The 42,900-nt window shown below is 69.9% G+C and carries 42 protein-coding genes and 3 pseudogenes; 24 read left to right on the top strand and 21 right to left on the bottom strand.

From position 1 onward, the window contains the following. The first annotated feature begins 177 nt into the window (after nt 1–177). Nucleotides 178–837 carry an SMI1/KNR4 family protein gene (locus tag ACZ4XX_RS34655; protein WP_468511823.1) on the top strand — a complete coding sequence of 220 codons (660 nt, stop codon included), beginning with the start codon at nt 178–180 and terminating at the stop codon, nt 835–837. Between the two features lie 103 nt (nt 838–940). Here the strand turns inward: ACZ4XX_RS34655 and ACZ4XX_RS34650 are convergent. Continuing rightward, nucleotides 941–1,036: pseudogene (locus tag ACZ4XX_RS34650) on the bottom strand (ATP-binding protein); the annotation flags it as partial. A 615-nt stretch (nt 1,037–1,651) separates the two neighbouring features. On the opposite strand from ACZ4XX_RS34650, the pseudogene ACZ4XX_RS34645 reads away from it, so the two are divergent. Next, nucleotides 1,652–2,098, top strand: a pseudogene (locus tag ACZ4XX_RS34645) (transposase); the annotation flags it as partial. Nucleotides 2,099–2,137: 39 nt separating this feature from the next. Here the strand turns inward: ACZ4XX_RS34645 and ACZ4XX_RS34640 are convergent. After that, nucleotides 2,138–2,716 (bottom strand): suppressor of fused domain protein, encoded by a 579-nt coding sequence (locus ACZ4XX_RS34640; RefSeq protein ID WP_468511822.1) that lies wholly within the window; start codon nt 2,714–2,716, stop codon nt 2,138–2,140. A gap of 9 nt (nt 2,717–2,725) precedes the next feature. Between ACZ4XX_RS34640 and ACZ4XX_RS34635 the strand changes: the two genes are divergently transcribed. Further along, nucleotides 2,726–2,899, top strand: coding sequence for a hypothetical protein (locus tag ACZ4XX_RS34635; protein ID WP_468511821.1), 174 nt, complete (start codon nt 2,726–2,728; stop codon nt 2,897–2,899). Between the two features lie 41 nt (nt 2,900–2,940). Here the strand turns inward: ACZ4XX_RS34635 and ACZ4XX_RS34630 are convergent, their stop codons facing one another. Next, nucleotides 2,941–3,504, bottom strand: coding sequence for a hypothetical protein (locus ACZ4XX_RS34630; RefSeq protein WP_468511820.1), 564 nt, complete (start codon nt 3,502–3,504; stop codon nt 2,941–2,943). A 409-nt stretch (nt 3,505–3,913) separates the two neighbouring features. On the opposite strand from ACZ4XX_RS34630, the gene ACZ4XX_RS34625 reads away from it, so the two are divergent. The 5 genes and pseudogenes from ACZ4XX_RS34625 to ACZ4XX_RS34605 all read left to right on the top strand — a co-directional run bounded on the left by ACZ4XX_RS34625 (nt 3,914) and on the right by ACZ4XX_RS34605 (nt 7,027). Further along, on the top strand, nt 3,914–4,984 hold the full coding sequence (locus tag ACZ4XX_RS34625; protein WP_468511819.1) for a sugar ABC transporter substrate-binding protein: 1,071 nt from the start codon (nt 3,914–3,916) through the stop codon (nt 4,982–4,984). Between the two features lie 348 nt (nt 4,985–5,332). Next, nucleotides 5,333–5,773 carry a hypothetical protein gene (locus tag ACZ4XX_RS34620; protein ID WP_468511818.1) on the top strand — a complete coding sequence of 147 codons (441 nt, stop codon included), beginning with the start codon at nt 5,333–5,335 and terminating at the stop codon, nt 5,771–5,773. Continuing rightward, entirely contained in the window at nt 5,773–6,102 is a 330-nt protein-coding gene (locus tag ACZ4XX_RS34615; protein ID WP_468511817.1) for a hypothetical protein, read from the top strand. Before ACZ4XX_RS34620 ends, ACZ4XX_RS34615 begins: the two co-directional genes overlap by 1 nt. 240 nt (nt 6,103–6,342) lie before the next feature. Then, a pseudogene (locus ACZ4XX_RS34610) lies at nt 6,343–6,444 on the top strand (hypothetical protein); the annotation flags it as partial. A gap of 262 nt (nt 6,445–6,706) precedes the next feature. Beyond that, complete coding sequence (locus ACZ4XX_RS34605) at nt 6,707–7,027, top strand: hypothetical protein (protein WP_468511825.1); 321 nt, start codon at nt 6,707–6,709, stop codon at nt 7,025–7,027. Between the two features lie 202 nt (nt 7,028–7,229). Here ACZ4XX_RS34605 and ACZ4XX_RS34600 read toward each other — a convergent pair whose 3' ends face one another. The 7 genes from ACZ4XX_RS34600 to ACZ4XX_RS34570 form a co-directional block, all read right to left on the bottom strand. Next, the gene (locus ACZ4XX_RS34600; RefSeq protein ID WP_468511816.1) at nt 7,230–7,826 is read right to left on the bottom strand and encodes a GTP-binding protein; all 597 of its coding nucleotides are present in this window, start codon (nt 7,824–7,826) and stop codon (nt 7,230–7,232) included. After that, nucleotides 7,807–8,178: a DUF742 domain-containing protein gene (locus ACZ4XX_RS34595; protein ID WP_319312842.1), complete on the bottom strand. Its 372-nt coding sequence runs from the start codon at nt 8,176–8,178 to the stop codon at nt 7,807–7,809. Before ACZ4XX_RS34595 ends, ACZ4XX_RS34600 begins: the two co-directional genes overlap by 20 nt. Then, a complete protein-coding gene (locus ACZ4XX_RS34590) occupies nt 8,171–8,602 on the bottom strand; it encodes a roadblock/LC7 domain-containing protein (protein WP_468511815.1) in 432 nt (143 codons plus the stop codon). Before ACZ4XX_RS34590 ends, ACZ4XX_RS34595 begins: the two co-directional genes overlap by 8 nt. Before the next feature lie 32 nt (nt 8,603–8,634). Next, on the bottom strand, nt 8,635–11,445 hold the full coding sequence (locus ACZ4XX_RS34585; RefSeq protein WP_468511814.1) for a sensor histidine kinase: 2,811 nt from the start codon (nt 11,443–11,445) through the stop codon (nt 8,635–8,637). Between the two features lie 222 nt (nt 11,446–11,667). Continuing rightward, on the bottom strand, nt 11,668–12,852 hold the full coding sequence (locus ACZ4XX_RS34580; protein ID WP_468511813.1) for an FAD-dependent oxidoreductase: 1,185 nt from the start codon (nt 12,850–12,852) through the stop codon (nt 11,668–11,670). Between the two features lie 84 nt (nt 12,853–12,936). Beyond that, nucleotides 12,937–14,541: an amino acid adenylation domain-containing protein gene (locus ACZ4XX_RS34575; protein WP_468511812.1), complete on the bottom strand. Its 1,605-nt coding sequence runs from the start codon at nt 14,539–14,541 to the stop codon at nt 12,937–12,939. Continuing rightward, nucleotides 14,538–16,502 carry a beta-ketoacyl synthase N-terminal-like domain-containing protein gene (locus ACZ4XX_RS34570; protein WP_468511811.1) on the bottom strand — a complete coding sequence of 655 codons (1,965 nt, stop codon included), beginning with the start codon at nt 16,500–16,502 and terminating at the stop codon, nt 14,538–14,540. Before ACZ4XX_RS34570 ends, ACZ4XX_RS34575 begins: the two co-directional genes overlap by 4 nt. Before the next feature lie 562 nt (nt 16,503–17,064). On the opposite strand from ACZ4XX_RS34570, the gene ACZ4XX_RS34565 reads away from it, so the two are divergent. Together ACZ4XX_RS34565 and ACZ4XX_RS34560 are read left to right on the top strand one after the other, a co-directional pair. Continuing rightward, nucleotides 17,065–18,069 carry a GAF domain-containing protein gene (locus tag ACZ4XX_RS34565; RefSeq protein WP_468511810.1) on the top strand — a complete coding sequence of 335 codons (1,005 nt, stop codon included), beginning with the start codon at nt 17,065–17,067 and terminating at the stop codon, nt 18,067–18,069. Between the two features lie 198 nt (nt 18,070–18,267). Continuing rightward, entirely contained in the window at nt 18,268–18,771 is a 504-nt protein-coding gene (locus tag ACZ4XX_RS34560) for a hypothetical protein (RefSeq protein WP_468511809.1), read from the top strand. A 16-nt stretch (nt 18,772–18,787) separates the two neighbouring features. Here ACZ4XX_RS34560 and ACZ4XX_RS34555 read toward each other — a convergent pair whose 3' ends face one another. The 5 genes from ACZ4XX_RS34555 to ACZ4XX_RS34535 form a co-directional block, all read right to left on the bottom strand. Further along, nucleotides 18,788–19,816 (bottom strand): endonuclease/exonuclease/phosphatase family protein, encoded by a 1,029-nt coding sequence (locus ACZ4XX_RS34555; protein ID WP_468511808.1) that lies wholly within the window; start codon nt 19,814–19,816, stop codon nt 18,788–18,790. A gap of 215 nt (nt 19,817–20,031) precedes the next feature. Then, nucleotides 20,032–21,177, bottom strand: a complete 1,146-nt coding sequence (locus tag ACZ4XX_RS34550) for an NHL repeat-containing protein (RefSeq protein ID WP_468511807.1) — start codon at nt 21,175–21,177, stop codon at nt 20,032–20,034. Nucleotides 21,178–21,513: 336 nt separating this feature from the next. Then, complete coding sequence (locus tag ACZ4XX_RS34545) at nt 21,514–22,758, bottom strand: extracellular solute-binding protein (protein WP_468511806.1); 1,245 nt, start codon at nt 22,756–22,758, stop codon at nt 21,514–21,516. A gap of 388 nt (nt 22,759–23,146) precedes the next feature. After that, on the bottom strand, nt 23,147–23,323 hold the full coding sequence (locus ACZ4XX_RS34540) for a hypothetical protein (RefSeq protein ID WP_468511805.1): 177 nt from the start codon (nt 23,321–23,323) through the stop codon (nt 23,147–23,149). Beyond that, nucleotides 23,320–23,679 carry an STAS domain-containing protein gene (locus ACZ4XX_RS34535; RefSeq protein ID WP_468511804.1) on the bottom strand — a complete coding sequence of 120 codons (360 nt, stop codon included), beginning with the start codon at nt 23,677–23,679 and terminating at the stop codon, nt 23,320–23,322. The genes ACZ4XX_RS34540 and ACZ4XX_RS34535 overlap by 4 nt, the downstream gene beginning before the upstream one ends. Before the next feature lie 457 nt (nt 23,680–24,136). Here ACZ4XX_RS34535 and ACZ4XX_RS34530 point away from each other — a divergent pair, with 457 nt between their 5' ends. Beyond that, nucleotides 24,137–24,790: a carbonic anhydrase gene (locus ACZ4XX_RS34530; protein ID WP_468511803.1), complete on the top strand. Its 654-nt coding sequence runs from the start codon at nt 24,137–24,139 to the stop codon at nt 24,788–24,790. Beyond that, nucleotides 24,787–25,431, top strand: a complete 645-nt coding sequence (locus ACZ4XX_RS34525; RefSeq protein ID WP_468511802.1) for an L-threonylcarbamoyladenylate synthase — start codon at nt 24,787–24,789, stop codon at nt 25,429–25,431. The genes ACZ4XX_RS34530 and ACZ4XX_RS34525 overlap by 4 nt, the downstream gene beginning before the upstream one ends. A gap of 196 nt (nt 25,432–25,627) precedes the next feature. Here the strand turns inward: ACZ4XX_RS34525 and ACZ4XX_RS34520 are convergent, their stop codons facing one another. Continuing rightward, nucleotides 25,628–26,272 carry a hypothetical protein gene (locus ACZ4XX_RS34520; RefSeq protein WP_468511801.1) on the bottom strand — a complete coding sequence of 215 codons (645 nt, stop codon included), beginning with the start codon at nt 26,270–26,272 and terminating at the stop codon, nt 25,628–25,630. A gap of 151 nt (nt 26,273–26,423) precedes the next feature. Beyond that, the gene (locus ACZ4XX_RS34515; RefSeq protein WP_468511800.1) at nt 26,424–26,807 is read right to left on the bottom strand and encodes a hypothetical protein; all 384 of its coding nucleotides are present in this window, start codon (nt 26,805–26,807) and stop codon (nt 26,424–26,426) included. A 289-nt stretch (nt 26,808–27,096) separates the two neighbouring features. Here ACZ4XX_RS34515 and ACZ4XX_RS34510 point away from each other — a divergent pair, with 289 nt between their 5' ends. From ACZ4XX_RS34510 to ACZ4XX_RS34480, 7 genes are all read left to right on the top strand, one after another. Continuing rightward, complete coding sequence (locus ACZ4XX_RS34510; RefSeq protein WP_468511799.1) at nt 27,097–27,531, top strand: ATP-binding protein; 435 nt, start codon at nt 27,097–27,099, stop codon at nt 27,529–27,531. A gap of 158 nt (nt 27,532–27,689) precedes the next feature. Then, nucleotides 27,690–28,256, top strand: coding sequence for an ECF RNA polymerase sigma factor SigK (gene sigK, locus ACZ4XX_RS34505; RefSeq protein WP_468511798.1), 567 nt, complete (start codon nt 27,690–27,692; stop codon nt 28,254–28,256). Next, a complete protein-coding gene (locus tag ACZ4XX_RS34500; RefSeq protein WP_468511797.1) occupies nt 28,253–29,020 on the top strand; it encodes an anti-sigma factor in 768 nt (255 codons plus the stop codon). The genes sigK and ACZ4XX_RS34500 overlap by 4 nt, the downstream gene beginning before the upstream one ends. Before the next feature lie 201 nt (nt 29,021–29,221). After that, nucleotides 29,222–29,800: a fasciclin domain-containing protein gene (locus ACZ4XX_RS34495; RefSeq protein WP_468511796.1), complete on the top strand. Its 579-nt coding sequence runs from the start codon at nt 29,222–29,224 to the stop codon at nt 29,798–29,800. A 216-nt stretch (nt 29,801–30,016) separates the two neighbouring features. Continuing rightward, nucleotides 30,017–30,160: a hypothetical protein gene (locus ACZ4XX_RS34490; protein ID WP_468511795.1), complete on the top strand. Its 144-nt coding sequence runs from the start codon at nt 30,017–30,019 to the stop codon at nt 30,158–30,160. Between the two features lie 197 nt (nt 30,161–30,357). After that, the gene (locus ACZ4XX_RS34485; protein WP_468511794.1) at nt 30,358–31,614 is read left to right on the top strand and encodes an NAD(P)/FAD-dependent oxidoreductase; all 1,257 of its coding nucleotides are present in this window, start codon (nt 30,358–30,360) and stop codon (nt 31,612–31,614) included. A 228-nt stretch (nt 31,615–31,842) separates the two neighbouring features. Then, on the top strand, nt 31,843–32,274 hold the full coding sequence (locus ACZ4XX_RS34480) for an SRPBCC family protein (protein ID WP_468511793.1): 432 nt from the start codon (nt 31,843–31,845) through the stop codon (nt 32,272–32,274). Nucleotides 32,275–32,424: 150 nt separating this feature from the next. On the opposite strand, the gene ACZ4XX_RS34475 is transcribed toward ACZ4XX_RS34480, so the two are convergent. Together ACZ4XX_RS34475 and ACZ4XX_RS34470 are read right to left on the bottom strand one after the other, a co-directional pair. Beyond that, complete coding sequence (locus tag ACZ4XX_RS34475) at nt 32,425–32,736, bottom strand: UBP-type zinc finger domain-containing protein (RefSeq protein ID WP_468511824.1); 312 nt, start codon at nt 32,734–32,736, stop codon at nt 32,425–32,427. 142 nt (nt 32,737–32,878) lie between these two features. Then, nucleotides 32,879–33,553, bottom strand: a complete 675-nt coding sequence (locus ACZ4XX_RS34470) for an SMI1/KNR4 family protein (RefSeq protein ID WP_468511792.1) — start codon at nt 33,551–33,553, stop codon at nt 32,879–32,881. Nucleotides 33,554–33,706: 153 nt separating this feature from the next. On the opposite strand from ACZ4XX_RS34470, the gene ACZ4XX_RS34465 reads away from it, so the two are divergent. After that, nucleotides 33,707–34,480, top strand: a complete 774-nt coding sequence (locus tag ACZ4XX_RS34465) for a glycosyltransferase family 2 protein (protein ID WP_468511791.1) — start codon at nt 33,707–33,709, stop codon at nt 34,478–34,480. Nucleotides 34,481–34,799: 319 nt separating this feature from the next. Next, complete coding sequence (locus tag ACZ4XX_RS34460) at nt 34,800–36,761, top strand: acyl-CoA dehydrogenase family protein (RefSeq protein ID WP_468511790.1); 1,962 nt, start codon at nt 34,800–34,802, stop codon at nt 36,759–36,761. 79 nt (nt 36,762–36,840) lie between these two features. On the opposite strand, the gene ACZ4XX_RS34455 is transcribed toward ACZ4XX_RS34460, so the two are convergent. Beyond that, the gene (locus ACZ4XX_RS34455) at nt 36,841–37,785 is read right to left on the bottom strand and encodes a nucleoside hydrolase (RefSeq protein WP_468511789.1); all 945 of its coding nucleotides are present in this window, start codon (nt 37,783–37,785) and stop codon (nt 36,841–36,843) included. A gap of 198 nt (nt 37,786–37,983) precedes the next feature. On the opposite strand from ACZ4XX_RS34455, the gene ACZ4XX_RS34450 reads away from it, so the two are divergent. Next, nucleotides 37,984–39,678 (top strand): alkaline phosphatase D family protein, encoded by a 1,695-nt coding sequence (locus ACZ4XX_RS34450; RefSeq protein WP_468511788.1) that lies wholly within the window; start codon nt 37,984–37,986, stop codon nt 39,676–39,678. Between the two features lie 148 nt (nt 39,679–39,826). On the opposite strand, the gene ACZ4XX_RS34445 is transcribed toward ACZ4XX_RS34450, so the two are convergent. Further along, on the bottom strand, nt 39,827–41,278 hold the full coding sequence (locus ACZ4XX_RS34445; protein ID WP_468511787.1) for an RNB domain-containing ribonuclease: 1,452 nt from the start codon (nt 41,276–41,278) through the stop codon (nt 39,827–39,829). Nucleotides 41,279–41,547: 269 nt separating this feature from the next. On the opposite strand from ACZ4XX_RS34445, the gene ACZ4XX_RS34440 reads away from it, so the two are divergent. Further along, entirely contained in the window at nt 41,548–41,946 is a 399-nt protein-coding gene (locus tag ACZ4XX_RS34440; protein ID WP_468511786.1) for a hypothetical protein, read from the top strand. Further along, nucleotides 41,943–42,824 carry a hypothetical protein gene (locus ACZ4XX_RS34435; protein WP_468511785.1) on the top strand — a complete coding sequence of 294 codons (882 nt, stop codon included), beginning with the start codon at nt 41,943–41,945 and terminating at the stop codon, nt 42,822–42,824. The genes ACZ4XX_RS34440 and ACZ4XX_RS34435 overlap by 4 nt, the downstream gene beginning before the upstream one ends. The last annotated feature ends 76 nt before the right edge of the window (nt 42,825–42,900 follow it).

The following is a 42,900-nucleotide window of genomic DNA, read 5'->3' as shown; positions in this document are numbered from 1 at the left end:
GCAGATACCGACGATTTCCACGGCCTCACCCGCACCACCGTCCAACGCCTCAAGAACTGGCTGATAAGCAGGCATTGCGGGTGAAAACGACCTCTAACTGGTCGTTTCTTAACGAGGTTCGGAGTCGTCTCAGCTCGACGTTCAGTAACGCGGGGACCTGGAGGATTTCGGGATGCCATGGAGTGCGACGATCTGATCGTGTCTGAAGAGTTGTCGTGCTGGTATCGAGGCCGTCTGGTCGTGGGGCCGTTCAAGCCGTTCGAGGTTGGCGAAGTTGAGCGCCTCGAACGGGAGATCGGGCTACCACTGCCCCCTTCCTATCGCTCGTTCCTGGAGGCGGCGGGCGGGGAGAACCTCACGTACTCGGTCAGATTGTCGGCGTGCGACCCGGAGCCGTTGCAGAGTTTCGACGATCTCTATCAGCTCGGCCGTGACGACGACGGTGAATACGGCTGGGGCACCCTTCTGGGCGAGTACCGCCGCAGCCGTGATGGGTGGCTCACCCACAAGGTCTCACTGGCCGGTCTTCTCCCGATCGCGCGCAACGGCGGGAGCGACACCCTGTTCCTGGACCTGAGCCCGGCCACTCATGGCCAGCTCCATGCCTTCGTGCACGGCATCCCTCACCCGGGGTACCTGCCGAAGGGGGTCTTCACCAAAGTCGCTGACGACTTCGACGGCTACCTCGACAGCCTCGTAGTCGATCCCGACGTCGCTGAAGACACCTGGGCCGATGTCGTCGACAGCGACTCCACCGACCCTTGGCGGCGGACCGTCGAGGAATGGCTGGACAAGGAACTGCCGGGCTGGCGTGCTGAGCCGTGGGCGGCGGCCTGAGTGCCCGGCCTGGGCGATTGATCAAGCGACTTTGGTGTCACGCTCGATGGCGGCGAGCCGGTTCTTCCGCCGGTAGCTCGGACCGTTGATGGAATCCACATGGCAGTGGTGCAAAGAACCCGGCCCGGCAGGCGGCGACCGAGAGAGCGACCGCGAGGTGGGTCTTGCCGACCCCGGGCGGTCCCAGCAAGGCCGCGTTGGGACCGCAGCATCGCGTCGATCAGGGGCGCGACCTCATCCACCTTCCGGCGACGGCCGTGTCCTAGGGCGGCCCGACGAGGCGGGGCGACCTGGCCTTCAGAGGACGGGTACTTGCGGACGGTGCGGCGGTTGAGGCAGGTCTCCTTCGCGATCTCCGACAGGCTCATCGCCCCGGACTCGAACAGCCCGCGGAAGCGTCGAAGCTCCATCCATCGTTGCGGGTCCGAGACCACGGTCAGCCGCCCCCCGCCACCCTTCACAGGCCGGCAGCAGACTGCCCGCGATCCGTCCTCGGTACGTCTGGAAGTGGGCACGTTCATCCGTATGTGACTGGGCACGTTCACGTGTACGCCGACATCTCTGCAGCGGCGACCTTCGTCGAGCGGATCGAAGGGCTCGCCACGCCGCACGCCCGCAAGACCCCGCTGCTGCGGGCGGCTGCTGTCCATAGCCTGCGCGCTCGTCGGCCGACCCCGCGCCCCGCCTGGCCGCGCTCATGGGCATCCGCGTCGCCAAGGACACCCTGCTCCACCTGCTTCGTGCCATGCCTGACCGGCGCGAGGGCCCGGTGCGGGTGCTGGGCGTCGACGGCTTCGCGTGACGCAAGGGCGACTCGTACGCGACCGTGCTGGTGGACCTGGAGGTCCGCCACCCCGTCGACGTGCTGCCGGGCCGGGACGCCGAGCCCTTGGCCGCCTGGCTCGCCGGGCACCCGGAGGTGGAGATCATCTGCCGGGATCGTGCCGGCGCTCACGCCGAGGGCGCCAGAAGCGGGCCTCCGCAAGCCGTGCAGGTTGCAGACGGCCGGCACCTGTGGCGGCACCTTGCCGAGGCCGTGGAGAAGACCGTTGGCTCGCACCACGAATGCATCCGTTCGGCGTTCGCGACGACTGCGGCCATCGGTACGACCGAGCCGCTCAGCCCTCCGGACGGGACGCACGACTGCCTGGGCCGCCCGCGGCGCCTGGTCGCTCGCCCCCGGGAACGCTTCGCGGCGGTGCAGGAACGGCTGGCCGAGGGCAAGTGGCGAAGCGATCGGCCGGGGCTTCTGATGACCTGACCAAGCTCCGTCGCCTTCTGCGACGTCCTCGGCTCCAGGTCAGGCCACGGAGGCTCGCTTCGGATCGGCCGGGTCGATCTCGTGCTCCTCGAATCGAGCCTCAAGTGCCTCCAGGCCGTTCTCCCGACGGAAGTCCTTCTCGGCTTCGGTGATCGGCAGCAGCCACAGGATCTGGGCGTGAGCTCCTCCGTTCCACTCGCAGATCTCGAACTCCGGGCCGAAGGGGTAGGGAAGGCTCACCAAGTAGTGGTCGCATTCCGAGTCGTCGAGCCATGGCCTGCCGATCGGAACGGTGTGCCCGACATCGAGTCGTTGGTGGGCCGGCCCGCAGTGGTAGTACGCGTTCATGGTGATGCTCTCCACGTTGAGCCACTCGTCGCGCGGCGCCGCGAGAAAGAACTCCACACCGTGACCGTCGTTCTGAGTCGCCTCCCAACAACCTGAAGTCACATACAGCCACCAATCACCAGAATGGGCAGGATGAACCCGGAATACCCGAAATCCAGGCACGCGCTCCTCGATGGGCCCGTCGATGCCCAGGACCTCATCGATGACGCGATCTGGCAGCGTCATGCGAAGGTGATCGAGAAGAGCGGAGTGTGCTTCGATGTTCGGCATCCGATCATCATGCAGGAGACCACCGACGGCTTCGAGGACGGGGCCGCGGGGCTCCGGTGGGATGGGTACGGGATGCGCTCCAACAGCGGAGCGCTCTGGCCACCCGCTACAGCAGGACCGCCGTCGTCCACGTACCCCGCCGCCTGCCAGATCGTGAGCATCTTCATCTGGTCGACGAGGTGACCGAGAACGACCGAGCAGGCTGAGTTTGGACCAGGCCACCCCTACCAGTGGTGCCAGACTTCCGCTGGGGCAACTTCCGAAGGCGTGCCCGCAAGCTCCCCGGGATTGCAGAAGATCGCCCAGGTCACCGCAGCGTCGCCGGCACGCTGTGCGCCCAGTTCGATCTCGAAGCCCTCGACGACCAGTTCGCCGCCTCCCGTGGACCGGAGCCCCACGTCGTGCCGGTCCGCGTACGCCTCCATGTCCTCGAGGAGCTCCGACGGAACCCGGCCGATCACACGGATCCCCTCATAGGTGACCTGTGGACCGACTCGTCCGTCCACCAGCGCACACGTCATTCCCGCGCCGTCGACGAAGTAGGACTTCACCGCCGGCTGACTCCAGCCCCGCTGCGACTTGGAGAACTCGACTCGCCACTCCGTACGGCCTGTCGACTGCCAACCGCCCATGTTGTCCTGTTTCGCGGTGAAGCCCTGCTCCACCATGGTGGCGACGGCGCTCTCCCGACTCATTCCAAACTCCAGCGGTCCAATGGAATGAAATGGCACATACCGCCACTGATCCCGCTCGGCGTCCCCAAGAACCACCCGATAATCCGCGCTCACGGACCAAGGATCGCCCACACGGCCCTCCTCGACACCATCCGACCAGAAGATCTGAAGGCAACGACCCTGACTGTCTGACCTGGGCGGGACCTGCTGCTCGTGTTCGCGCGGACGAGTGGGACGATGGGTGGGCCGCGGCAAGTCGGATGGGCAGATCATCCGGCCAGAACGGCGGCGAGCGCGTCCTGCGCAGCTCTCGGAAGGTCACTCTCCTCCTGCGCCGCCCGGGCCGCGAGCCCCTGTCGGGCAGCGGGCGGCGCAGCGCGCGCATCCCTTTCTTCACCTACATAACGGTAGAGACCGTTGCGATCTCGTTAAACGTTTACTTCTTGACGACAATGTGGCGGCCGAGTTGACTTCGTGCCACCTCGGCCGCAACGTCGCGGCCTCGTCAGGGAGGCAACCCCACATGAACGCAGTGACGCGTCACGCCGTCATAGCCACGGCCGCGGTGTCGATGGCCCTCTCGCTCGCCGCCTGTGGTCAGGCCGATGGCAACAGCGGCGACAGCGGTGGCAAGGGCAGCTCGACCAAGATCGGCCTCCTCCTTCCGGAGAACAAGACCGCGCGGTACGAGGCGCTGGACAGACCGCAGTTCGAGGAGGCCGTCAAGGGCGCCTGCCTCAATTGCGAGGTCGTGTACAACAACGCGGTCTCGGACGTGGTCAAGCAGAAGCAGCAGTTCGACCAGCTGGTCGCCGACGGCGTGAGGGTCATCGCACTCTGCCCGGTCGATGCGACCAAGGCCGCCGGCTGGGTCAAGGAAGCCCAGGGCAAGGGCGTCAAGGTCGTCGCGTACGACCGTGCGATCGCCGGCGCGGACGCCTACGTCAGCCACGACAACACCAAGGTGGGCGAGCTCCAGGGCGAGGCTCTGCTCTCCGCCCTCGGCGACAAGGCCGCCTCCGCAAAGATCGTGATGATCAACGGTGACGAGAAGGACCCGAACGCCGGTCAGTTCAAGGAGGGCGCCCACCTCGCCCTCGACGGCAAGGTCGGCAAGATCGCCTACGAGGCGTCCGGCGAGTGGGACCCGAAGGTCGCCGGCGAGAAGATGTCCGCCGCGATCTCCTCGGTCGGCAAGGACAAGATCGACGCGGTCTACTCGGCCAACGACGGCATGGCCGGCGGCATCATCACCGCCCTCGAGAACGCCGGCATCAAGAACATCCCGGTCGGCGGCCAGGACGCCGAGATCGCCGGCATCCAGCGCATCATCGCCGGCACCCAGACCTTCACCATCTACAAGAGCCCGCTGGAGCTCGCCCCCAAGGCTGCCGCATTCGCGGTCGATCTGCTGATGGAGGTGCCGCTCCGCGCCAAGAGCGTGACCGACGGCGTCCCGTCGAACCTCCTCGACCCGGTGGTCGTCGACAAGACGAACATCAAGTCCACCGTCATCGAAGAAGGCATCTACACGGCCGCCGACATCTGCTCCGCCGAACTCGACGCCAAGTGCACCAAGCTGGGCCTCAAGTGACCTCCGGCGCACACCCGTAGGAACCGGGCCGGCCGCCCCGGCCGTCGCGTCCGCCGTCCCTCGGCTCCCCACTCCCTCCCCGCTCCATGGCGCCAGTCCCCGGGCAGGCTCCATGTATAAGAGGTAAAGGATCCATGCGGCGGAGAGGCGCCGGGAAGGTCCGGCTCCCCTGCCTGTCCGGCCCCCGGCCGACCCAGATCCCGCTGACGGTCCAGGGGCCGTACGAGGTCAGCCCAGCTCGACGACTCGGCCCCGCCGGCCGGGGACCGTCAGGTCCTGGACGTGCTCGCGCGCCCTGTCTCGCGCAAGGCTGTGAACTGGGAGATCGGTCGGCAGTACGGTCCACCGATGGAGTCCGAGAACACGAACGCGAACGCGTGCCCGTTGCACGGCGCCGGGGTGAGCGCGCAGAGCCTGGTGGGGCGCCGGCTGGCAGGGGTCGTCGGGGCGTGGCACTTGTACGGCAGCGACGACCCCGCGGGCCCGCTCGATGTGTGGCTGATCGATGATGCGGGAGCAGCCCTGCACATCACGACCGGATCCGACTGGTGTCTGATCGTCGAGGTGGGGGAGCCGCACACCGGCTACGACATGGGCGACTCGGGGCTCGTCACGGTGGGAGCGGCCGACGCGAGGACACCGTTCGCAGATCACGTCGGGGAGTGCGTTCTCGCCGTGTGGGAGGAGTACGAACCGAACGCCGGGCGCATCGCCCTGGAGCTCGCGTTCCCCACCGGTCGCGTCCGTTGTGACGGCTGGGCTGGAGACCTCCGCCTCACCTCGGCGTGATGATCTTGGATCGCGCGGTACAAGTCGAGTTCTCCGGGCAGTGGACGCGCACAGGTCTGCTCAAGCACCTGGAATCGTTCCCGTGGCCCGACCCCGCGCAGGTGCGGGTGCTGATCCATGACGAGGAGGACGACTGCTTCGGCCTCTGGATGGTGTACGACGGCGCACTGGTCGAGGTACCGCTCCCCCGTGTCCAGCGATTCCACGCCCCGGCTCCGCTGACGGACGAGTTCTCTCCGAGCCCGGGATACCTGTGGCGGACGGACCGGGAGACCGAGGTGCCCGCGGACCTGTCGACCGAACGTCAAGATCCGCGGCCGGCCTGGTAGCGCACGTGCCCGGGACCGAGACCCTCGCCACATGGACCGACGCCCTGGGGACGGAGTCGCCCATGAGCGCCGCCGGGGCAGCCGTCGGGCGGCCTCGTTCGGGTGGCGAGGTGGCAGGATGACGCGGTGTCCGAATCTCTGCGTGCAGCGTGGCTGCGCGCCATCGCCTTCAATGCGGCGGCGCCCTCCGACGTACTGATACGTCTGCTGGATCGAGCTGCCGGTGAGGTCGGCCCGCTGATGTGTGAAGGTCGTGACCTGCCCGACGGCGTCATCGACGCAGCCCTCCGTCACCCGGCCAGGGAGATTCGCCGTGCGCTCGCCCGCAACCGGCACATCGACCCCGAACGGCTCACCCCCTTGGCAACGGACCCGTCCGGGGTCGTCCGAGGGTGCCTCGCCTGCGGCCCCCGGCCTTGGCCCCGCGAGGTCCGACCGCTGCCGGACGGCATCCTCGTCACCCTCCTGACCGCCCAGGACGGAGGCGAGGACGGCAGGCTCACCAAGGACGAGATCGTCGCGGAGCTCCGCCTGTCACCACCCGCTGGCGCCGCCCCGGCTCCTCCTGGACGTCTTCGTCACCCGCCCGGCCCACCGTCCCCACTTGCTGACCCTGGCAGCGTTCCCCCGCACCGGCCGGACCCACCTCATCGGCCATCCGGACCCCGACGTACGAGCCCTGGCGGCCGCCGATCCCACGCTGCTCGAGCCCCCGGTGGAAGACCCCGACGATGCGGTGCGCCGGGCAGCGGCTGCCAACCCGAGCCTGGCCCCGGAGACCCTGGAAACCCTTCTCACCGCCCCCCGCACCGCTGAGGGAGCCGCGGCGAACCCGTCCCTCTCCCCCGTCCGCATGCACGCCCTCCTCGACCACTGCCTGAACGGCGTCGCCGCTGCGCCGACGGCGGCCCGACGCCGGCTATGAGGACGTCACCTCTGACGATCCCGGTCAGGGGTGATCCGGCGGGCAGGGCAGGCCGGCACGCGCTCGTGACCCGCCTGCTCGCAGGCCCCTGCCCGCTTTGTGTCGATCCTGGTTGGTGACGGGGACCATGAGACCGGGACTCGCGAAGTGCTGCGCCGGTCCCGCGCGAAGTGATGCACCGGTCCCCGGTTCTGCCGGTCCGTCACGGTGCCGTCGTGGAGTACTGCGGGGATGCCTGGCGGTGCGCGGCTTCCAGAACGGCGAGGAGGACTTCCTTGCTGGACTCGCGGGTGCGGACGTCGCACAGGACCACCGGAACGACAGGGTCCAGGTCGAGGGCGGAGCGGACCTGCTCCGTGGTCCAGGCCCGTTCTCCGTTGAAGCAGTTCACACCGACCGCGAAGGGGATGCCGCGCTGCTCGAAGAAGTCGATCGAGCCGAAGGAGGCCTCCAGGCGGCGGGTGTCCGCGAGGACGAGCGCGCCCAGGGTGCCGTGGGCGATCTCGTCCCACATGAACCAGAAGCGTTCCTGGCCCGGTGTGCCGAAGAGGTACAGGACCAGCTCCGGGCTGATGGTGATGCGGCCGAAGTCCATGGCGACCGTGGTGGACGTCTTGCCTTCCACGCCGTCGAGACTGTCGACGTTCTGACCGGCCTGGGTGAGTCGTTCCTCCGTCTCCAGCGGCGCGATCTCACTCACCGATCCCACCATCGTCGTCTTGCCGACACCGAACCCACCCGCGACGAGGATCTTCACGGCCGTGGGGAGGTTGATCTGTTCAGAGCTGGCGGATGCCATCGATAACCCTTTCGATGAGTTCCACGCTCGGTCTGTCGGACTGTGAGGGTGGCGCCTGCACGATGACCTTCTCGTCTCCGAGGAGATCACCGCAGAGGACTTTGACGACGCTTACGGGGAGATCCAGATGGGCGGCGATCTCCGCGATCGCTATCGCCCGGTGGCGGCACAGTTCCAGGATCTGCGCCGCCTCCGGCGTCAGATGAGGATGGTCGACGTCGGGCGATCGTGTGACCACCAGAGTGATCAGCGTGAAGTGATAGTGGTTGTGTCGAGTACGACCACCAGTGATGGTGTAGGGCCGGAGGTGACGTCCGGCAATCGCCCCGTCGAGCTCGCGCGGCTCAGGCATCCTGGCTGTGTGCGACGGTGTGGTGGCCTGGAATGCGCGGGGCGGCACTCAGATAGGCGCCGACCTGCTTGACCAGAGTTCCCATCTCGTAGGCCATCATGCCCGCATCGACCTCCTGCGAGGCGAGGGCCGCCAGACGCGCCCCCTGGCCGGCCGCGGTGATGAACAGGAATGCGTGCTCCATCTGGATGACGGTCTGCTGGACCGCGCCGCCACGGAAGTACTGCGCCGTGCCCCGGGCGAGACTGTGCATGCCGGACGCCAGTGCCGAAAGTCGCTCCGCGTCGTCCCGGCCCAGATCATGCGACTTCCCGATCAGGAGACCGTCTCCCGACAGCACGATGGCGCAGCGGATCTCCGGGATGCGGCCCACGAGATCGTCCAGGACCCAGTCCAGCTGCCTGCTGGTGGCCACTTCAGTCATTGCATTCCTTCGCAGTTCGTTGGGTCCCACGGTCAGTTCGCCCGTCCACCGTCGTTGCGTGGTGCGCTGTGGGTTCCGGTGGCCTGGTCCATCCCGCGTCGGATGGCGGCGATGATACGGGCCGACGCCTCGGGCGAGGGCGGCCCTCCGCCCTCGTTGTCGAGACGGCTGCCGACGTCCGCCGCCTCACGGCGCAGTTGTACGGCAAGGCTGGACCCGCGGGTGCGCTGGGGCAGGGCTGTGGGTTGCCCGAGGTTCGGCCTGTCGCCGCCCGGCGTTCCGTACGGGCTCTCGGAAGCGGTGGGCGTCGACGGGACGGGCGCACCGACCGTGGGACGGCCGGTGGGCATCGACGGGACGGGCGCGCCGGTCGTGGGACCGCCGGTGGGCGCCGGCGGGACGGGCGCACCGGTCGTGGGACGGCCGGTGGGCGTCGACGGGACGGGTGTACCGGCCACGGGGGGACGGCCGGTGTGCATCGACGGGGCCGGTGGACCGGCCACGGGACGGCCGGTGGGCGCCTGGCGCGGAACGGGGGCCGCTCGGGGAGGCTCGGGGCTCGCCGGCCGCTGATGCGCGCCGGGGGACTCGGTGCCGTCCGGCTGGTGCGGCGAGACGAGTCCTGCGCCTCCGTACGTGGGGAATCCGCTGTAGTCCGGGACTCGGCTGTGCGTCTCCCGCGGAGGTGCGGCGGGAGCTCCGCCGATGTCCCGGGCGTCCGCGACGAGGCCGTGCTCGTCGCGTCCTCCCGGCACTCCGACGAGGCCGGGCGGCCCGTCCAACGGCTGTGTGCGCGGCGCCGGTTCGGGAAGGGCGGAGGTCGCGGATCCGAAGGAGGGGGCGGCCCCGGGCTGCGGGACCGTACCGGCGTTGATCGCGTTGACGGAGACCTGGGCGGCGGCCCTGAGCTGGTCCATGACCGGGGAGTCGAGTTCCTCGAGCATGTGGACCGGCAGGAACACGATGGCGAGGGTGCCGCCGTAGACCGAGGGGCGCAGTTCGACCCTGATCCGGTGGCGCTGGGCGAGGCGGGCGACCACGAAGTGTCCGAGGCGCGGGTCCGCGCCGAGGGCGGCCATGTCGGGCTTCTGCGGATGGGCCAGGATGTGGTTGGCGTGGGCGAGCTGTTCCGCCGGGATGCCGAGGCCGTGGTCCTCGACGTGCAGAGCGACGCCTTCGGCGACGTGCAACGCGCTGACGACGACCTGGGTGTAGGGCGGGGAGAAGTTGGTCGCGTTCTCGACGAGTTCGGCGAGCAGGTGGGTGACGTCGGCGACGGCACGGCCGGCCAGCGCGATCCGCTTGGTCGCCGGGAGGTTCTCGACCTTGACGCGGGTGTAGTGCTCGGTCTCGGCGACGGCGCTGCGCATCACGTCGGTGATGGTCACCGGTTCGGTCATCCGGCGGCTGGGGGGCGTGTCGCCGAGGATCACCAGGTTCTCGGCGTGCCGGCGCACACGAGTGGCGAGGTGGTCCACCTTGAAGATGTCTTTGAGGAGATCGGAGTCGCCGTGCTTGCGCTCCAGGTCGTCCAGGAGGGCGATGAGCCGGTGGATCAGGGTCTGGGTGCGTCGCGTCAGCTGACCGAGCACCTTCTCGGCGCCCGCATGCCCGCGGGACTGGCTGAGCAGGGTGTCGATGGCCGTGTGGCGGAGTCCCTCGATCGCGGTGCCGAGGAGCTGGAGTTCACCGGCGGCCAGGAGCGGCGGCGTCTGGGGGAAGGGGGCGAGCGGCTCGCCGCGCTCGGACTGGGCCAGCGCCTGAGGCCACTGGCGGGCCATCTCCTCGGTTCGGCGCTGGAGTTCGGCCACCGCGTCCAGGGTGGAGCGGCGGGCCCTGAGCCCGAGGACCGCGCCGGCGGTGAGAAGCGCCGCCGTGAGTGTCGTTCCGGCGATCAGGCCGATGAGCAGACCGGTCGCACGGTCGGAGGCCGTGTCGGCCAGCTCGTCGAGTGAGGCGGCGGTGAGGTTCTGCAGGTCGGTGACGAGGGTCTCGGCGTCGTCGCTCCAGGCCTTCGCCGAGGAGGGCAGCTGCGTCGAGGGGGCCGCGACGACCGCGTCCTCGATGGAGGCGATCGAGGAGGACTGCGGGGTGGCGGCGATCTGCGTGTACCGGGCGCGGGCGTCGGCGGGCAGGTCGTCCACCGCCAGCGAGGCCCGTATCTCCCGTCCGGCGCCCACGGAATGGCTGAATCGCTGGTGGGCGGCGGTGGAGATGCCGCCCTGGGGGAGGCCGGCCGACAGCAGAGCGTCCTCGCGCGACAGCATCTCGACGAGTCGGACCAGGGTGGCGGTGGCATTGCCTCCCTGGGAGAGCGGCCCGTCCTCGCTGCGTACCGCGGCGCCGATCAGGTCGGTACCGCTCTGAATGACGTCGGTGAGGTGTCCGAAGGCGTCGGCGGAGGACATGGTGCGGGCGTCGATCGCCTCGCGTCGGCCGACCAGCGTGTCGAGAGACGTTTCGAGGCGGCGCGCCGGCCCGGTGAGCGAGCTGTCCGTGGCGGCCAGGGTGGCCCGGAACTCCACGATGGCGGCATCGGTCTTCGCGCGGGCCTGCTCCAGGGCGGTGCGCGCCGCGGCCGAACGGCTCGCCTGCCACAGGGCCGTGAGGCGTCGCTCCTGCTGCAGGCCGGTCACCACGTTCAGGGTCCTGCCGCCGGTCGTCGCGGTCTGCTCCGCGTCGTCCTGGAGCTGGATCTGCTCGCCGGCCAGACCCGCGCCCGTGTAGCCCCAGAGGCCGGTGAGGGCGATGGCGGGGGCGACGATCGGCATGATCAGCTGCGTGCGGAGAGACCTGCGCGGGGCAAGCCGGTGGCGCGCCTTCGGGTCGCTAGTGCCTGACATCTGAATGGAATCCTCGCAGCGAGCTGACGACAGTGAAGATGATGCTCAGCGGTCCTGATCTCCTGCGGCGTGGCGCCTTGACTCGGGAGCGCCACGGCAGTGATCAAGGCGCACCGTATCAGGAGTCCGTGCTACCGGTACGCCCCGCCCGCCGCCATCGGAGCCGGTCAACAGACACATGGGCAAAGCGAGTTGATGAGCGGCGGCACCGATTGAATCCGGTCACAGCAGTGCGAGCAACTTCGGGGTGTAGAGCTCACCGATGGTGGCGGTGCCGGCGACCATGTCGAAGTAGATCGAGGTGAGTTCGGGATCCTGTCGGATCGCACGGAGCAACGCCAGGCGCTGAGGGTGCTGTTCGGCGAGGCGGCCCACGGCCAGGGTCGCCTCGTATCCGGGCATCAGGGCGGCGTCCCGGTCCTTTCCGTACTGGGCGAGGGCCTCGTCGAGAATGGCCGGATCGCCGTCGAGCCGTCCGCCGATGTGCTGGGCCAGCAGCTCCGTCTGGAGGAAGGCATCGCTGATGCCTCGCGCGGTGATGGAGTCCTTGTGGTGTCCCGCGTCGCCGACCAGGGCCCATCCCGGCCCGGCCGCCTGGCGGAAATAGTTCTGCTGGTCGCCGGTGCCGCGCAGGCGCTCCACCCGTGTGGCTCCCTGCAGCCTGTCGTACAGGGCGGGAGCGGTGGCCCGTACCTGCTCGAGGTGGTGGTGCTCCGCGTCGGCGCGGGTCTCCTCGAAACGGGCCTGGGGGAAGTAGGTCAGCACCAGGGTGGCCTGGTGGGTCGCGACGGCGGCGACCCAGCGGTCGGGGGCCTCGTGGAGTTCGAGGTCGGCCGGCAGGTCCTGCCAGTACGAGTAGTAGGCACACGTCAGTCGTGGGTGCTCGACGGTGACCGGGGCGCCGGTGAGGCCGGCGACGGTGGAGCGCATGCCGTCCGCGCCGATGACCAGCCGCGCGTGCTCACGGAAGGTCTTGCCGGCGTGTGTGCCCTCCACACCGACGACCCGGCCGGTGGTGTCGTGGAGCAGCCCTGTCACGCGGCAGCCCAGTCGTATCTCGGCGCCGGCCTTGGCCGCGGCTTCGGCCAGCAGGGGGTCCAGGATGTGCCGGCGGGGCGCGTAGGCCGCCCGTTGTCCGTCCACGCCTCGCCCGCAGCCCTCGAGGCGGATGCCGGCGACCTCGTACCCCACGCGCTCCAGAGGGGGGCAGCCGGTGGCCTTCAGATCGTCCAGCAGGCCCCACCGGGCCAGAGCCGCCACCCCCGGCTGGTGGATGAGGTGCGTGGAGAGGGTGTCGGAGGGAAACGTGGCGCGGTCGAGAACCAGGACACGATGGCCCGCCCGTGCGAGCTGGAGGGCGATGGCGGAGCCGGCGACGCGCGCGCCGACCACGATGACGTCGAGCATGTGGGTGCTGCCTCATAGGGATGGTGGGGTGAACCGCGTCGCCACCGGCCCCTCCCCCGGGAGGCCGGACGCGTGCGGTGTCGGTCAGTGGGTAAGGGACAGCTCTGTCAGCAGCGCTCGGTGGTCGATCTTTCCGTTGGCGTTCAGGGGCAGGCTCTCGAGGACCGAGATGCGGCGGGGTCGCATGTAGGGCGGAAGGCGGTCGGTGAGCTCCGCGAACAGCTTCTGCGGATCACACGTGCCGCCGCTCACCACGGCGTGAAGTTCGGGCGAACCGTGGGCGTCCGGCACCGCGAGTACGTATGCCTCGCGTACGCCGTCCAGATCACGCAGCACCACCTCGATCTCGCCCGGCTCGATGCGGTGGCCGCGCACCTTGATCTGGTGGTCGGTTCGGCCGAGGTGCACGAGAGCGCCGTCCAGGACGGTGACGCGGTCTCCGGTGCGGTACCAGTGGTCGTCGGTCACCTTGTCCGTGTGGTCCCCGGCATCACCTTGGTCCCGGTGGTCCGTGTCGTCCCGGTGGGAGACGTCGTCCCGGCGATCCGCGTCGTCCCCTTCTCCGGGCGCGGGCGGGTGGAAGCGGCCCGCGTCGTGCCTCGGGTCGAGGTAGCCGGGGAAGCGCTGCGCCCCGCGGACCGACAGCTCACCGGTATCGGCGGGAAGCCCGTCCTCGTCCAGGATCCGGTGCTCAAGGCCCGGGTGGCAGTGCCCGATCGGTGCGGTGCCGTTGGGCGTGGCGGGCCAGGCGGCGGGATCGTCCGGGAGCCGGTAGGCCGTGCAGGAGACGGTGAGCTCGGTCGGCCCGTAGAGCACCTCGATCGTGCTTCGCGGTGCCGCGGCCCGCCAGGCACGGGCAGCGGTGAGCGGGAGGGCCTCACCGCCGAAGACGCTCCACCGGAGGGTGGGCATGCTGTTCGGCTTGAGCGTGCCGAGTCGCTCCGCGAAGGAGATCAGCGAGGGCACGGAGAACCAGTGCGTCAGCCTCAGGTTGTTGACCGTCGCCACCGGCGACAGCAGTTGGGCCGCGCTCGGCACCACCAGAGTGGCACCGGCCGCCCAGGCGACGAAGAGGTCGTGCACGGAGCCGTCGAAGGTCAGGTCGAAGGCCGCCGACATCCGGCTGTCCTCCCCGATCCCGTAGCGGCCGTCCATCGCGGTGAGGTAGGCGCAGAGGTTCCGGTGGAGGACCGGGACGCCTTTGGGGCTGCCGGTCGATCCGGAGGTGAAGATGATGTAGGCGATGTCGTCCGGGCCCGGTTCGGGGAGGTCCGACGGGGAGGACGGCGATGGGCCGGGCTCGGTCGTGGGATCGAGCAGCAGCTCGGTCACGCCGAGTGTGACGGCAGCGCCCGGGGTGTCGGTGAGCACGAGGTCGAGGCCGGCCGCTTCGACGATGGACGCGGTGCGGGACGGCGGGTGCTCGGGGTTGAGGGGAACGACGGTGGCGCCGACGCGCAGGGCGGCGAGATAGCCGGCGTAGGCGCCGACGGAGCGGCCGGCCAGCAGCCCGACGCGCCGTGGGCCCGATCCGGTGTCCGCGAGGATCCGAGCGGCGTGGTCCTCCGCCAAAGCGCCCAGCCGGCGGTACGTCAGGGACTGTCCGCCCACTTCGAGAGCGACGCGCTCGTCGCCGTACCGCTCGACGGATCGGGCGAACCAGCCGTACACGTGCTGCGGGTCGTTCATCGCGCACCGGCCTCGAGCGAGTCGGTCCAGAGGCGCAACTCCCCCACGGTGCAGAGCCGTCCCACTTCCTCCGGGTCGATCTCCAGTCCCGTCTGCTGGCCCAGTTCCACGATGAGCTGGAGTCTGGCCAGGGAGTCGATCCCTATGTCGGAGAGGCGCGAGGTGTCGTCGAAGTCGGTACGGGCGTGCTCGCGCAGCAACCAGTCGGCGGCGCTCTCCGCTCCGGCGGCCCGGTCCTCGCCGGGCCAGTATCTGCGGGTCTGCCACGGGTACCGGGGCAGCGGCACGACCGTCCCGGGTTCGTCGAACAGGGCCTCCCAGTGCACCTCTTCGCCGGCCAGGTAGTGCTTGACGGCGTCGACCAGGGGGGCGGGGACCGCGGTGGGTCCCTGTTCCGGTGCCGCCCCGGCGGCCAGGGCGCCCGCCAGTTCCTCGTGGCCGGTCCCGACGACCGCCAGCCGGTGTGTGTGGTGGGTGCGGCGGGCGGTCGCCGTGTAGCAGATGTCGCGCAGGTGGTACGTGCTGCCCCGGCCGCCTGCCCCGAGGTAGGTGGCATAGGAGGCGGCGAGGTCGCGCAGGGCCTCGGGGGAACGGGCGGAGAGCGCCAGGACGTACGGGGTGTCCGAGGCGGGTTCCAGCGGGGACTGGGCGAGGCGGTGGTCGGCCTGGCGCAGCACCACGTGCGCATTGAGGGCGGACACGCCCTGGCTCGACACGCCGGCGAGGGCCGGGCGGTCGGGTGACGGGAGGTCCTGGAGGTCGACCGGTATCCGTACCGGCAGCCGCTTCCAGTCCACATCGGGGGTCGGCTCTTCGACGTGGAGACTGGCCGGTATCTGCCCGTTCCGCAGGCACAGCACGGTCTTGATGAGGCCGGCCATGCCGCCGGCGGCCTCCGCGTGGCCGATGTTCGACTTCGCCGATCCCACGAGTAGCGGCCTGTGGTCCGGGCGGCCCTTCCCCAGCACCTCTCCGAGGGCGCGCAGTTCCAGCGGGTCGAGCAAGGGGCTGCCGGTGCCGTGGGCCTCCACGTAGTCGACCTCGCTCGGATCGACTCCCGCGTCCTCGTACGCCCAGCGCAGTACGTCAAGTTGCCCCGTGAGCGACGGGTTCAGAAGCTGGTCCGTGGTGCGGCCGTCCGTCCCCACCGCACTCCCGGCGATGACCGCGTGCACCCTGTCCCCGTCGGCTATGGCGTCCGCCAGTCGCTTGAGGACCACCACTCCGACCCCGTCGCTCGGGGCGTGGCCGTCTGCCCGGGCGTCGCCGAACCGGCTGCGCCCGTCAGGCGACAGCGTTCCGGCGTGCCCCATCATGATGCCCTCGTCGGGGCGGAGCACCAGGTTCACGCCCGCGGCGAGCGCGAGGGAGCTCTCCCGTACGCGCAGGCTCTGCACAGCACTGTGCACGGCGTACAGGGAGGAGGCGCACGCCGTGTCTATGAGCATGCTCGGGCCGCGGAAGTCGAAGGCGTACGACACCTGGGCGGGAATGACCGAGCGGAAGTTGAGGTACTGCACGGCCGTCATGGCCTGGGGGCCGTGTCGGAAGGCGCGCTCGACGAAGTCCGCCCGCGTGGCTCCCACGAACACGCCGGTCCTGGTTCCCGCCAGGCGATCGGGCCTCAGCCCGGCCTCCTCCAGGGCGTCCCAGGCGGTCATCAGCAACAGGCGCTGTTGAGGGTCGAGTTCGGCCGCGTCACTGCTGGACATGCCGAAGAAGTCGGCGTCGAAGTCCGCCAGGCCGTCCACGTATCCGGCGCGGCGGCTGCCCATGGTGCCGGGTTCGGCCTTCGGCGAGGTCAGGAAGTCGACGTCGTAGCGATCGGGTGAGGAATCCGCGGTGGCATCCCTCCGATCGCACAACAACTGCCAGAATTCGTCGATGTCTCTGGCCCCCGGAAGTCGGCACGCCATTCCGACCACCGCCACTGAGCGCGCATCGGCGTTCGCTCCGTTCATTCAGAAAACTCCCTCAATGCCTCACCGCAGCACGTACAGTGCGGAGCAGCTTCAATTCAACGGACCGCGCCTGGGCAGTACAGTAGGCGTTGGCCTGCGGTTCTGGGAGTGGGCCCGTCCGGGGACCGGACCGCACTTCGCCAGAGCGGCGTTCACGGGTGGCAGGTGAAGCCCGTGCGGGGCTCCGCCCCCTTGCAGGCCCATCGAGTGTGCCCTCGCAGGGGCGACCGGCCCCCACCAGGCCGGCTGTCCCTGGGTCACTGCGCTCACATGCCTGTCTCCTCGGCCCACGCGCTCCCGCGTCCTAGATCAACCCCGCATGATTGTCATATGCCTTGCCGCCATTCCGAGCCTTCCGCCCATCAGTTGGCGTGAATTGATCGCTACTCGTTGAAACATCCACTTTCTTCAGATATACTTCTAGATTTCACACAGGAAGCCGTTAAATCGACCAACCGGGCCGCTCTCGGCGGTGACACAAAGGCCGCGCATCGCCAACCTGGCCCAGAATCTGGGTAGGTGACGGACCACCAGGTTCTGGGATCTGATTTCATGTGATCTCATGGATCCCCAGACAAGTGGCGAGGCCCGGCGGCACCGCCTGCAGGCCCTTGGCCTCAACTCGGCAGACGCGGAAGCCACCTTCGATCGAGTGGCCAAGGTCGCGGCGACCGTGACCGGCGCGCCCCTGGCCATGGTCAACTTCATCAACGATCAGACGCAGATGTTCCGGGGCATGTACGTACCCCGGGCTCCTGACGCCTCCCCCGATGAGCTGACGAGTACCGACGCCGGCATCACGTTCGACCTGAGCAACTCCGCTGCGCGGGAGGCACCTGGCGACTACGGGTTCTGTCCGCACGTCGTCGCGCAGGGGGCTCAGCTGGCCCTCGACGACGTGCTCGACTATCCGCGCTTCGCCGGCAACCCGTTGGTCAACGACATGGGTGTGCGCTCCTACCTCGGCACTCCCCTGCGCGACAACACCGGCATGATCCTCGGCACCCTGTGTGTGGCCGACACGTCCCCTCGCACCTGGGACGCGCAGACCAAGGAGCTGATGCACGACCTCGCCCAGACGCTCGTGTCGGAGTTCAGGCTCCGGGACAGCCTCCTCGCGCAGCAGCAGGAGCTGTTCGCCGTCTTCGACGGGGCGCCCTTCCCCATCATGCTCACCGAGGGTCCCCAGCATCTGATGCGCTACGCCAACGGCCGTCAGGCGGTCGTCTTCGGCATGGGCCGCCAGTACCTGCCCGGTGCGTCGGAGCTGCCCAGCCTGCAGAGCGCCGGCGTCTTCGAGGCCATGGACACCGCCTTTCACAGCGGGCAGCCGTTCTCCCACCGGGCCTCCCTGCCGACCGCCGACCACGTCGGCTACCAGGAGTTCGACTTCCTCTGCACTCCTGTCAGGACGTCCCCCAGTGCGCCGATCAGCGGCATCCTGACGGTCGCCATGAACGCCTCAACGGTCTCCGACCCGCACGCGTTCTCCGTCAACGTGCAGCAGCAGTTCGAGCGCCTGGGCGCCGGCGGGGGCCACGCACCCTTCCCCGGCCAGCACGGGTGAGTCCCGACTCGCACGCAGGAGCCGATCGAGGCGGCCGCACAGGAACGTTCCGCTAGGTCCTGACGACAGGACCTAGCGGGTCCGGGTGCGGGGCTCCTCGCACCCGGATAGGACCGCCGCCCCTGGCCGATCGCTCCTGGCGCACCGACGGCCCCGCTGATGTTCGAGGCGAGGCGGCCGCTGGGGCATCCTGGTCCGATGGACGATTCTGAGGCGAACTGGCACTCGTGGCTGTCCGGACTCGCTCCGTCGAAGCGGGCCGCGGCGGAGTCGCTCCGCACACGGTTCGAGGCTCTCGGCGCGGCTGATGCTCCAGAATGGGTCAGGTCGGAGATCGATGAGAATCAGCCACAGTTGGCTCGCTTCACGCTGCTCCGATCCTTGTGGCGCGGTGCGATCGACGGATGGGCCGGCCCGGGGGCCTTGGAGCAGGTGGCGGCGGCCCGCCGCTTGCTGGACGCGGGTGCCGACAGGGGCGACCTCGAACTCCTGGCTCGGGCGATTGCCTACGAAGCGGTCTTCGCCACGGTCGACGAGCTCGATTGCGGTGCCGATGTGAACGTGTCCGGCGTCGACACCGGCTGGGTCGTCATGGAGTCCGGCGAAGCCGGGTCCCCCACCGGCCGCATCCTCTCGTGCCTCCACGAGGACCTGCTGACCCTGGATCCCACCGGCCGTGACGGTGCGGATCTCTGGCGCTGACGGACCGTCCATGCCCTCAGGGCAGTGTGACCCGGGCGGCGACCGGCAGGTGGTCACTGCCGGTGGCAGGCAAGGTGCGGATACGGTCGACGGTGGCCGAGCGGGCCATGACCTGGTCGATCCGGGCCAGCGGGAAGGCTGCGGGGAAGCTGAAGGCGAAGCCCCGCTCCGCCACGTTCATCCGTGAGGTCAGCGGCGCCAGCCCGCGGTCGTCGACCGTGCCGTTGAGGTCGCCCAGGAGGACCACTGCCCTCACCTTCTCAGCCGCGACCGCCTCGCCCAGCAGGTCGGCGCTCTCGTCACGCCAGGCGGACGCGAGGCCGCTCCCCCGAACGCGGACCGAGGGCAAGTGCGCGACGTACGCCGCGATCTCACCACGCGGCGTGTGGACCACGGCCCGCAGTCCGCGGCTCCAGGGCCCGGGAACCCCTCGCGGTTTGACATCCAGCAGCCGCACACCGGCCAGCGGATGCTTCGACCACAACCCGACGGTGCCCCGGACCGCGTGGTACGGGTAGGACGGGGCGAGGGCCTTCTCGTAGACCGGCAGCGCCGGGGGCACCAGCTCCTGCAGCGCGATGAGATCGGGCTCGGCGTCAGCCAGGGCGAGGGCCGTGCCCGCAGGGTCGGGGTTCTCGTCGCTGACGTTGTGCTGGACCACCACCAGGCCGTGCGCGCCGGGCCTCCCGTCAGGCAGGAGCAGCCCGCCGAAGTGGTACGTCCAGGCCGCGGTCGGCAGCAACAGGGCCACCAGCGCAGTGGCCGAACGGCGCAACGACGCCAGACCGAACAGGGCCACGACAGCCAGGCCGAGCCACGGCAGGAACACTTCCAGCAAACTGCCCAGTCGGCCCACGGAGTTCGGCACCACCCGGTGGAAGGCCAGCAGCACGGCCGTCAGCACGGCGAGAGCCGCGGACCCCCGCCCCCGGGTCCAGGCGGACCGGCCCCTCTCGTCCCTTCTCGCACCCGCACCCTCACCCGCACCCGGAGCCCACCGCCCGGCCCACCGCCGCGCCCACCGGGGCACCACCGCTCTCGGCATCGATGTCACATCGCTGTCGGCCCGCTCCACCCGGCATCCCATCCGCTCGCTCCCGTCCCCCAAGACGAGCCGGCAGGCGCATCGGTTGCCGCTCGCTGTCAGCGCGTGCCATCGCGAAGGGCGGACCCCCGGGCCGTCGGCTGCCGGTGCAAGCAGCGCAACACCGAGAGCGGCGGCCCGAGATGCCGTGAACCGCGTCTGCGCGTCACCGGGCGCTACGACGCACCGAGTGGCTGACGCGCTGCCTCGGTGTGGACGGTGGCCAGTCCGTTCTCGTCGATGACGCAGCTCTCGGCGGCCGCCTTACCCCTGAGCCGGAAGCGCACATCACTCTGGTCACCCGCGATACAGAACTCCGCCCGTAGCGGGGGCGTGCCGTAGTACACGCCGTTGTCGCCGGGGCAGTCGAACACAGCCGGGTTGGGCGCGGCGCAGCTGCTCCCTGCGGGAGGGTCACGTCGCGTGGGGTGGGTGAAGCCTGCGCAATGCATCATCTCGTGGATGAGCGTTTGCGAGATCTCCTCGTCGCCCTGCGGGAACAGAACCCCGAAATTGACGTTCAGGCGCGAGCCCCCGACCGTCGCACTCGCGTTCACGCCGGGCGTGGTGTTGGTCGTGTGGTGAATGGCGCGGTCGTAGGCCTGGTGGAGCTTGGTCCTCTCGTCGGCCGACAGGTTGCCGCACGCCGCCATGCGCGTCAGTGCGAACCTGTGCCGGTCGAGCGTCCGCTGCCGGTTGCCCGCGGAGATGTCGCTCGCGAAGGTGAAGTGGGAGAGGACGAAGTTCATCGGGAACGCCGGCCCGACGGTGTTCCCGATGACGTCGTGGGCCCACACGCCACCGTCTTGGGTGGTGACGATGATGCGGTTGCCCATGGTGACGACGAACCGGTCGAACGCTCCGTTGAACGCGACCTTGGAACCACCGAACGCGAAACCCGGACCCACCGTGTTACCCGAGACATCGTGGCCGAACACGCCACCATTCTGGGTGATGACGATGATGCGGTTGCCCATCGTGACGACGAACCGGTCAACCGCTCCGTTGAACGCGACCTTGGAACCACCGAACGCGAAACCCGGACCCACCGTATTGCCCGAGACATCGTGGCCGAACACGCCACCATTCTGAGTAGTGACAATAATGCGGTTGCCCATCGTGACGACGAACCGGTCAACCGCTCCGTTGAACGCGACCTTGGAACCACCGAACGCGAAACCCGGACCCACCGTGTTACCCGAGACATCGTGGCCGAACACGCCACCATTATGAGTAGTGACAATAATGCGGTTGCCCATCGTGACGACGAACCGGTCGAACGCTCCGTTGAACGCCACGGGGAAGGGGGCGGAGACGGACATGATCCGTGACCTCCTGTGCGGCCTGTTTGAAAGTGTGGCCAATGCCTGAAGCTGCCCCGACCCCCGACCGCGTCGCTCGGCCAGACCTGTGAGACACGGGACGGACAAAGGCCGTTCCGTAATACTCCGCACTTCCGGCTCGGCGCCGTCAGTCGACGGGCCTGCGCCGGGCGATGAACGTCGGCGCGTCCCGAGCAGCCTGTATCCCTGGCATGAATTGCGGGACTCCCGCCTCCTTTCACGTTACTTCGCCGCTGCGTACACGGCACGTCCGGCTGAGTAGTGGACCGCCACAACCCACCCTGAGATCGGTGTCCCCGGCTGGAGGTCTCTCCCCTACTGCTCGTTCGTCATGTCCTGAACCTCGTCGGCGATGCTCTCCAGAACGAGTTTCGGATCGGCGGACGGCGCGACGGCCCGGCCGATGTTCCGCTTGATGGTGTTGCTCGCCTGCAGCCAGGACGGTTCGTTGACCGGGTAGAGCTCGGCACCGCTCAGGGCGTCCAGGAACTGCTCGTTGCCGGGGTCCGCCGCATCCTTGGATGCCAGGCTCGCAGACACCGTCGAGGGCAGCAGGTGATAGCGGCTGGCGAACGCGTTGAGGTTCTTGTCCTGGTAGACGAATTCCAGAAAGCTCCCCACCAGTTCACGATTGCCATCGCGCTTGAAGGCCATCATCCAGTCGGCGACACCCGCCGACGCCGCGGGCTGACCGTCTTCCTGTGTGTCCGACACCGGCATTCTCAGTGTGCCGACCTTCATCCCCTTCGCCCTTGCCTCATGGAGAAGCGAGGGGTAGCCGTTGAGCATGCCGACGTCACCTCGCAGAAACGCGGCGAAGGCGTCCTTCCGGTTGAAGCGGGCCGGCGGGACCGGTCCGGTCAGGCCCGGCTCGACGAGGTTCTTCTTGATCCAGCGGAACGTCTCCGTGTTCTCCTCGGAGGCGATGTCGTATCCGCCGCTGTCGCCGGCGTACCCTCCGCCGTTGCTCAATTCCCATATCAGGGCTTCGGCGTGGGCCTCCTCGGGTCCGAGGGGTAGAGCGTACGGGCAGAGCACGCCCTCGTCCTTCAACGCCTCGGCCGCCTCCTTCAGATCGCTCCAGGTCTTCGGCGGCTTCGCTCCGGACTCTTCGAACAGCTCCTTGTTGTAGAAGAGCAGCCGACTGCTCGCCACGAAGGGCAATCCGTAGAGCGTGCGGTCGACCGAACCCGCCTCCACGAGCGGTGGCAGGAAGTTCGATTCCACCCTCACCGGAAGCAACTCACTCGCGGCGTAGAGCCGGCCTTGCGCTGCGAAGTCGGAATACGCGCCCATCAGCGCCACGTCCGGGGCATTCCCCTCGTCGACGAGGCGGGTGACCTCGCGGTCGACGTCGGCCCACGGGTGGAGCGTCACCTCGACTTTCTTGCCGGGGTGCGCGGCGGTGAAATCAGCGGTCAGTCGGTCCCAGTACACCTTGGAGCTGGTGCCCGGGCTGGTGCCGTACTCGGCCGCCACCAAGCGCAATGTCACCCCGTCGCCGCTCCCGGACGAGCCGCAGGCAGTGACGAAGGAGCCCAGCAGTCCGAGTGCGGCCACGGAGGCGGTCGCACCAGTGAGTCTTGGTCGCACGGATCGTTCCTCTTGATTTCTTCGGACAGTGCGTCCGGCATCCTCTCCCGGCTCGGGACGCATGGCGCCCCCTGCCCGAAGATTGTGGAAACTTCTCCAACCGCAGCAGCGAGACCTGGTGCTTTCCCCTATGCCGCCACCGAATTCGACGCGCGTAGAGCACTCCACGATGTCCGGCACCACGACGCGATGGAGTGTCGCCGAAAAGTACGCGTCCCCTTGCTCACGCCGGGAGCGGGCGTTGGGGACCCGTACCTCCGACCGTCGAGTGGAGGATGGAGGCAGGTGCGGGGGCAGGTGTGGGGGCAGGTGCGGGGGCCCGCGTGCAGATTGCCGGCCCCCGCACCTGCTTCGACTACACCCCGGCTCCCTGGAGCGGGAGCGCCAGGTGGCAGTGGATCAGCCTTCTGCGGCCCGGCGGCCGGGGCGGTGTGGCCGGGTGTCGGCGGGCGCGACGGTGCTCGCGGGGTTCCCTCTGGACGAGGAGGACGGCCGCGACCATGGGGACGCAGGTCAGGAGGATGAACGTCATGCCCGGTCCGCCGGCTTCGACGGGCCGGCGTGAGCCGTCTGCCGCCCTGCGGCATCGGCCGCGTTCATGAGGTGCTGAACAGCCCTCGACCGGTTCGCCAGCCTGAGGCGGCGTCCGTGCCGGGGCCACCAGTCGAGGACGCCGAGGAATCCGGAGTCGCAGAAGGTGACCCGGGTGGTGTCCAGCACGAGGCCGGTGCAGCCGTCGTCGGCCGCGGAGGCCAGCAGCGCCCGCAGCGGGATGGCGCTGTAGTGGTCGATCTCCCCTGTCAGGTGGATGACCAGAGTGGTGCCGAGGGTGGTGCAGGAGGCGACGACTATGGCGCAGGGCGCGGTGTCCGCGCCCGAGTCGTGCACGACGGAAGGAACCGTGGCGGTGAGAGGAGCGGGCTTTATCGGGGCGGTGCTTGAGGTACTCACATCCCCATCAACGCCTCCCGCCCCGGCCCGGGAAACGAGCCCCGCCGCTCATTCACCCCATGTGATCAGCGTCTGTGCCCGACAAGAGGGAAAGATTGCACCCGGTCGGGGACAGCCACGTCGTGGATCTTGACCACGGCCCGGGAGCGGAACGAACCGGCCGGTGCCGCCGGCCGGCGACGGCACTGGTGACGACACCGGTGACGGTCAGGGCGTCACGACCGACACGCCGCGGCGGCTCACATCGGCGGACGCATCTGACCATCCGTACAGCGCCGCTCAGGACACTGACCGCTTCCCTCACCCGGCCGCAGTGGCCGCTGGAACGTGGTGCGCGTCGCCCGAAGGGGCATCCGCCGAGGCGGGCCGGACAGTCGGATCATAGGGTGGCCCCATGCCGAGAACTTCTCCCGCCGTGGCGCTTGACGCCCTGCTCGCCGGTAACACGCGTTTCGTGTCGGGCGCGCCCCAGCATCCCAACCAGGACGCCGCCCGCCGTACCGAGCTGGCCCCGGGCCAGGATCCCTTCGCCGTCATCCTCGGATGCTCCGACTCTCGGCTGGCCGCCGAGATCATCTTCGACCAGGGGCTCGGCGACCTGTTCGTCGTACGGACCGCCGGCCACGTCCTGGGGACGGAGGTGCTGGGCAGCGTCGAGTACGCGACCAGCGTGCTCGGGGCGAGGCTGGTCGTCGTTCTCGGCCATGACTCGTGCGGCGCGGTCGCGGCCGCTCGCGCCGCCGTGGAGGACGGCTTCTCCGCCGGCGGATTCGTCCGCGACGTGGTGGAGCGGGTGACGCCGAGCATCCTTGCCGCCCGGGCCGCAGGACTGACCGCGGACGGCGACATCATCGACGAGCACATCCGGCACACCGTCGATCTGATGCTCGAACGCTCCCGGCTCCTCTCCGAGCAGGTCGTGTCGGGCGAGGTGGCCGTGGTGGGTCTCGGCTACGCGCTGACCGAGGGCAACGCCCGGGTCGTGACCACCCGCGGCGACGTGCGTACCGACACGGCCGCGGCCGGCGCGGGCCCCTCGGCCGCATGACCCGGCGATTCGACTGCTCGGAGCCCGAGGCCCGTGCGGCCGGTCTCGGGGAGGCCGCGGACGCCCTGCGCCGGGGTCGGCTCGTCGTCCTGCCGACGGACACCGTCTACGGGGTCGCGGCCGACGCCTTCGACCCGCAGGCGGTGAGCTCGCTGCTCAAGGCGAAGGGGCGGGGCCGTCACAAGCCGTCGCCGGTGCTCGTGCCCTCCCCCTCGGCGCTACGGCAGCTGACGGACGAGTTGCCGGAGGACGCCCGGAAACTGATCGACGCGTTCTGGCCGGGCGGGCTGACCTTGATCGTGCGGCACCGGTCGACCCTGGCGTGGGACCTGGGCGAGACCGGGGGCACGGTGGCGGTGCGGATGCCCGACCACGCCCTCACCCTCGATCTGCTCACCCGGTCCGGCCCCCTGGCCGTCTCCAGCGCCAACCTGACCGATCACCCCTCGCCGCAGGACTGCGAGGCGGCGCACGGGATGCTGGGCGAATCCGTCTCCGTGTACCTGGACGGCGGGCGGACTCCCGGAGCGCTCTCCTCGTCGATCGTCGACGTCAGCGGCGAGACCCCTGCGCTGGTCCGTGAAGGCACGCTGTCCGCCGCCCGCCTCCGAGTGGTACTGCCCGACCTCAAGGTGTCCTGACCCGGGCGTCTGCGCGGGCGAAGGTGTCATCGGTAGCCGCGCCTTGCCGTCCTGAGAGTCGAAAGCCGGCGGGCTTCGGGATCGTCCGGCGCGACACCGGGCGGCGCGAGCACGACGTCTCCACCGGTACCGGCATCAATCAGGTCGCGGGCGGCCTCACCGCACGGCCGGCCGCCCGCGCTACCTGGGACACGGCCTAGTTCACGGCCAGGCGGTGCGACGAAATGACGTTCGCGGTGACGTTCGCCAAGGTGTTGAACGTCTGCGTAGCAGCCTGACTCTGGTACATGGTGTTCTGGAATTCCGTAAGGCTCCTCACGTTGTAGGGGTTCGCTCCGTAGATGGTCTTGCAGACCACGCAGGTCACCGAGTTGGCCCGGTTGTCCCAACCCACCGCGCTGAGGTTGGTGTAGTCACAGTAGAAGGTGACCGAAGAACCCGAGCCGTTGTTGCCGTCATACATGCGTGTGGTGACCCACGGGTGGCACGTACCGGCTGCGGCGGCGGGTGCCACGCGGGTCTGCTGGGAGACGGTGACACCCCACTTGCGCTCGGCCGCCTTCGCCGCGTCGGCGGGCAGGCCGCCCATGGCGAGCAGGTCGAGGTCCGCCTCGCGCTCGGTCGCGAAGCAGGTCAGCCGGCCTTGCCCCTTCGCGTCGTGACAGTGGGTCTCTCCGACCTCTTCCTCCAGCGTGGCCAGAGTGGTCACGCTGCCGTTGTACTCGACGCGCGCGGCACTCATTCCCGTCTGCGCCTCGGCAGTCTCGGCGGAGGCAGCAGGGACGGCGAGCAGGGTCAGGGCGATCGCAGCCAACGTGGCGCATACCTTGGTTCTCAACATGCCTTCAGACTAATGGAGTTGAGGTCGTCGCCCACCAGGGTTCTCCCGCTCGACAGGGGGCAGTCCTCGTTCCGCTTGCATGCAACGCCGAGGGCCGAGCGCAGGGCCCGGCCCTCAGCGGCAGGGTGTGGGATCAACCGTCCACCGGTGGTCACCGGTGGTGGCAGTCCCAATGGCCCTTCACCCAGTGGTGGTCCCAGTGGGCGGAGACGTAGACCCACTTGGCCTGGCGGTCATGGCTCCAGTGGCCCTTGTGCCAGTCACCGTGCTTGTCGTGGTGGCCGGGGTGCCACGTCTTGTGGTGGGTCCACTTCTTCTCCCAGTGGCCCTTCACCCACTTCTTCTCCCAGTGCCCCTTCTTCCACTCGCACCGGTCGTGGCGGTCATGGTGGTCACCGGCCACGACGGTCGAAACGGATGTGGGCGCGGGTGCCGCGGTCGCCGTGCCGGACATGCCGAGCGCGGCGCCGCCGGCCAGCAGTCCCGCCGCGGCGGCGCTTGCCACCAGACGACGGGCGCGCATGGACGCGGTCATCGGACGCACCTCCCTCGATTGATCGACTTCCGTGTGCACGTCGAGTGGTGCCGTGAGGTTCGAACGGCCGACTCTCCGTGCGGGGTCATCAGTGATTCGGAGCCGGGATCCCGGCAGATGAAGAAGCGCCGGAAATCGTGCGTACCCGAGTAGAACGGCTCCACGGGGCAGGCACTCCAGGCCCGTGCGCGGTCGCGGGTACGGGATGCTCGCGCCGTCGATCCGTCATCCGCGCCCGGGTCGGCGACGAATCCCTCATGCAGGAAGTCCCCGTCTCCAGGGAGCGGTCATGACCATCACCACATCACCGTCGGCGTCCAGCGTGACGCGCCTTGTCGTGGCCCTGCCCTGGGGCCTGCGGACTCCGGCCGTCGCCCGCAGCATCGCGGTCCGATGGCTGGAAACGACCGACTGCGCCCGAACGGCTGATGCCGTCCTGGTCGTGTCCGAGCTTGTCACCAATGCCGTCCGCCACACCCGGGGGCCCTGTCTCCTGACGCTGACCGATGACGGCGAGTCCCTGGACATCGCGGTCACCGACCACAGCGAGGACATGCCCGACGTCCACCGGCCCCCGAGCGGTGACCAGCGGGGCGGCTTCGGCCTTGAGATCATGCGCCACCTCGGGGACTCCATCAAGGTGGTGCCCCGCATCGGCGGCAAGACCGTGCATGTCGTTCTGCAGGTACACACACCGGCACACGACCGCCGGAGGCCGCCGTGACGGCCCGGCCCCGCGCCGCACTCACCCGGCCGGCCCGGCCACCCGGCACGCCACGACCACAGGCGGCAGAGTCGGACACGTCGGGCCACTCCGAGCAGGGTGGCCCGGCGCCGCACGCCCGGGCGACCGACCACCAGAGGCACGATGGGGGAAGACCATTGCCTCACGCACGCGAACCGAACGCCCACCTCGACACCCTCCTGCTCCGGGCGGCGAACGGCGACCGGGACGCGTTCGCCGACGTCTACGACGCACTGGCCCAGCCGGTGATGGGGCTGGCCTGCCGGATCCTGCGGGACGTCGGCCAGGCCGAGGAGGTGACGCAGGACGTCATGATCGAGGTGTGGCGGACAGCGGACCGTTTCCGGCCCGACCTCGGAACGGCGAAGACATGGGTACTCACCCTCGCCCACCGGCGCGCCGTGGACCGGGTGCGTTCGGTCCAGGCGAGCAAGGACCGCGAGGTCCGTGCCGGGATGCTGTCGCCGGACCGGGCCTTCGACCAGGTGGCCGAGACCGTCGAGAACCTCGACGAGCGGCGCCGCGTCCACCGCTGCCTGGCGGCCCTGGCCCGCCTCCAGCGAGTGCCGCTGGTGCTCGCCTACTACCAGGGAATGACCTGTCTCGAGGTGGCGCGCTCGCTGTCCACCCCCGAGGGGACGGTGAAGTCCCGCATGCGCAAGGGCCTCGATCAGCTGCGTGCCTGTCTGGAGGCCGGCTCATGACCACGCCGGAGGATCCGCACCTCAATGCCGCGGCGTACGTTCTGCACGCGCTGTCACCCGCGGAGGCTGCCGCCTTCGAGAGTCATCTCGTCGGTTGCGAGGTCTGCCGCCGGGACGTCGCCGTGTTCGAGGGGACCGCCGCCCGGCTCGCCTCCGCCGAGTCGGCCCCGGTTCCGGAGGGGCTGCGTGCGCGTGTCATGGAGCAGGTGGCGCGCACTCCGCAGGAGCGGGAGCAGCACACCGCCCGTCGCCGTGGCGGGTCCCTCCGCCGGAACGCGTTGCGCCTCGCGCTCGCGGCGAGCATCTTTGTGGCGGCCGCGCTCGGTGCCGTCGCCGTACGGGAGCACGAGGAGGCCGAGGAGGCACGGGCCCAGGCGGCCCGGGCCCAGGAGCAGGCCCGGAACGCAGGCGGAGCCTTCGCGGACATCCTCACCGCCCCCGACGCCACCGTGCACACCGGTGAGCTCGCCGACGGCGCAGAGGCGGCGGTCGTCGTCTCCCGCTCGCAGGCCAAGGCCGCGTTCACCGCCCGCGACCTCCCGGCGTTGCCGAGCGGAACGGTGTACGAACTCTGGTACGCCGGTGAGGCCGGCGACCTGCGCCCGGCGGGCCTGCTGGACGACACCGGCGACCGCGCCACACGCGTCCTCGACGGCCCCCTGGGCAACGCGGTCGCCGTCGGCATCACCGTCGAACCCGCGGGCGGCTCCGCCCAGCCGACCACCGACCCCCTCGGCATCATCCCCATCAGCGCCAAGGCGTAGGCCCGCGGGCTCCGACCTGACCGGCCGCGGCGCGTACTCCGGAACGATCGCGGGCTTCGACTGGGACAGGGACGGTCGCCGAAACAGAAATACCGCTCGCGACTCATCCGTCCGGGGCCGACCCACCGAATATCCATTGAGGACATCACTCCAACCCATGGCCGAACCTGCCCGGGTCCGGACCCAGGAAGAGGAAAGATCATGAACACCTCACATGTCACGCGCCGCATAGCGGCCGCTGCCGCCGTCGTCGCCCTTCCCATGTCGCTGGGGGTGCTCGCCCCGCAGAGCTTCGCTGCGGACATGGACGGCCCCTTCGGACCGGGCTGCGCCTCGGTACCCGCCGAGGGAGAGGGCAGCCTCGACGGCATGGCCGACGACCCGGTGGCGACCGCCGCCTCCAACAACCCGGAGCTGTCCACGCTCGTCACGGCCGTCCAGAAGGCCGGCCTGGTCGACACGCTGAACAACGCCGAGGACATCACCGTGTTCGCGCCGACGAACGACGCCTTCGCGAAGATTCCCAAGGCGGACCTGGACAAGGTCCTGGCCGACAAGGCCGCCCTCACCAAGATCCTGACCTACCACGTGGTGGGCGAGAAGGTCGACAAGGCCGCTCTCGCCGACGGCTCGTTCAAGACGCTCCAGGGCGGCACGGTCACGACCGACGGCTCCGGCGATGCCTTCGTCGTCAACGACACCGCCAAGATCGTCTGCGGCGACGTGCCGACCTCCAACGCCACCGTCCACATCGTCGACACCGTCCTGATGCCGAAGTGACCGGCGCCCCGTGAACCGACCCTCCGACGACAGCCGCGGACTTCGGGGTCCGCGGCTCCGGTGGGCCGCCGGTTCCCTCGCCTGCCGGGGCCGGGCCGACGGGGACGGTAGGTGAGTGGGTCGCAGACGGCCGTCCCGTACTCCCATCCGTTGCGTCGGTAGCAACGAATAACAAGTGGAGACAACAGCAAGCGCAAGGGCCGGGAGGTGAAGGAGATGACCGAGGAGGAGTTCCGCCGGCTGATGGAACAAGCACGGCGAGAGGCAGCCAGGAGCGTCTTTCCCACCTCCGGTTCCGATGACGAATCGCCGTACGAGATCGCCGCCCGTCATGCCGAGTGCGGCGCCGCCGCACACTGAGCCGCGTGGCCCGCGGGGCGGAAGGGATGCCGGTCCCCTCCGTCCCGCTTCTCGATGACCGACCGCCCCGACCACGCGGTCGAACGCGGCGCGGCACGGTTCTGCGGCGCCTGCCCCCGCGTAACGTGGCGGGCCCCGGGACGGTCCTGGACGGCCGACGCGAAGCCCGGGACGACGCACGAGGAGTGACGGCCGGCATGGGGACGACGGACGACGAGCTGTACGACGTGACGGTCATCGGGGCCGGGGCTGCCGGGCTCGCCTGCTCCACCGACCTGTCCGCCGCCGGACTGCGCGTGCGGTTGCTGGAAGCCGACGACACCGTGGGCGGGCGGATGCGCACGGACCGGGTCGCCGGCTTCACCGTCGATCGAGGTTTCCAGGTCTTCAACACGGCCTACCCGCAGGTGAAGCGTCGCCTCGATCTGCGGGCGCTGCGGCTGCGGCCCTTCACGCCCGGCGTCCTCGTTCACACCGACGACGGAATGCGCCGGTTCACCGATCCCAGCCGGCGCTTCCGTGAGAGCCGTGACCTCCTGCCCGGACGGCTGGCGTCCGGGCGCGACCTGCTCGCCCTCGGCGCGCTGACGGCATACGACGTCCTCGCTCCGGCCGCACGGCTGCGGGCACGACCCGACGGCACGACCCTCACAGCCCTGGCCGAGGCCGGCGTGTCCCCCGAGCTCGTGGAGACGTTCTTCCGGCCTTTCCTCTCCGGAGTCTTCCTCGAGGACGACCTGGAGACATCGGCCCGCTTCTTCCATTTCGTGTGGCGGAGCATGCTGCGCGGCACACTGTGCCTCCCCGCGGACGGCATCGGTGCGGTCCCCGCCCAACTGGCCTCACGGCTGCCCCCGGACGTGCTGCGGACCGACAGCCCCGTCGCCTCCCTCACTCCGCAAGGAGTGACGCTCAACGACGGCTCCGAGGTCCGCTCCCCCACGGTCGTCGTCGCGACCGGACAACGCGCCGCCGCCGAACTCCTCCCAGGCCTCGTCGTACCGCGTGGACGCACCGTCACCACGCTCTACCACGCGTCCACGACTCCGCCCCTGCCCGAGCCCGTCCTCGTGGTCGACTCACGGCGCCGGTTCCTGAACAGCTGCGTCCTCAGCGCCGTCCATCCTCGGTACTCCCCCGACGGCAGGGCTCTGGTGTCCACCTCGGTCCTCGGGACGCCCGATGCCCAGGCCGTGGCCGCCGTGGTCGACGCCCTGGGCGAGGTGTACGACACGGATACAGGACCGTGGGAGCTCGTCCACCGGGTCACGGTTCATGACGCCCTGCCCGCGATGCCGGCACCCCACCCCCTGTCTCGGACGACTCGCATCGCACCGGGCCGGTACGTATGCGGTGACCACCGAGCCACGGGTTCCCTCCAGGGCGCACTCGCCTCGGGCACCCGGGCCGCGCGTGAGGTCCTCGCCGATGTGAGTCGCGGCGCGGGACGTTGACGTTCAAGGGTTCTCGGCCCGGCGCGGCTCGGCGCGGATCGGTGCATCCCGTCTCGGGTCGGCCTGGCTCGCTCGGGTCGGCCTGACCCTGGCCTGGGCTGGCCTGGCGCAAGAAAAGAGGGGCGGGGTGCATCCGTCTCCGGACCGGACCGGGAAGTGATTCGAGGCAAGCGTCGGAGCAGGCGCTCGCCCGGTCACGAGAAGGTGGAGGTCGGTGCCGTGATCACGGTGGAACGGAGCTTTGTCGTCGGGCTTCCGCTGGACGAGCTCGTGGCGTACCTGGAGGACTTCAGCCGTACCGAGGAGTGGGATCCCGGCACCGTACGCTGCGTGCGGCTGGACGAGGGGCCGGTACGGCCCGGGGCCCGCTGGCTCAACACCTCGCGCTTCCGCGGCCGCACCACCCAGCTCGAGTACCGGCTCGTGGCACGTGAGCCCTCCCGTCTGATGTTCGTCGGGGAGAACAAGACGGTGACCGCGACGGACGATCTTGGTTTCGAGGCCGAGTCCGCCTCGCTCACGCGGTTGACCTACCGGGCGTCCCTGCAGTTCAAGGGGTTGGCGAGGTTTGCCACACCCTTCCTCAGGGCCGAGTTCGAGCGCCTGGGAGACGAGGTCGCCGAGCGCCTCCCGACCGCCGCCACGGTACGTCGTACATGACGGCCCGGACGGGCTCGTGAGTGCATCCGAGCCTGGCGAGGGAACCCGAGCAACGAGGGAAGCGAGCGAACGGGGGTCGTCCGCGCGCCGGGGCTCTCACCTCCGCGCGCAAGTGCCCCCGCGCCCTCGCTCAGCTCCTGTCGGCACCGTTCAGTCGCTCCGTTCGGTGCGCGACGGCCCGCCCGGTTCGCCAGGGGCGTTCTCGAGTACGAGGAAGACCTCGTCCTCGAAGCACCAGGCCCAATCCTCGTCCGCCGCGAGGGAGAGGACGACGGGGTGTCCGGTCGACTCGTGGTGCTCGTACGCGTGGCGACCCGGCGAGCTGTCGCAGCATCCGACGTGTCCGCACGCCGTACACCAGCGCAGCCGTCTCCAACTCTCCCCGGAGGAGAGGCACTCGGCGCAACCGTCCGTCGGCAGGTCCGGCGTGGCAGGCGTGGCAGCCAGCGTCGCGGCGTGCACGCAGGCACGTTCCTGCTCCGGCCGACCGCCGTCGTGCGCCACGACCCATGCAGAGCGGCGCGCGTCGTGGTGCTCCTCCGCCCACGCGTCACCGTCGCGTCGGTTCATCTCATGTCGGGCGGGGCCGGTCATAGGTCCATTCTCAAGCACCCTGAGCGGCATCGCGATGCCATGGGACGGGCGGTCGGACCAGCCCGATGGGGGCGGCCCTCAGCGGGTGGCCGTCCAGCTCGGAGCAGCTCGCTTCGTCCCACCACAGCCCGCCTTGCGTGGTGAGGTAGGGATGCAGCCCACAGACGTCTCCGCCTTCGTGCAGTGATTGTGCAACCGCGTGGAGGAGGCTCGTCAGATCAGTCCATGGATCGGTGAAGTCGCCGCCACCACTGTGCCCTGCCCAGCCGAGGCGCCCCGCATCCGGTCCGGGGCGCAGGTCGATCACCTGCGCTCCGCCGTCGGCGCTCTCAGCCCAGGGAACCCAGAGCGGGTGCCACCATGGCTCGTCCTCCCAGGCGCGAGGGGTCAGGCCGTCGTTCTCCACCGCGATGTCCATGCAGGTCTGCCAACGGTCCACGATGGCGTCGACGGCGAGCGGGGACTGCTCCGGCAGGATGGTCGTCCAGGTGCTCGCGCCGTTGTGGCACCGCAGAGACTCGGCGAGGTCATCGGGCAGCGGGGTGCCGAGAATCCGTTCTGCATCCTGTATCTGGTCCTGTGTCGCCGGTGGACCGAGCAGTGCGAGATCGGAGGGCGCATGTGCCGCCAGCCATGTGTCGATGCGGCGCCACGACTCCGACGGGGGCGCGATCTGCTGTGCCATGACCCCATCCTGCCCCACACGTCCGATCTGGCGAACTGCGCGGCGGTGGCCGCAGGCGTCCCTGACCAGCAATGACGCCAGGCGTGGCAGTCACCACTACGATGCCAGTGCTTGAATGGGATGTCGTCGTTTGACCGAGCAAGGAGAAACACTGTGCCCCTGGTGTCCGTCGTCATGCCCGTCTACAACTCGGCAGCGACACTCGGCGCAGCAGTGCGGTCCGTGCTCACGCAGACCCACAGCGACCTGGAGCTGCTGGTCACCGATGACAAGTCAACCGACGACTCCATGGACCTGCTCATGGAATTCGCCCGGCAGGACGAGCGCGTCAAGCCGAAGACGGCACCGGAACAGGGCGGTGCCGGCCGGGCACGCAACCTCGCCATCGAGCGGGCGCGGGGAGACTACGTCGCCTTTCTCGACAGCGACGACATGTGGCTTCCGAAGAAGACCGAGCTGCAGGTCGAGTTCGCCGCTTCGGGCGATGCGCCGTTGACGTTCACCTCCTACTACAAGATGGACGCCGACCACGACGGCGACAGCACCGACTTCGTCCCCAACGGACGGGTGATCCGCGCGCGGGAGCACGTGGACTACCGCGCCATGCTGGTGCGGGACTACATCGGCGCTCTGACCGCCATGTACGACCGCAACGTCCTCGGCACGCGCCTGATGCCGGAGATGCGGAAGCGGCAGGACTACGCGCTGTGGCTGTCGATCATGCGGGGCGGCGCCGACGCCCGGGGCCTGACCGAGCCGCTCGCGGTGTACAGGTCCCACCAGGCCGGTTCGCTCTCCTCCAACAAGCTCTCGCTGATCCCCTACAACTGGGAGCTCTACCGTCGGCACGAGGGGCTGTCGGTCCCCCGGTCGACGCGGGCGCTGGCCGGCGCGGTGTGGCAGTCGCTGCGCAACTCGCGGATCTAGGTCCTGAACGGTCGCTCCGGGGCTGTCACAGGATCCTTTCTGCTCCCACCGAAGGCTACCGGCGCACTGCGGGTCCAGGTCGAGCGCCCGGACGCTCCTCCACCTCATTGAGACCGGCCCGAACCCCGTCCTGGCCACCTCCCCCGGGCCCGTACCAGGCCGCCCGTACAGGCCTTCGGTCCGGGCGGCCGAGGCGGCCAGGGCCGCGGGGCGGTACGCGCGCAGACGGCGAACGGCGCCGCTCGCCCGGCTCCGCGGGGTCCTGGAGACCACCCGATCGCCCCTGATTGATCTTTCCGCGGCGGGGTAGCCAAGCGGCATGGCCCTCGACAACACATCCACCCCCGCGACCGGCTACGTACAGCCCGACGTCGACGTCCGCGCACTGTCCGCGGTGCTCGACGGCGAGTACGCCGAGATCCGCGACCTCGTCCGGACCAATCTCGCGACGTACGCCTCCGTCCTCGAGGAGGCCGAGGAGCTCGACGTCGACGCGTTCCGCGAGCGGGTGCGTGAGGTCGTCGTCGAGATGGCCGCGACCGGCCAGACCGGCATGGGCTTCCCGGCCGCGTACGGCGGTGGCGGCGACGTAGGGGCCTCGATCGCCGCGTTCGAGACGCTGGCCTTCGGTGACCTGTCGGTCCTGGTGAAGGTCGGTGTGCAGTTCGGTCTCTTCGGCGGAGCGATTCTGCATCTCGGCACCGAACGCCACCACGACGCCTGTCTGCCGGGCCTGATCACGGGCGAGCTGATGGGCTGCTTCGCGATGACCGAGACGGGGCACGGTTCCAACGTCCAGGCCCTCGGCACCGTCGCGCGGTACGACGCCACGCGTCAGGAGTTCGTCCTCACCACCCCCGATGACCAGGCGCGCAAGGACTACATCGGCAACGCGGCCCGCCACGCCGAACTGGCCGTCGTCTTCGCCCAGCTGGAAGTGGCCGGGAAGTCCCACGGCGTGCACGCCTTCGTCGTGCCGGTCCGGGTCGGTGGCGAGCCGGCGCCCGGCGTCCGTATCGAGGACGACGGCCGCAAGATGGGGCTCAACGGCGTGGACAACGGGCGCATCTGGTTCGACGACGTGCGGGTGCCTCGCGAGGCGCTCCTCAACCGGTTCGCCGACGTCAGCCCGGAAGGCGTCTACGAGAGCTCGATCGACAACCCCCACCGTCGCTTCTTCACCATGCTCGGCACGCTCGTACAGGGCCGGGTCAGCGTCGGCGGTGCCGGAATCAGCGTCTCCAAGGTCGCACTGGCGGTCGCCACCAAGTACGCCGTGCGGCGGCGGCAGTTCGAATCGGCCCCGGGCACCGAGGAGCAGGTGCTGCTCGACTACGGCCTGCATCAGCGCCGGTTGCTGCCGTTGATCGCCCGGACGTACGCGCTGCACTTCGCTCAGGACGTCGTCCGCTCGGACCTGCACGACGTCTTCTCCGGCATCGCGGACGACGCGGGGGCGCGGCGTCGGCTCGAGTCACGGGCCGCGGGCCTCAAGGCGATCGCCACCTGGCACGCCACCCGGGTCGTCCAGGAGTGCCGCGAGGCGTGCGGCGGCGCCGGGTATCTCGCCGTCAACCGGTTCGCCGCGCTCAAGAGCGACAGCGATGTCTTCACCACCTTCGAGGGCGACAACCACGTCCTGCTGCAGCTCGTCGCCAAGGGGCTGCTGACCGATCAGGCGAGCGCGTTCGAGGACCTCGACCAGGCCGGCATGATCCGGTACGTCACCGGCCTCGCTGTCGAGACGCTCCTTGAGCGGGCCTCCGTCCACAAGGTGCTCGAGCGGGTACGCGACCTGCTGCCCGGCGGCGACGACTGGGACCGGGAAGCGGGCCTCCTCGACTCGGAGTACCAGCTCGCCATGGTCCGCTTCCGGGAGGAGCACATGCTGGCCGGCCTGGCCCGCCGGATCAAGCGCGGCATCGACCAGAAGCGCGATCCCGGTGCGGTCTTCTCCCAGGTGCAGGACCACGTCGTCGCGCTCGCCCGCGCCCACGTCGAGCGGCTGGTGACGGAGGCCTTCGTCGACAAGGTGCGTACGATGCCCGAGGGTGACGAGAAGGCCGCGCTGGCCTTGCTGTGCGACCTGTTCGCCCTGTCGACGATCGAGGCGGACCGGGCCTGGTTCATGGAGCACGGTCGGCTGACCGTGCAACGTTCCAAGGCGATCAGCCGTGAGGTGAACGACCTGTGCCGCAAGGTCCGGCCCCTCGCGGTCGACCTCGTCGACGCGTGGGGCATCCCGCCCGAGATGGTGCGTGCGCCCGATCTCGTACGCTGAGCCGGGAGGGCCTCTGCCGCCACGCCGCCGCGGCCGCCACCACGGGGGCCACGGCCGCGCACCGGGAAGGCGCGTCGACTCACCTGCTGCCGAGTACGCGCACGGCCTCCACGATCAGCTCCCAGAAGCCGTCCGTGTCGACCTCCATGCCGACCTCCGTGTCGGCGGGCATGCCGGTCACACCGTGCAGGTCCACCACCGTCGCGCCCCGTGTGTGGGTACCGGTCAGCTCCACCGTCACCGCCGCCCGCACCAGGCTGACCAGCGAGGGGTCGATCAGGTGGGCGACGGTGAGCGGGTCGTGGAGCGGGGGCGCGTCGAAGCCGTACACCTCGCGGTAGGTGGAACCGAAGTAGGTGAGAAGGTCGACGCAGAGCGCGCTCAGCGGGGTGCCTAGCCCGGCGATCCGGGCGACGACCTCGGCGGTGGCCCGCACCTGGTGGGTGGCGTTGAGGCCCAGCATCGTCACCGGCAGCCCGCTGCGGAAGACGACGTCCGCGGCTTCCGGGTCGCAGAGGATGTTGAACTCGGCCGCGGGCGTGGTGTTGCCGCGCCCCGTCGAGCCGCCCATGAGCACGATCCGCTCGATCCGCGACGCGAGTTCCGGGTGGGCGAGCAGGAGGACCGCGATGTTGGTGAGCGGTCCGGTCGGCACCAGCGTCACCGGCGCCGGGTGCGCGAGCAGGGTCTCCCGGACGAGGGTGAGTGCGTCGCGCGGGTCCTGCGGTACCTCGGGCTCGCTCTCTCCGAGGCCGGGGCCGTCCAGGCCGGAGGGGCCGTGGATGTTCTCGGCGATCCGGCACGGTTCGTGGAGCGGTCGTTCTCTTCCGGCCGCGATCGGTACTCCCCGGATCCCGGCGACCGAACACACCCGGCGGGCGTTGAGCGTGGTCTTCTCCAGGGTCTGGTTGCCCGCGACGGTGGTGATGGCGAGCAGGTCGATGGCGGGGTGCGCGGCGGCCAGCAGGATGTTGAAGGCGTCGTCATGACCGGGATCGCAGTCGAGGATCACGGGAATGGGCATGTCTTCACCGTCCCACATACCGGCCGTCGCGCGAAGGGGAGGCGCAGCCGGTCGTGATGGGTCCTCCGGATGGAGCCGGCCGGAAGCCACCCCGTCGTGGTGCCCACGGCGCGGCGCAACGGTGCTGATACCACCGTCGTTCAGTAGCGTACGGAGCGGCCGTTCCGTACTGTGCGGAGGACCGGAAGGGGACTCGCGATGGCCGGTCTGAGGCTGGGCCCGCTCCTGCGCAATGTGGACTGGGATTCGGGCACGAGTGCGACGGTGTGGGTCGAGACCGACCGGGCGTGCACGGCGGAGGTCCGCTGTCCGGGCGGCGCCGGTGGTTCGGCGGCCACGTTCAGCGTCTGCAGCCACCACTACGCGTTGGTGGTGGTCACCGGACTCGCCCCGGGCTCCGCGACACCGTACGAGGTGCTGCTCGACGGTGCGCGGGTGTGGCCCCTCGCGGACTCGTCCCAGCCGCCCAGCACCATCCACACGCCGCCGGTCCCGGCGACGGGGGCCGTGGTCGCCTTCGGCTCGTGCCGGTGGGCGGCACCTCCGGTGGGCCGCCCCGATCCGGTGGGTCCTGACGTCCTCGACACCCTCTCCGCCCGTCTCGCCGCGGACCCGGAGGCCGAGCGGCCGGACGTTCTCCTCCTCCTCGGCGACCAGGTGTACGCGGACGAGACGTCCGCCGAGACCCGTGCGTGGATCTCCCGGCATCGGCGGTCCGCCGGCACCGGCTCCGCCGCCCCGCCGGACCAGGTCGCCGACTACGAGGAGTACACCCACCTCTATGACGAGTCCTGGAGCGACCCCGAACTGCGCTGGCTGCTCTCGACCGTACCCAGCTGCATGATCTTCGACGACCACGACGTCATCGACGACTGGAACACGAGCGCCGCCTGGGTGGCCGAGATGCGGGCGACGCCTTGGTGGCACGAGCGGATCACCGGCGGACTCATGTCGTACTGGGTCTACCAGCATCTCGGGAACCTCTCCCCCGCCGTGCTCGCCGAGGACGAGCTGTACGCGGCGGTACGGGCGGCCGACGACGGGACGGCGGTGCTGCGCGCGTTCGCCGAACGCGCCGAAGCCGATCCGGCGGCGGTGCGCTGGAGCTATCGCAGGGACTTCGGCCGCACCCGGCTCCTGATGGTCGACACCCGGGCCGCGCGGGTGCTGGAGGAGCAGCACCGGGCGATGCTGGACGCCGAGGAGGCGGCCTGGCTGCGGACGCAGGCCTTCGACGACCCGGAGGGCGTCGACCACCTCCTGATCGGGACCTCGCTCCCGTGGCTGCTGCCCCCCATGGTCCACTTCGCGGAGGGATGGCACGCGGCGCTGTGCCGGGGCGAACGCGGTCCGCGCTGGGCCCGCTTCGGCGAGTGGCTGCGCCGAAGGGCCGACCTTGAGCACTGGGCGGCGTTCACCTCGTCGTTCGGGAGACTGACGGAGACGGTCGCCGAGGTGGGGAGGGCGGACGCCGCCCCGGCAACGGTGTGCGTGCTCTCCGGGGACGTACACCACGCGTATGTGGCGGAGCCCGTCTGGGCCGACGGGCAGCAGCCGCGCTCCCGCGTCTTCCAGTTCACCTGCTCACCCCTGCACAACTCGGTGCCCGCGGCCATGCGGGCGGGTTTCCGTTTCGGCTGGAGCCGGTTCGCCAAGGGGATCGGGCATCTCCTCGCCCGTCACGGACGGGTGGCGAGGCCGGCGGTCCGGTGGGAGCGCACCGGCGGACCGTGGTTCGGCAATCAGCTGATGACGCTGACCCTGCGCGGCCGTACGGCGCGGCTGCGGCTGGAGCAGGCCTCGGCCGGTGCGAAGGGGGGTCGCCGTGGGACCGACCGTGCAGGAGCACGACTCTCGGGCGTCCTCGACCGGCCTCTGACGGACGGGAGTTGACGCTCCGCCGACGGCGACGACGTGCCCGCCATCGGTTCCGTACCGCACACCCTGCCGTCCTCGGCGCCGCCCCCGACCCGATCCTCTCCCCTTGCGGTTCCTCGCTTCCGGGCGGCTCACCGGCTCCCTCGACCGAGGCGGCCGGTCGCTACACCGTTCTGAAGAGGATCTTGTTCCTGCCGGAGAAGAAGGGATCGGCCCGCGTGAGCCTGGCCTGGACGCTCGCGGCCAGGTCGAGCTCGGCGCCGGACGTGATCCTGCCCATCACGGCGGGCTCCGCCAGGTGCACCGTGCCCTCCTTCGGTTTGTCGTCCTCCGCGTCGGTGTTGATGACCATGCCGGTGAAGACCTCGCCCACCCGGTTCTTCAGCACCGCGGCCTCCGCCAGGTCCACCGCGCGCCGGTCCGCCACCTTCCCCTTCCCGCGCGCCATGTCGCAGGGCAGGCAGTTCATGGCGTCGAGCACCCAGGGCGGCGGGGCCTGACCGGCGCACGCGGCCACGCACAGTTCACCGGTGTACCTGTCGATCAGGCGCCGCAACGGGGCGGTGCAGGTGGTGTACGGAGCCGCGATCGCCGTGTGGACCGTGTGCTTCGGGATGCGGTGGTCACGGAAGGTGGTGTACTCCGCCTTGAGCAGCATGGCGACGGCCTCGCTGAGGAAGGCCATGTGCTTGTGGTCGGCCGGATCGAGGGAGTTCACCAGCGCGGCGTACGAGACGCCGGGCTTCCAGTCGATGCCCAGGCACCGTGCGATGGAGTGCACGCGCCGGACCACCTGCGGGTCGTTCTGCTCCTTCTGGGTCCGCAGAATCCCGGTACCGCTGTCGAGCATGATCCGGGCCGCGGCCATTCCGGTCATGAGGGAGATCTGCTCGTTCCAGCCCTCCACGGGCAGTGCCGCCACGTAGCTCAGCCGGAACGATCCGTCCTCCAGGGCCACCTCCTGGTCCGGCAGGTTCACCGCGACCCCGCCGCGCGCGGCCTCGACGGCCTCCCGCAGCATGCCGATCTCGCGCAGCAGGGCGACGGACTCGCCGGCCGTGCCGGCCTCGATGTCCTGCTGAACGCCCGCGTAGTCGAGCTTGGCCTGGCTGCGGACCTTGGCCCGGCTCACGGTCGAGCCGGTGACGTTGCCGTCGGCGTCGAGGTCGTGCTGCCACAGCAGGGCGGGTACGACCTGGTCCGGCAGCAGGCTGGCCGGCCCCTCGGAGATCGAGGGCGGGTACAGGGGCACCTTGAGGTCGGGGAAGTACAGCGTCTCGATCCGGTCGTGGGCCTCGGCGTCCAGCGGGCTGCCCGCCTTGACGAAGGCGGCCACGTCGGCGATGGCGTAGTGCACGCGGTAGCCGCCACCGGGACGCCGTTCCAGGTGCATGGCCTGGTCGAGGTCCTTCGAGGTCGGCGGATCGATCGTGAACAGCGGCAGGTGGGTGGCGTCCTTGTCGGGCAGCTGGACCTCGGCTTTGGCGTGCTCCGCCGCTTCGAGCACATGGGCGGGAAACTCCGTGGTGGCCTTCAGCTCTGCCCGGAGCTGCTGCAGTGCCTTGAGCAGGGCGTCCTGGGCCTCGCGGGACATGTGCATCTGGCGGCGTCGCATGGTCACGAGCGTAGGTCGGCGGCCGTGGAGCGGCGCAGTGAGCGGGTCCAGGCGGGTGGAAGGCAGCAGCCGTACGGGAAGGGCGCTCGGCAACCGACTCCGGGGCTGCCTGCCCGGAACCGCCGTGTCGGGATCCGTGCGGAGCCGTCGTCCGGCCAAGTGGGCGGCCGGCGAGGCGTCCGATCGGGCGGAGGGGCGGGACTCGGAGGCGTGGGTCCCGGCCCTCCGCCCCGTCCGCCCCTACGCTCGCGGACGATCAAGGAGGTCGGATGCGGTACCGGATCGTCCGTGGCTCGCGCGCCGCGGTGCTCGCCTTGCTGATGCTGCTGGGCATGACAGGGCTTGCCGCCTGTGATCCCGATGAACCCGAACGAGCCCCCACGACCGCTCCGACAGGGAACACCGACCCCACTCCGGCCGAGGAGACGGACGATCCTCCCGCCGAGGAGACGGACGATCCTTCGACGGACAGGACCCGGCACCCGACGAACACGCCGCCCGACGGGTATGTCCCTCCCCCGCCGCCTCCGCCGACGGCGACCTCGGAAGAGACGACCGCCCCGCCCTTCGACCCCACCCAGCCGCCCGGCTCGGAGGCGCCCGTGCCCGGGGAGAGCCTTCCGGGGAACCCCGAGCTTCCCCCGTCGGCGCCCCCCGAGATCCCGTGAGCGGGCCTTTCGCACACGGGACGGAGAAGGACCCGCCCGACGCCGGGAGACCGCGGCGTCAGGCCGGTGATGATCTCGAAGGGCCGTCCGCCCTCGTCAAGATCGTCGTCGCCCAGGGGACGTTCATCGCCGCGCTGATGTTCTACATCGGCGCGATCTACACCAGTACCTACTACGACTACTTCCATCTCCACTGGGGATCGATGAACCTGGGGTTCAGTCAGGTCGCCCTGGAGAGCCTGAACCTGCTGAACCTGGACATCCTGGTGGCGGCCGGGTGCGTCTTCCTGCTGGTCTGTGTTCCGTGGAGCCGCCGACCCCGCCATGTGACGCGGGTCGAGGCGATCGCGGCGCGCTGGTACCCCGTCGTCGTGGTCGCCGGGATCGTGCTGCTCGCCCTCTGGCATGAGATCCAGCCGTACGGCTGGGCAGGACCGCTGACCATCGCCGTCGGGCTTCTTCTGAGCCAGTGCCGGGACGCCGAGGGGCAGCGTCCGCACGGTTTCCGCCGCCAGGCCGTGCCGGTCTTCGCCGCCGGCGTCTTCCTCTTCTGGACGGTGACCAACGTCGCCTGGCAGCAGGGCAGGCAGGACGCCCAGGCACGCGCCGCATCCGTCACCAGCTGGACGGGAGTTCTCGTGCTCAGCGCCGAACCGCTGAGCCTGCCGACGGACTCGGTGAAGGAGCAACGTCTCTCGAGCAACCGTATGCACCCTTACCGGTACTCGGATCTGCGGTTGCTCGCGGAACACGACGGCCGCTACTTCGTGGTGCCGCGGGACTGGGACGCACAGGTGGACGAGATCTACGTGATTCGGGAGAGCGAGGCCGTCTGGATCGCACTGACCCCCGGTACTCGGCCCCGGCTGGTGGACTGAGGGAGCTGGGAGCGGGGGGGGGGGGGGGGGGGGGGGGGGGGGGGGGGGGGGGGGGGGGGGGGAGCGGCGCCGCGCA

It is taken from the genome of Streptomyces sp. NPDC029956 (assembly GCF_055574655.1).
The sequence above is the reverse complement of the archived record's forward strand: the minus strand, read 5'-3'. Positions and strand labels throughout refer to the sequence as shown.

Bases quoted from the DNA above. Each gene is read 5' to 3' on its own strand.
- ACZ4XX_RS34640 (WP_468511822.1), bottom strand. From the start codon at position 2,716: ATGCCGAACATCGAAGCACACTCCGCTCTTCTCGATCACCTTCGCATG.
- ACZ4XX_RS34460 (WP_468511790.1), top strand. From the start codon at position 34,800: ATGGCCCTCGACAACACATCCACCCCCGCGACCGGCTACGTACAGCCC.
- ACZ4XX_RS34440 (WP_468511786.1), top strand. From the start codon at position 41,548: ATGCGGTACCGGATCGTCCGTGGCTCGCGCGCCGCGGTGCTCGCCTTG.
- ACZ4XX_RS34625 (WP_468511819.1), top strand. From the start codon at position 3,914: ATGAACGCAGTGACGCGTCACGCCGTCATAGCCACGGCCGCGGTGTCG.
- ACZ4XX_RS34550 (WP_468511807.1), bottom strand. From the start codon at position 21,177: ATGTCCGTCTCCGCCCCCTTCCCCGTGGCGTTCAACGGAGCGTTCGAC.
- ACZ4XX_RS34620 (WP_468511818.1), top strand. From the start codon at position 5,333: ATGGAGTCCGAGAACACGAACGCGAACGCGTGCCCGTTGCACGGCGCC.
- ACZ4XX_RS34635 (WP_468511821.1), top strand. From the start codon at position 2,726: ATGCAGGAGACCACCGACGGCTTCGAGGACGGGGCCGCGGGGCTCCGG.
- ACZ4XX_RS34600 (WP_468511816.1), bottom strand. From the start codon at position 7,826: ATGGCATCCGCCAGCTCTGAACAGATCAACCTCCCCACGGCCGTGAAG.
- ACZ4XX_RS34560 (WP_468511809.1), top strand. From the start codon at position 18,268: ATGGACGATTCTGAGGCGAACTGGCACTCGTGGCTGTCCGGACTCGCT.
- ACZ4XX_RS34575 (WP_468511812.1), bottom strand. From the start codon at position 14,541: ATGAACGACCCGCAGCACGTGTACGGCTGGTTCGCCCGATCCGTCGAG.
- ACZ4XX_RS34570 (WP_468511811.1), bottom strand. From the start codon at position 16,502: ATGAACGGAGCGAACGCCGATGCGCGCTCAGTGGCGGTGGTCGGAATG.
- ACZ4XX_RS34580 (WP_468511813.1), bottom strand. From the start codon at position 12,852: ATGCTCGACGTCATCGTGGTCGGCGCGCGCGTCGCCGGCTCCGCCATC.
- ACZ4XX_RS34655 (WP_468511823.1), top strand. From the start codon at position 178: ATGGAGTGCGACGATCTGATCGTGTCTGAAGAGTTGTCGTGCTGGTAT.
- ACZ4XX_RS34565 (WP_468511810.1), top strand. From the start codon at position 17,065: ATGGATCCCCAGACAAGTGGCGAGGCCCGGCGGCACCGCCTGCAGGCC.
- ACZ4XX_RS34590 (WP_468511815.1), bottom strand. From the start codon at position 8,602: ATGACTGAAGTGGCCACCAGCAGGCAGCTGGACTGGGTCCTGGACGAT.
- ACZ4XX_RS34495 (WP_468511796.1), top strand. From the start codon at position 29,222: ATGAACACCTCACATGTCACGCGCCGCATAGCGGCCGCTGCCGCCGTC.
- ACZ4XX_RS34525 (WP_468511802.1), top strand. From the start codon at position 24,787: ATGACCCGGCGATTCGACTGCTCGGAGCCCGAGGCCCGTGCGGCCGGT.
- ACZ4XX_RS34530 (WP_468511803.1), top strand. From the start codon at position 24,137: ATGCCGAGAACTTCTCCCGCCGTGGCGCTTGACGCCCTGCTCGCCGGT.
- ACZ4XX_RS34455 (WP_468511789.1), bottom strand. From the start codon at position 37,785: ATGCCCATTCCCGTGATCCTCGACTGCGATCCCGGTCATGACGACGCC.
- ACZ4XX_RS34490 (WP_468511795.1), top strand. From the start codon at position 30,017: ATGACCGAGGAGGAGTTCCGCCGGCTGATGGAACAAGCACGGCGAGAG.
- ACZ4XX_RS34450 (WP_468511788.1), top strand. From the start codon at position 37,984: ATGGCCGGTCTGAGGCTGGGCCCGCTCCTGCGCAATGTGGACTGGGAT.
- ACZ4XX_RS34510 (WP_468511799.1), top strand. From the start codon at position 27,097: ATGACCATCACCACATCACCGTCGGCGTCCAGCGTGACGCGCCTTGTC.
- ACZ4XX_RS34595 (WP_319312842.1), bottom strand. From the start codon at position 8,178: ATGCCTGAGCCGCGCGAGCTCGACGGGGCGATTGCCGGACGTCACCTC.
- ACZ4XX_RS34520 (WP_468511801.1), bottom strand. From the start codon at position 26,272: ATGTTGAGAACCAAGGTATGCGCCACGTTGGCTGCGATCGCCCTGACC.
- ACZ4XX_RS34500 (WP_468511797.1), top strand. From the start codon at position 28,253: ATGACCACGCCGGAGGATCCGCACCTCAATGCCGCGGCGTACGTTCTG.
- ACZ4XX_RS34445 (WP_468511787.1), bottom strand. From the start codon at position 41,278: ATGCGACGCCGCCAGATGCACATGTCCCGCGAGGCCCAGGACGCCCTG.
- ACZ4XX_RS34485 (WP_468511794.1), top strand. From the start codon at position 30,358: ATGGGGACGACGGACGACGAGCTGTACGACGTGACGGTCATCGGGGCC.
- ACZ4XX_RS34555 (WP_468511808.1), bottom strand. From the start codon at position 19,816: ATGCCGAGAGCGGTGGTGCCCCGGTGGGCGCGGCGGTGGGCCGGGCGG.
- ACZ4XX_RS34585 (WP_468511814.1), bottom strand. From the start codon at position 11,445: ATGTCAGGCACTAGCGACCCGAAGGCGCGCCACCGGCTTGCCCCGCGC.
- ACZ4XX_RS34540 (WP_468511805.1), bottom strand. From the start codon at position 23,323: ATGACGTTCATCCTCCTGACCTGCGTCCCCATGGTCGCGGCCGTCCTC.
- ACZ4XX_RS34470 (WP_468511792.1), bottom strand. From the start codon at position 33,553: ATGGCACAGCAGATCGCGCCCCCGTCGGAGTCGTGGCGCCGCATCGAC.
- ACZ4XX_RS34515 (WP_468511800.1), bottom strand. From the start codon at position 26,807: ATGACCGCGTCCATGCGCGCCCGTCGTCTGGTGGCAAGCGCCGCCGCG.
- ACZ4XX_RS34615 (WP_468511817.1), top strand. From the start codon at position 5,773: ATGATCTTGGATCGCGCGGTACAAGTCGAGTTCTCCGGGCAGTGGACG.